General features: G+C 59.5%; 54 protein-coding genes and 8 pseudogenes (1 of these 62 running past the window's edge). 36 read left to right on the forward strand and 26 right to left on the reverse strand.

Translation table 11 applies throughout. From position 1 onward, the window contains the following. The coding region (locus CKW40_RS34010; protein ID WP_244571394.1) for a TniB family NTP-binding protein at positions 1-359 on the forward strand (359 nt) is incomplete at its 5' end. Positions 360-493: 134 nt separating this feature from the next. Here CKW40_RS34010 and CKW40_RS34015 read toward each other — a convergent pair. After that, positions 494-841 (reverse strand): DUF309 domain-containing protein, encoded by a 348-nt coding sequence (locus CKW40_RS34015; protein ID WP_095204108.1) that lies wholly within the window; start codon positions 839-841, stop codon positions 494-496. 56 nt (positions 842-897) lie between these two features. Here CKW40_RS34015 and CKW40_RS34020 point away from each other — a divergent pair. Then, positions 898-1,604: pseudogene (locus CKW40_RS34020) on the forward strand (IS5 family transposase); the annotation flags it as partial. Positions 1,605-1,935: 331 nt separating this feature from the next. Beyond that, positions 1,936-2,572 (forward strand): annotated as a pseudogene (locus CKW40_RS46025) (hypothetical protein). A 551-nt stretch (positions 2,573-3,123) separates the two neighbouring features. On the opposite strand, the gene CKW40_RS44095 reads toward CKW40_RS46025, so the two are convergent. The 5 genes from CKW40_RS44095 to CKW40_RS44100 all read right to left on the reverse strand — a co-directional run bounded on the left by CKW40_RS44095 (position 3,124) and on the right by CKW40_RS44100 (position 4,625). Beyond that, the gene (locus CKW40_RS44095) at positions 3,124-3,291 is read right to left on the reverse strand and encodes a hypothetical protein (RefSeq protein WP_179298218.1); all 168 of its coding nucleotides are present in this window, start codon (positions 3,289-3,291) and stop codon (positions 3,124-3,126) included. Between the two features lie 72 nt (positions 3,292-3,363). Next, positions 3,364-3,630 carry an exopolysaccharide production repressor protein gene (locus CKW40_RS34030; protein ID WP_095204109.1) on the reverse strand — a complete coding sequence of 89 codons (267 nt, stop codon included), beginning with the start codon at positions 3,628-3,630 and terminating at the stop codon, positions 3,364-3,366. A gap of 200 nt (positions 3,631-3,830) precedes the next feature. Continuing rightward, positions 3,831-4,097 carry a hypothetical protein gene (locus CKW40_RS34035; protein WP_143748419.1) on the reverse strand — a complete coding sequence of 89 codons (267 nt, stop codon included), beginning with the start codon at positions 4,095-4,097 and terminating at the stop codon, positions 3,831-3,833. 79 nt (positions 4,098-4,176) lie between these two features. After that, complete coding sequence (locus CKW40_RS34040) at positions 4,177-4,398, reverse strand: DUF768 domain-containing protein (protein WP_095204111.1); 222 nt, start codon at positions 4,396-4,398, stop codon at positions 4,177-4,179. Positions 4,399-4,457: 59 nt separating this feature from the next. Next, positions 4,458-4,625 carry a hypothetical protein gene (locus CKW40_RS44100; RefSeq protein ID WP_179298219.1) on the reverse strand — a complete coding sequence of 56 codons (168 nt, stop codon included), beginning with the start codon at positions 4,623-4,625 and terminating at the stop codon, positions 4,458-4,460. 668 nt (positions 4,626-5,293) lie between these two features. Between CKW40_RS44100 and CKW40_RS34050 the strand changes: the two are divergent. After that, positions 5,294-5,614 (forward strand): annotated as a pseudogene (locus CKW40_RS34050) (transposase); the annotation flags it as partial. Between the two features lie 409 nt (positions 5,615-6,023). On the opposite strand, the gene CKW40_RS34055 reads toward CKW40_RS34050, so the two are convergent. The 5 genes from CKW40_RS34055 to CKW40_RS44105 form a co-directional block, all read right to left on the reverse strand. Further along, positions 6,024-6,419: a hypothetical protein gene (locus CKW40_RS34055; protein WP_095204113.1), complete on the reverse strand. Its 396-nt coding sequence runs from the start codon at positions 6,417-6,419 to the stop codon at positions 6,024-6,026. Positions 6,420-6,601: 182 nt separating this feature from the next. Beyond that, a complete protein-coding gene (locus CKW40_RS34060; RefSeq protein WP_095204114.1) occupies positions 6,602-6,862 on the reverse strand; it encodes a DUF4242 domain-containing protein in 261 nt (86 codons plus the stop codon). A 47-nt stretch (positions 6,863-6,909) separates the two neighbouring features. Further along, on the reverse strand, positions 6,910-10,458 hold the full coding sequence (locus tag CKW40_RS34065; RefSeq protein ID WP_095204115.1) for an adenylate/guanylate cyclase domain-containing protein: 3,549 nt from the start codon (positions 10,456-10,458) through the stop codon (positions 6,910-6,912). A gap of 484 nt (positions 10,459-10,942) precedes the next feature. After that, entirely contained in the window at positions 10,943-12,358 is a 1,416-nt protein-coding gene (locus tag CKW40_RS34070; protein ID WP_095204116.1) for an alpha/beta fold hydrolase, read from the reverse strand. Between the two features lie 572 nt (positions 12,359-12,930). Next, a complete protein-coding gene (locus CKW40_RS44105; protein ID WP_179298220.1) occupies positions 12,931-13,074 on the reverse strand; it encodes a hypothetical protein in 144 nt (47 codons plus the stop codon). Between the two features lie 591 nt (positions 13,075-13,665). On the opposite strand from CKW40_RS44105, the gene CKW40_RS46030 reads away from it, so the two are divergent. Further along, complete coding sequence (locus CKW40_RS46030) at positions 13,666-14,328, forward strand: exopolysaccharide production repressor protein (RefSeq protein ID WP_439331020.1); 663 nt, start codon at positions 13,666-13,668, stop codon at positions 14,326-14,328. A 239-nt stretch (positions 14,329-14,567) separates the two neighbouring features. On the opposite strand, the gene CKW40_RS34085 is transcribed toward CKW40_RS46030, so the two are convergent. Continuing rightward, positions 14,568-15,578 (reverse strand): sensor histidine kinase, encoded by a 1,011-nt coding sequence (locus tag CKW40_RS34085; protein WP_095204118.1) that lies wholly within the window; start codon positions 15,576-15,578, stop codon positions 14,568-14,570. A 530-nt stretch (positions 15,579-16,108) separates the two neighbouring features. After that, positions 16,109-16,591, reverse strand: coding sequence for a DUF982 domain-containing protein (locus CKW40_RS34090; protein WP_095204119.1), 483 nt, complete (start codon positions 16,589-16,591; stop codon positions 16,109-16,111). Between the two features lie 247 nt (positions 16,592-16,838). Between CKW40_RS34090 and CKW40_RS34095 the strand changes: the two genes are divergently transcribed. Continuing rightward, positions 16,839-17,198, forward strand: a complete 360-nt coding sequence (locus CKW40_RS34095) for a host attachment family protein (RefSeq protein ID WP_244571395.1) — start codon at positions 16,839-16,841, stop codon at positions 17,196-17,198. Between the two features lie 83 nt (positions 17,199-17,281). Next, complete coding sequence (locus CKW40_RS34100; protein ID WP_095204161.1) at positions 17,282-17,785, forward strand: hypothetical protein; 504 nt, start codon at positions 17,282-17,284, stop codon at positions 17,783-17,785. Between the two features lie 63 nt (positions 17,786-17,848). On the opposite strand, the gene CKW40_RS34105 is transcribed toward CKW40_RS34100, so the two are convergent. Further along, positions 17,849-18,151, reverse strand: a complete 303-nt coding sequence (locus CKW40_RS34105) for a hypothetical protein (protein WP_095204121.1) — start codon at positions 18,149-18,151, stop codon at positions 17,849-17,851. A 394-nt stretch (positions 18,152-18,545) separates the two neighbouring features. Here CKW40_RS34105 and CKW40_RS44110 point away from each other — a divergent pair, with 394 nt between their 5' ends. From CKW40_RS44110 to CKW40_RS34115, 3 genes are all read left to right on the forward strand, one after another. After that, complete coding sequence (locus tag CKW40_RS44110) at positions 18,546-18,719, forward strand: hypothetical protein (RefSeq protein ID WP_179298221.1); 174 nt, start codon at positions 18,546-18,548, stop codon at positions 18,717-18,719. Positions 18,720-18,848: 129 nt separating this feature from the next. Next, a complete protein-coding gene (locus CKW40_RS34110; protein WP_143748420.1) occupies positions 18,849-19,064 on the forward strand; it encodes a hypothetical protein in 216 nt (71 codons plus the stop codon). Between the two features lie 479 nt (positions 19,065-19,543). Further along, the gene (locus CKW40_RS34115; protein ID WP_095204122.1) at positions 19,544-19,777 is read left to right on the forward strand and encodes a hypothetical protein; all 234 of its coding nucleotides are present in this window, start codon (positions 19,544-19,546) and stop codon (positions 19,775-19,777) included. An 857-nt stretch (positions 19,778-20,634) separates the two neighbouring features. Here CKW40_RS34115 and CKW40_RS34120 read toward each other — a convergent pair. After that, positions 20,635-21,918: an NRAMP family divalent metal transporter gene (locus tag CKW40_RS34120; RefSeq protein WP_095204123.1), complete on the reverse strand. Its 1,284-nt coding sequence runs from the start codon at positions 21,916-21,918 to the stop codon at positions 20,635-20,637. 673 nt (positions 21,919-22,591) lie between these two features. Between CKW40_RS34120 and CKW40_RS34125 the strand changes: the two genes are divergently transcribed. From CKW40_RS34125 to CKW40_RS34145, 6 genes are all read left to right on the forward strand, one after another. Next, a complete protein-coding gene (locus tag CKW40_RS34125) occupies positions 22,592-23,029 on the forward strand; it encodes a curlin (RefSeq protein ID WP_095204124.1) in 438 nt (145 codons plus the stop codon). Positions 23,030-23,099: 70 nt separating this feature from the next. Continuing rightward, a complete protein-coding gene (csgH, locus tag CKW40_RS34130; protein ID WP_143748421.1) occupies positions 23,100-23,501 on the forward strand; it encodes a curli-like amyloid fiber formation chaperone CsgH in 402 nt (133 codons plus the stop codon). Between the two features lie 171 nt (positions 23,502-23,672). Next, positions 23,673-24,086, forward strand: a complete 414-nt coding sequence (locus CKW40_RS34135) for a curlin (protein WP_095204126.1) — start codon at positions 23,673-23,675, stop codon at positions 24,084-24,086. Between the two features lie 38 nt (positions 24,087-24,124). Further along, a complete protein-coding gene (locus tag CKW40_RS43270) occupies positions 24,125-24,400 on the forward strand; it encodes a hypothetical protein (protein ID WP_143748422.1) in 276 nt (91 codons plus the stop codon). A 95-nt stretch (positions 24,401-24,495) separates the two neighbouring features. Beyond that, positions 24,496-24,771 (forward strand): hypothetical protein, encoded by a 276-nt coding sequence (locus CKW40_RS34140; protein ID WP_095204127.1) that lies wholly within the window; start codon positions 24,496-24,498, stop codon positions 24,769-24,771. 359 nt (positions 24,772-25,130) lie between these two features. Further along, the gene (locus CKW40_RS34145; protein ID WP_095204128.1) at positions 25,131-27,632 is read left to right on the forward strand and encodes a caspase family protein; all 2,502 of its coding nucleotides are present in this window, start codon (positions 25,131-25,133) and stop codon (positions 27,630-27,632) included. 668 nt (positions 27,633-28,300) lie between these two features. Here the strand turns inward: CKW40_RS34145 and CKW40_RS34160 are convergent. Further along, positions 28,301-28,609 (reverse strand): hypothetical protein, encoded by a 309-nt coding sequence (locus CKW40_RS34160; RefSeq protein WP_095204130.1) that lies wholly within the window; start codon positions 28,607-28,609, stop codon positions 28,301-28,303. Between the two features lie 1,038 nt (positions 28,610-29,647). Between CKW40_RS34160 and CKW40_RS34175 the strand changes: the two genes are divergently transcribed. Together CKW40_RS34175 and CKW40_RS34180 are read left to right on the forward strand one after the other, a co-directional pair. After that, on the forward strand, positions 29,648-30,925 hold the full coding sequence (locus CKW40_RS34175) for a class I SAM-dependent methyltransferase (RefSeq protein WP_095204132.1): 1,278 nt from the start codon (positions 29,648-29,650) through the stop codon (positions 30,923-30,925). Between the two features lie 337 nt (positions 30,926-31,262). Continuing rightward, positions 31,263-33,089 carry an OmpA family protein gene (locus CKW40_RS34180; RefSeq protein ID WP_095204133.1) on the forward strand — a complete coding sequence of 609 codons (1,827 nt, stop codon included), beginning with the start codon at positions 31,263-31,265 and terminating at the stop codon, positions 33,087-33,089. 614 nt (positions 33,090-33,703) lie between these two features. On the opposite strand, the gene CKW40_RS34185 is transcribed toward CKW40_RS34180, so the two are convergent. Continuing rightward, entirely contained in the window at positions 33,704-34,030 is a 327-nt protein-coding gene (locus CKW40_RS34185; RefSeq protein WP_439331021.1) for a hypothetical protein, read from the reverse strand. Between the two features lie 586 nt (positions 34,031-34,616). Further along, positions 34,617-34,859: a hypothetical protein gene (locus CKW40_RS34190; protein ID WP_095204134.1), complete on the reverse strand. Its 243-nt coding sequence runs from the start codon at positions 34,857-34,859 to the stop codon at positions 34,617-34,619. Positions 34,860-34,953: 94 nt separating this feature from the next. Here CKW40_RS34190 and CKW40_RS34195 point away from each other — a divergent pair, with 94 nt between their 5' ends. Both CKW40_RS34195 and CKW40_RS43275 read left to right on the forward strand, forming a co-directional pair. Further along, on the forward strand, positions 34,954-35,430 hold the full coding sequence (locus CKW40_RS34195) for an Hsp20 family protein (protein WP_095204164.1): 477 nt from the start codon (positions 34,954-34,956) through the stop codon (positions 35,428-35,430). Positions 35,431-35,503: 73 nt separating this feature from the next. Beyond that, entirely contained in the window at positions 35,504-35,950 is a 447-nt protein-coding gene (locus CKW40_RS43275; protein WP_143748423.1) for a hypothetical protein, read from the forward strand. 545 nt (positions 35,951-36,495) lie between these two features. On the opposite strand, the gene CKW40_RS34205 is transcribed toward CKW40_RS43275, so the two are convergent. From CKW40_RS34205 to CKW40_RS34215, 3 genes and pseudogenes are all read right to left on the reverse strand, one after another. Next, on the reverse strand, positions 36,496-37,134 hold the full coding sequence (locus CKW40_RS34205; RefSeq protein ID WP_095204136.1) for an outer-membrane lipoprotein carrier protein LolA: 639 nt from the start codon (positions 37,132-37,134) through the stop codon (positions 36,496-36,498). 58 nt (positions 37,135-37,192) lie between these two features. Then, positions 37,193-37,456: a YMGG-like glycine zipper-containing protein gene (locus tag CKW40_RS34210; RefSeq protein WP_095204137.1), complete on the reverse strand. Its 264-nt coding sequence runs from the start codon at positions 37,454-37,456 to the stop codon at positions 37,193-37,195. Between the two features lie 181 nt (positions 37,457-37,637). Beyond that, positions 37,638-37,888, reverse strand: a pseudogene (locus CKW40_RS34215) (GlsB/YeaQ/YmgE family stress response membrane protein). Between the two features lie 317 nt (positions 37,889-38,205). On the opposite strand from CKW40_RS34215, the gene CKW40_RS34220 reads away from it, so the two are divergent. Further along, positions 38,206-39,072 (forward strand): PRC-barrel domain-containing protein, encoded by an 867-nt coding sequence (locus CKW40_RS34220; protein ID WP_095204138.1) that lies wholly within the window; start codon positions 38,206-38,208, stop codon positions 39,070-39,072. Between the two features lie 499 nt (positions 39,073-39,571). Here CKW40_RS34220 and CKW40_RS34225 read toward each other — a convergent pair whose 3' ends face one another. Further along, a complete protein-coding gene (locus CKW40_RS34225; protein WP_095204139.1) occupies positions 39,572-41,365 on the reverse strand; it encodes a PAS domain S-box protein in 1,794 nt (597 codons plus the stop codon). A 145-nt stretch (positions 41,366-41,510) separates the two neighbouring features. After that, a complete protein-coding gene (locus CKW40_RS34230) occupies positions 41,511-41,816 on the reverse strand; it encodes a Smr/MutS family protein (RefSeq protein ID WP_095204140.1) in 306 nt (101 codons plus the stop codon). A gap of 225 nt (positions 41,817-42,041) precedes the next feature. Here CKW40_RS34230 and CKW40_RS34235 point away from each other — a divergent pair, with 225 nt between their 5' ends. Then, positions 42,042-42,251: a hypothetical protein gene (locus tag CKW40_RS34235; protein ID WP_439331022.1), complete on the forward strand. Its 210-nt coding sequence runs from the start codon at positions 42,042-42,044 to the stop codon at positions 42,249-42,251. Positions 42,252-42,351: 100 nt separating this feature from the next. Here CKW40_RS34235 and CKW40_RS34240 read toward each other — a convergent pair whose 3' ends face one another. Continuing rightward, positions 42,352-42,657, reverse strand: coding sequence for a GlsB/YeaQ/YmgE family stress response membrane protein (locus CKW40_RS34240; RefSeq protein WP_095204165.1), 306 nt, complete (start codon positions 42,655-42,657; stop codon positions 42,352-42,354). Positions 42,658-43,076: 419 nt separating this feature from the next. Beyond that, positions 43,077-43,510 (reverse strand): annotated as a pseudogene (locus CKW40_RS34245) (CorA family divalent cation transporter); the annotation flags it as partial. 620 nt (positions 43,511-44,130) lie between these two features. On the opposite strand from CKW40_RS34245, the gene CKW40_RS34250 reads away from it, so the two are divergent. From CKW40_RS34250 to CKW40_RS34275, 6 genes and pseudogenes are all read left to right on the forward strand, one after another. Next, entirely contained in the window at positions 44,131-44,496 is a 366-nt protein-coding gene (locus CKW40_RS34250) for a hypothetical protein (RefSeq protein ID WP_095204141.1), read from the forward strand. Between the two features lie 426 nt (positions 44,497-44,922). After that, positions 44,923-45,012: pseudogene (locus CKW40_RS43280) on the forward strand (IS5/IS1182 family transposase); the annotation flags it as partial. A gap of 193 nt (positions 45,013-45,205) precedes the next feature. Then, positions 45,206-45,898 (forward strand): annotated as a pseudogene (locus CKW40_RS34260) (IS5 family transposase). A 231-nt stretch (positions 45,899-46,129) separates the two neighbouring features. Then, complete coding sequence (locus CKW40_RS34265) at positions 46,130-47,149, forward strand: sugar ABC transporter substrate-binding protein (RefSeq protein WP_095204143.1); 1,020 nt, start codon at positions 46,130-46,132, stop codon at positions 47,147-47,149. A 91-nt stretch (positions 47,150-47,240) separates the two neighbouring features. Further along, complete coding sequence (locus CKW40_RS34270) at positions 47,241-48,761, forward strand: sugar ABC transporter ATP-binding protein (RefSeq protein ID WP_244571396.1); 1,521 nt, start codon at positions 47,241-47,243, stop codon at positions 48,759-48,761. Between the two features lie 13 nt (positions 48,762-48,774). Beyond that, complete coding sequence (locus tag CKW40_RS34275; RefSeq protein WP_095204145.1) at positions 48,775-49,800, forward strand: ABC transporter permease; 1,026 nt, start codon at positions 48,775-48,777, stop codon at positions 49,798-49,800. Positions 49,801-50,527: 727 nt separating this feature from the next. On the opposite strand, the pseudogene CKW40_RS34280 reads toward CKW40_RS34275, so the two are convergent. After that, positions 50,528-50,665, reverse strand: a pseudogene (locus tag CKW40_RS34280) (IS256 family transposase); the annotation flags it as partial. On the opposite strand from CKW40_RS34280, the gene CKW40_RS44830 reads away from it, so the two are divergent. The 8 genes from CKW40_RS44830 to CKW40_RS34320 all read left to right on the forward strand — a co-directional run. Next, positions 50,660-51,286, forward strand: coding sequence for a COG1470 family protein (locus CKW40_RS44830; RefSeq protein ID WP_244571400.1), 627 nt, complete (start codon positions 50,660-50,662; stop codon positions 51,284-51,286). The pseudogene CKW40_RS34280 and the gene CKW40_RS44830 sit on opposite strands and share 6 nt — an antisense overlap. Further along, the gene (locus CKW40_RS34290) at positions 51,283-51,591 is read left to right on the forward strand and encodes a DUF982 domain-containing protein (RefSeq protein ID WP_095204146.1); all 309 of its coding nucleotides are present in this window, start codon (positions 51,283-51,285) and stop codon (positions 51,589-51,591) included. The genes CKW40_RS44830 and CKW40_RS34290 overlap by 4 nt, the downstream gene beginning before the upstream one ends. Positions 51,592-51,883: 292 nt before the next feature. Then, entirely contained in the window at positions 51,884-53,083 is a 1,200-nt protein-coding gene (locus CKW40_RS34295) for an ABC transporter substrate-binding protein (RefSeq protein ID WP_095204147.1), read from the forward strand. Between the two features lie 63 nt (positions 53,084-53,146). Further along, positions 53,147-54,013 carry a branched-chain amino acid ABC transporter permease gene (locus CKW40_RS34300; RefSeq protein WP_095204148.1) on the forward strand — a complete coding sequence of 289 codons (867 nt, stop codon included), beginning with the start codon at positions 53,147-53,149 and terminating at the stop codon, positions 54,011-54,013. Positions 54,014-54,023: 10 nt separating this feature from the next. After that, complete coding sequence (locus CKW40_RS34305; RefSeq protein WP_439331025.1) at positions 54,024-54,998, forward strand: branched-chain amino acid ABC transporter permease; 975 nt, start codon at positions 54,024-54,026, stop codon at positions 54,996-54,998. Between the two features lie 4 nt (positions 54,999-55,002). Continuing rightward, positions 55,003-55,782, forward strand: coding sequence for an ABC transporter ATP-binding protein (locus CKW40_RS34310; protein WP_095204150.1), 780 nt, complete (start codon positions 55,003-55,005; stop codon positions 55,780-55,782). A 2-nt stretch (positions 55,783-55,784) separates the two neighbouring features. Beyond that, the gene (locus CKW40_RS34315; RefSeq protein ID WP_095204151.1) at positions 55,785-56,507 is read left to right on the forward strand and encodes an ABC transporter ATP-binding protein; all 723 of its coding nucleotides are present in this window, start codon (positions 55,785-55,787) and stop codon (positions 56,505-56,507) included. Between the two features lie 12 nt (positions 56,508-56,519). Continuing rightward, positions 56,520-56,711 carry the beginning of an aspartate/glutamate racemase family protein gene (locus CKW40_RS34320; RefSeq protein WP_095204166.1) on the forward strand. 561 nt of this gene lie beyond the right edge of the window, so 192 of the gene's 753 nt are visible here — the first part of the coding sequence; its start codon is at positions 56,520-56,522; its stop codon lies off the right edge, out of view.

Raw genomic sequence — 56,711 nt, forward strand, 5'->3', positions numbered from 1 at the left:
TGTTGGTGGACGAATATCAGAACTTCACACCCACTGTTTTGCGGGAGCTGCGGCATCTTCAGGAGCGGTGCGGCTTCGCTTTACTGCTCGCCGGCAACACTCATCGGTTAGCGGGCACGAGGCGTGATACCCACGCTGTGGATCAGATCGAAAGCCGTATCGGCATGCGTTTCGAGACCGGGCAGCCGACGCGGGAGGACTGCGTAAGGATTGGCGCCGAACACAACGTTGAGGGAGCCGACGCCTACGAGGCAATCGCCACCTACGGGCAAAACACCTCCCTTCGCGCGCTTTGCCATCTCCTCAGAATTGCGCTGTCGATACCAGCGGCCTCGGCAGCATTCGTCTTCCCCGGATAGAGACTGCTTCGCGGCATGTCGTGCGGCGGCGATGTGCTCAGGCTTCTGCACGAGCGCCGAAACGCCGCCCCAGACGACCTCCGCGGCCCGGCTTAATTCCGGACAGCGACAGATAATTCCGGACGGCACACCGCTTACGAGCCGAGGACGAAATCAAACACTGGTTGAGGCCGACCAAGTGGCACGTCCCGCAACGCAGTGGGGACCCTTGTTGCTGCTTCGGCATAGTCGGCGAGAATTGCTGGCGGGAGGCCAAGCGCGTTTTCGACAATATGCTCCGATGGGCCGTTCAATCGACGAAACAGCATTGCGGCGCGCTGAGAGTGGCGCACCGCTGCAGCAGTTTTGCCCTCACGTATCTTCACGCCGGCTGCCGACAACAGGATCAATGCTTTAAAGAACACGCGAGAAGGGCCGCCTCGGTCCGCAACCTGCCAGAGACCTTCCCAAGCCTCATGTGCTTCCCAGTGGAATTGGTGCAGGGATCAAATTTCAACGTTTTGCCTCTATGCGGCTTTGATCGAAAATAGTTTGATTGATCCAGCATGCGCCTAAGCACAATGCCTCCCGTCGACACCCAACAAGATCAAATTCAAAGTGACGAACTGGCAGGAATACGAGGCGGGCCTTCGTCGCCGCGGCAGTATGACCCTTTGGATAACGCCTGAAGCGCTTAGCGGTTGGGCTGCACCACGGCGCAAAACAAGAGGCGGCCAACCGCGTTACTCTGATCTGGCGATCGAGACGACCTTGATGCTGGGTATGGTATTCGGACTGCGGCTGCGCCAAAGCGAAGGGCTTTTGAGCTCGGTGCCTGATCTGATGCGATTGGATCTGCCTGTGCCTGATCACACCACGCTGAGCCGTCGGGCAAGAACCTGGATGCCGTCTGTCGAACGACGTGCGGCGCCAGATGGACCCGTTCACGTTCTGGTAGATAGCACCGGGTTGAAGATCTATGGCGCGGGTCAATGGCTGGAGGAAAAGCATGGAGAAAAGTCCCGCCGTGGCTGGCGAAAACTGCATCTGGCGCTTGATGCCGACAGTGGCGAGATCATTGCACATAGTCTGACAGATCAGGAAACCGGCGACGCCTCACAGCTTGAGGCGTTGCTGGACCAGATCGACGACGAGATCAGCCAGTTCACAGCCGATGGAGCCTATGATGGCTACCCAACCTATGATGCTGTGCTGCGTCACAGCGCAGGCGCAAAGGTCGTCATTCCGCCGCGCTCGAACGCGGTTGCGCTGCCGGTGGTCCCCTGACGCGGACTTCCTTGCCGGTGACATCTCGCGCCGCCTGCCGGAAATTGTCTTCTCCGTCGAGGCATCGCTAGCCAGTTCTGAAGATGATGGCTAAGGCGAACCTACAACACGACATCCGATGTAGCTGCCAATAGGACGCTTTAATTCCATGATGCATAAATTTTTAATGTTGCGGAATAGCGACTGGCAACTACGTTGCCGAAGATCACGTAATATTAGAAAACCCTAAAGTCTCCTCGCGCGTACTGTATGTATGTACAACCGGTAGGCGCCAGTTGTTCTTATCCAGGCAACCCACAAGGAGAGTGTCATGGCTAGCATCTTCGAGAGAACCGCCAAAACATTGGCGAGTGGCGCGATTATCGCGGCCCTGTGCATGCCAGCAAACGCCGCCGGAATTGGCGTTGGTGCCGGCGCATCCGTAGGCGGCAGTGGTGGAGTTAACGCTGGGGCAGGTGCTTCTATAGGCGGCTCGGGTGGGATCAACGCGGGCCTTGGCGCATCGATCGGTGGGTCGAACGGCGTTAATGCTGGCGCAGGCGCATCGGTCGGCGGCTCCAATGGCGTCAATGCCGGTGCAGGCGCATCGATCGGCGGGACCAGTGGCATCGATGCGGGTGCCGGCGCGACCGTCGGCGGCTCCGGCGGCGTTACGGCAGGTCTGGGCGCGACAGTTGGCGCTACGAGTGGCATCGGCGTCGGCGCAGGTGTTGGGGTCGGCAACGGCATCGGAGCAGGCGTCGGCGTCCATCGACGGTGTTCCAGGGACTCCTGGCGCCCCGGGTACTCTCGGCACCCCTGGAGTTACTCGCGTCTCGAGTGCTGTCTCCCACATGTCGAGCGCGCAGTTGGCGCGGATGAAGAAGCGTTGTGCGGACGTGCTTGGCAACCAAGACACATATGATCGCGACCTGCGCCAACTTTGCCTGCTGATTGCGGGTCGCTAGCTCGAACGCGAGAAAGTGTCGATTTGGCCGCGAGGCTATAGTTGCGCTCTCCTGGCCTCCAGCCAGTCAGAAAGTCCGTCACCTCAATGTGGCGGACTTTTTGCCGTTGTCGCTTAGCATATTAGTTCCCTCGTCGCTTTGCTGATTGCGCGTGGAGGGACGCTGCCCGGCCTACGCGTTACAGACTGGGCGTAGCGGCCGTCGAGTTTCAAGCGCCGTGTTCAACGGCTCTCCTGAATCGACGGTTTCAATCTCGCCCTTCTTGGCAACAGCCATGCTAACCCTCCCAGAAATCCCTCAAGGTAGGGTGGCGTAGCTTTTCCTCGCCCTTGAGGAGAGAATGTAGCCCGCCGCCCCATTCACGGCAGCCGCGGGCGCCCCTAGGGATGAACGGGGCTTGCCGGGGTGTTGGTACGCCCCTGCCGGGTTAGCGCAATGCAATCGCGGTGCCAGTTAGTGTGACCATAATGAGGGACCCAGCATGGCCGCTGGCGCGCGTTCCCCCGTCGCCGCTCTCCTACACCGCCGAAGCCCCGGCCGCCTCCTCTTGCCTATACAGAGGGTTTTGCTTCCGGCGTGATCGTCTCGATACGGACCTTGTCACCGATCTCTCTAGCCCAGACTAGTGCCTTGCCTTTGTCCTTTGTCGTCAAGACAATGCGCCAATGCGGCGCCTCGTAGACGCTGACGATGTAGGTCGTGCCGGGCGGGTCGGTCATGTTCCCAAGCTGATTTCTGGAAAAGTTGTCCGAAATTATCTGCGGCTTCAGGCTAGTCGGGCCGCCGCGCTCCTAAAGCGACAGACCATCTTTATGCAACGGCGAAGTCGGCATGACCGGCTGCTGTTGGGTCGCATCCTTATCTGCTTCTGTCTCTTCAGAGATGCGGCGCTGATAAACTAGCCTAGCCACCAACGCAAAATATCCGATCTGCAACACAATCGCGGCAACGACGGTCCAGACAAAGGCCTTCCAGATCGATCCCGTGGCCATGTAGACCCAGGCCGCAACGATGCCCGACGTCGTAAACATTCCGACCAAGAATTGCGGAAAATACATCGTTCCCCGTACCCGCTGCCGAACTCACGCAGTCCATTCCCCAATGGCCTAAAGCGAAAATTCCATTATTTTAGCAACTACGCAAGTACCGAAAGATTGGCCCCCATGGTGTCAGACTAGCAATCAATCAGACTATATGCAGATCGGTACTAAGCTCGTGCGGCTCTAGGACGCTGCCCAGCGGGCGGCGTGACCGTCAATTAGGCGATGCGTCCGAGCAGCACAACGATTTGCCTAGCGACCGGGTCGGCGTCATTTTTGAACGCCTCAAGCATTAGCTTGGCCGGTATGGCCGGCGATTGATATTTGTCGTTCAGCAGTGCGGCGACGGCTTCCTCCACCGTGCTTGATCCGTCCAGTCCAAAGTGAGCAAGCCGTTCAGGGGCTGCGGCAAACCATTCTTGGAGTAGCGCCGAAAGGCTCGGCGCCTGAGCATCCACATCTGCAATTTTAATAGGCGTGGCCACGGTAATTTTCCTCCAAAAAGGCGTGTTTGCGTTCCCGCTAATGTCAGGGGCACTAAAAGCGAGCGCCGGCATCATGCAGTCAGTCCGCCAAGCCGGCGTCGTGATGAACGATTGCGTCAAGGATCACCTCGTAGACAATGCCGGTGTCTTGCTCGATCTCGGTGCTGCTGATGCCGATCGCCTTCGCGTCAGCGAACAGCTTTTGCGTCAGTTCGGCAACTGATATGACATCGGCGCCGGGCGTTTCGGGAACATTCGCCGAAATCCATTTGTACAAGAAATCTGTGCCGCGCTTGCTCATCCGAACCAACCGAACGAGTGCGCGCCATGCCTTGTCTGCAAGGACAATTCAGGGGTTGCCTAACGATCAAGGCCTAGCCGAGCCTTCTCGCTGAGGGCGAACGCGTTGGCTTCAGCTTCCGTCTTGAATGCCCGGACCTTTACAATCCCGTCTTCGATGACGCGCACGAACGGCTTGCCACCAAAGTCTTCGATCTCCACAGCCGTCTTCCACGATTGCTTGTTCATGCCTTTAGCCCCATCCCGCCGCCAATCTAACAATATAATGTCAGTAAGGCAGACCATCGCCACCGCTATCAGAATTGAGGCCGGCACCAGCAAACAGGGCGGCTTCTAAAACTCGTGTTTCTTTATCCTGAACATTAGGCACGCCTCATGCAAGCTTCGTCTAAGCTAACAAGTTGCAAGCTCCTCATTCGGTTGCGCCTGATGGCCCGCGCCCATTTGCGACGGACGCGGGCGGACCAAGGTCATGCCGAACGTTGGCCAGCAGCCGAACCGGCCGCCGCGATTCAATTAGCCAGCGCTAAAATGGTTCCGGAAAAAGGAACCCGCCGGCAATAGCCGTCCGCCTAACGGACGCGAAAACCCGCCGCCCCATTCACGGCGACGGCGGGTCGATCTAGCCTTGTGAGCTGGACCTGCGGCAAGCGAAATTGAGGGACTGCGCCTGCCGGTAAGCATCAACCTTTGTCGATCACGTACGTTCCGGAAAGACCTTACTAACGCAGCCCCTGCATGAGGGCGACTTCCGACTCCTAAGAGTGGCGAATCTCAATGAAGCAAGTTGAATGCCCGATAGGAGGTGACCCAAAATGGCACGAAAAGCGGGGGGAGAAACAGTCGTTCGGGGGTTTGTCACGGATTTGCTACTGTTACGGTCACGCCAGCCGGCTCGCCCTAGCCACATGACGCTCGCGACCGACGAGTTCATCCGCCGCTTCTTGCTCCACGTCCTGCCGCGCGGCTTCCATCGCATCCGACATTATGGCCTGCTCGCCGGCTCGGCCCGCAAGGCCAGCCTCGCACGCGCCCGCGAACTGCTGAACGTCGCTCCGCCGCCCGAAGACGACACTCCGGAAGAACCGGCTGACTTCCGGCCGCCATGCCCCTGCTTGGGCGGACGCATGATCGTCATCGAGACGATCGAACGGTGGAGGAGGCAGCCGCGCGGACCGCCGAACGCATCGGCACCGATCCGGGAGACCGCTCCATGACCCGGCATGGTCTGATCCAGCCTCCAGCCACAGGCGCTCAATCTGCGGCGAAGGACCCACGCGCGCCCATGGTGCTCAGCGAGGCCGGCAGGGCCACGTCCGCCTGCGCACAGAGGCTACAAGGCTGTGCGGAGGCTTCACTGAGCGGTCCATCCGTGTCCACCGCGTCGCCTAACGGGGGCGGTCACGCCATCGCCGACATCAGCCGCAAACTAAAATCCCCATAGCCATCAACTGTCGCCCGCGGGTTCCTGCATGAGAGGCTTTCGTACGCCTCACGGCACCCGAAACCCTTTAGCAATTTCAGCGATTCGAGCGAACGCCAATGTCAACCGGAAGTGGACGTTGTAAGGCTAGCGTTCTATGGTGAGACACTCGGGTTCTTCAAAGAGCTGTGGTCTTTCTGGAGCTAAGCCGTCGGCGATGCTTTTTTCCGTGCGGTCGCGGACTTCTTTGCGGCCGGCTTCTTTGCCGCGCGCTTTTTGGCAGCCGGTTTCAGTGTGGCAGGCTTGGCGACAGAACGGCTCAGATCGATCATCTGAACGTCGATGCGGCCATGCAAATCCTGCGGCATCTGCGCGATGATCACGGCGCGTAGCTCCTCAGGCGTTTTGTAATCGGTGTTTACACGGCCAGCGACTTTCTCTTGAGCACCAAACCACAGGACGAGGTAAATTCCTTGGCGCTCGGCGTCAGGATGGCTGGAGTATCGCGTGTCCAGTTGCTCTGCGGCTCCGGTGAACAGCTCGGGATGCCACTGCCCTTTAACTTCGATCGTGAGGAGCCGTCTTTCGCCGCCGATCACGTCTGAGGCGGTAATGTCACAACGGTTTTGGCCGACCGAGTCAGTTCTCAGTGAAAATCCACATCTAGGGCTTTCGGTCCAAGCAGCGCACGATATCCATGCTGGCGGCAGAGGCGGCACGGGCGGCATCCTTTTGCAGAAACCGATTTAGGTAACCAACGAATCGGGTAATGCCAGCTTAGCTAGGTGAACATGTTTGGCCCTATCTCCGAGCCGACTTCGATAATTACCCCAGCCGGAAGATTGTTCTTTCGTGCTGCAGCGCGAATGGATTCAGGATTAGGTGCCTCGTAAAGACAGTAGGTTTTTTTCTTGTCGGCGCTGAGAAACGAGAAAATCCACTGCACACCTTCCTGATCGTTAATCAAATTGACCCCTGCAACCCCATCCTTGGTGAGATTCAGCTGTTCGGCAAAATCTCTTTCAATGACGTAGCGTGGCATGAGCAAACTCCTTCTCAACCTTGTTAACGATAAGCCATCCGACCAGCCTAGTGCAGGGTTGGCTGCAACCTTGCCTTCAAGCGGACCATATTGAGTTCACTCGCCGTCGCCGAGGCTTGTTCCGACAATGACATTGCTCTTTCGGTCGCCGTCTTGCTACCGGTTTTCATCAGCAAGTCTGCATATTCGGCTTGCGCATGCGCGAGCCATGGCCTTGAGCCACTTGCTGCGTTCATCTCCAGGGCATGCTCAAAATGCTCAGCTGCCTTCCTGAAGTTCCCCAGCGTGGCTGACAACATGCCGAGATACCGAGACGCCGCGCCAAAACAGACAGTCGCAACACCTGCCGTGATCGTCATGTCCTTATATGCGAGCATTTGGTCGTAAAGCATCTGGGCGGCCTCGTTGTCGCCCAAACTCACGGCGACTTCCGCTATGAACGAAAGGGACGCGCTTCGCTTGGCGTCCAGCGGCAATGAAAAACCACTGCGCGCCAGTTCCCTCAACCTGCGCTGCGCTGCCTCCCGATAGCCCAAATCGGCCGCAACCAGCGCAAATCCTGGCAACCAGGTGCGTTCGTCCGGGTTCTCTTCTATGAGAAGCTTCATGACCGGGGCGACCTCCATGAGGCGGCCCTGTTCCCGACGGATGGCAAACATCTGCATGCCATAAACGCCTTCAACTTCCGCGCCATGGGTCTGTCTGCCCAAACCCAGCGCTTCTACGGCAAGTGCATCTGCAGCCGCAAATCGTCCATCGAGGATAGCCATCATGGCCCGTCCCTGCCGAGCCATCCAAAGGAAGTTGAGGCGTTGACGCAGCGTTCCGAGTTCCTCCAATCCCTCGACCGCTCGATCGGCCCGCCCTCGATTGCCAAGCTCCGTAGAGACGTAGACGTCGAGTATTAATGCTCGGCCCCGGACATCGTCGTCGTCGATATCGGCCGCAAGGCGCGCCATCTCATCCAATAGCGTGGTCCGATCGTTGGCCTCCGTCGTGGACTTGACCGTGGTCGGCGTCAGGAACGGGAGGACGGAGAGTTCAAAAAGAGACCTCTTGTCACCAAGCCGCCGCGCCAAATCGGCACCATGCTTCTGGCTTTTCGCGCTGTTTCTAGAGTCGCCGACATAGGAATATGCGCGTGCAAGGCGGCTAAGAAGCTGGCACCGTGAGCTCAGATCTTCGGCTTCAATCTTGCCCATTGCTTCCGTGAGAAGCGCAAGCGATTCCGCGAGGGGCTTCGCGGAAAGGAATTGGGCGACATCGAAACCGAGGACCGAACGGATGAATGCCTTCGTATCGCCGGCTTCGCGGGCCAATTTTGCCGCCAGCTTGTATTTAGCCACCGAGTCAGACAAACGGCCCGCTGCGCTCAGTGCCTCGCCGAGCTTCAGGGTCGCTTCGAGAACTTCCTTTTGTGTCCGTCCTTCCGGCAGGTGTTCTGCAATGGAGAGAGCGTTCTGAAAATGATCGACCGCCTCATAGTTGGCTGATCTTCCGAGCGCACGTTCGCCGGCCTTCATCCAATAGGGGAACGCAAGCTCGTCCTGCTGAGCCTTGACGTAGTGCTGAGCGATCAACTCGGGCTGAGTGACCACGAGATCGGGATATGCGTCGATCAGGACCTTGGCTATGGTTTCATGATAGTGCCGGCGTCGCCGGCCGAGCAGCGACTGGTAGGCGGTATCCTGGATTAGCGCATGGCGGAAGACAAGCGCGTCCCGCACCACGCCGCCAACGACGACGAGCTGGGTGGACATGAGCTGATGCAGGGCATCGTCGAGATCGCGCTGATCGAGACCTGTAACTTTGGAAAGAAGACCGCGATCAAACTCCCGCCCTATCGCAGATGCGATCTGCGCTACCTCCTTGGCTACTGCCGTCAAACGATCAAGCCGAGCCATGAGTGAGCCCTGCAGGCTATCCGGAATCTCGACGTTGAGTGACGCGGCCTTGCCGCTCTCAAGAATCGAGCGCGTCAGCTCTTCCACGAACAGCGGTACGCCATCTGTCCGGTCGGCGATCCTGTCGGCTAGCTGATCTGGAACATCCACGAGCATTGACTCGATCAGCTCGCGCATTTGCTGCTTCGTCAAACGCCCGATCGCCAGTGTCGTTACTTGCGCCAATCCGGATGCCCAAGTCGCGGTCCATTCCGGCCGGTGTGTCACGAGGACCAATATCGGCGCACCATGCAAGCGGCTCACTACCTCCTGGAGCACTTCACTGGTCGATGGATCGATCCAGTGCGCATCCTCCACCACAAACAGGACCGGCGCGATCTTCGCCGCCAAGAGCACCCGGTTCGCCAGCATGCGGACGATTAGCTCCTTGCGCTGCGCCGCTGAGACAGCGAGAGGCGGAAATTCGTCGCTGACGTCGAGCGAAAGAAGCTCTGCATAGATCGATCCGACCTCGGAGGGATTTTCCCCGTAGCGCCGAAGAATCGTGCGGAATTTCTCAGTACGCATGGGTTGATCGTCGGCTGGCGAAAAGCCTGCCAAGCGGCTTAGTCGTTGGATGATAGGATAGAACGCCGAAGTTAGGTGATAAGGTGAACATTGCAACCGGATCGGTTCATGCTGATCCTCATGGAGTCTGTCCTCGAGCGCGTCGACGAGGCGCGATTTTCCGATCCCGGCCTCTCCTGACACGAATACCGCTTGACCCTGACCGGCCTTTGTCAGTTCCCAGCGGTCAAGCAGCATGCCGATTTCGCTTATTCGGCCGACGAATTTCGACAGCGCGCTGCCGTGCGCGGCGAAGCGGCTTTCCACTTCACGTTCGCCGCACACTGCGAAGATCGGAATTGCCGACTTGAAACCTTTCAGTTCCTGCTCGCCAAGGCTTTCGATTTCGAAGGACTGGCCGGCAAGTCGACGCGTGCTGTCGGCTACGACAATCTGGCCGGGGGCGGCGACGCTTTGCAGGCGCGCGGCAAGATTAGGGGTATCACCGGCGATCGATCCGCGTTCGTTTGCGCTACTGCCAGCTATGTCACCCACCACGACATGTCCCGACGCGATTCCGATACGCGCTTTCAGTTGCCCCCCAGCTGGCGCTTGCAATGCATCTACCGCATCGAGCGCCTCAAGGCCCGCTCGAATGGAACGCTCGGCATGGTCCTCGTATGCCAGGGGCCAGCCGAAATATGCAAGCACCCCATCTCCGAGATATTTGGCGACGTAGCCGCCGAATCGCGTGACCGCGCCGGCGACGCTATCCTGATAGCGACGTGTCAGCTCGTGCATGTCCTCCGGGTCTATCTGTGCGGACATGGCGGTCGAACCGACTAGGTCACAGAAGAGCACACTAAGAAGCCTTCGGTCGGCGGTGGGTTCCTGCGCGAAATCGATGGCCTGTGGCTCCATATTCTCAGCGGCGGGCGACGCCCGCGAGGGTTGATTGACTCCAGGCTGCGTAAGTCCTTGGACCGAAGCCAAAATGATTTTGCGATGCCCGAGCGAGACACCCAGCTCCTGGAGGTCCGCTTCGGTGACATGCGGGAGCGCTCGAAGGTCGACGTCGTTTTGGACGAACGCCTCCAAGTATTTACTTAGGCCGAGCTGGCTCAGCCAGTTGTCAATCGTTTCCATCGACCGTTTGCCCGCGTCACTTCACTAGGCGAACCTCACTCTAGCACAATGTGGCAGATGGAAAGAGGGGATGGGTGTTATCATAACCGACGCATTTTCTAACCATTTCATGGTGTCGATGAATCGCACCCGCCGCCGTCGCTCACCTTCGCCCTTCGAGCAACTTGTTAGCGCCGCTCTCGCTTGCGGTGACGAAAAGCGGTTGGTCCGACGTTGTAGGCGAGCGAATCAGTGCATCGGCCGCGCGGCACGCGCCGGCAGGGCCAGATGCCCAATGTGCTCCTCCCGGATCGAGGTTCCGCTGAGGTGATCGTCGAGATGGCCGCCAGGGATGAGTCTCATCGGCGAACACGCCGTTACTCGGCTAACATTTCTGGCAGCGTTCGCTATCGCGGTTGGGCTGTTGGTCGACGTGTTCTGAACGCCCAGCTCAGTGCCAGTATTACCTTCCGCCAGCTTGCCGCCAGTGCCGTTCTTCGTCTAGCTATGATAGGAGGAAACGCCTCACTTCATCAAAAAACTGTAGGCAAGCCGCCTCATCCTTCAGAAACATGTGATTCTTGCCGTCGAACGCAACGAAGCGAGCACCGGGAATAGCAGCAGCCATTTGTCTGCCCGCCTCGACCGGGCAGACTCGATCATCGCGAACGTGCATGACAAGTGTCGGTACCTTCACCTTCGGAAGAAGTTCGCGAACATCGAGATCACCGACGACTTCAAAATACTGTGCTGCGCACTCAGGCGAGATCGTTCGTCTTTGCAGTTCGTTGAAGGCGTCGATCTGCTCCTTGGTGCCTTCAGGGAGAAACTGTGACGAAAACAATTGACGAAACGTCGGTTCGTCGGATCCCCATCCTAAACGCATCAAGGTCGTCATAGCATCGCGTTTCTGGCGCTCCTCGGGCGAACGCTTCCGTCCACCCAATGCAAAGCCGCCGTAGAGGATGAGATGCGACACCTTTTTGGGGTGGCGCACAGCGTAGGCTATCGAAACGGCACATCCCTGGGATGCGCCGAACAACGGGAAGCGCGTGAGACGTGCCGCATTAGCAACGGCTTCCAAATCGCTCACCCAGTTTTGAAGTGAAAGCTCGTCCACATTCCTATCCGACATTCCATTCCCTCGCGCGTCATAGCGGATAAGGGTGTGTTCGCTTGCAAGCCCCTCTAGTAAGTGATGCCAGACAGGACTCTCCCAATCATACTCCAAGTGGTTCAGCCAATTAGCGGCCTTCATGAGAGGTGGTCCGCTCCCAACCTTGGCCCACGCAAGCTGAACACCGTCCTTCGCGCGGCAATACGAAATCGACTGGGTTAGTTCGTGGGTTACTTGCCGTTCAAGATCAGCCGATCGCCTAGTTGCAATAGAATAGACGCCGCCGACGCGAAGCAAATAGACCCGGATGGGCTCGGCGATGTTCTTGAGCTGGGTGTTGCCGAGATCGCTGACTGTAAGGTCAAGCCTGGCCTTGACCTGACGATAGGCATCCTCGGACAGGCAAATGGTGCCCGGCGCCGCGACGCCTTCCAGACGCGATGCGATGTTGACGCCGTCACCCATCAAGTCGCCGTCGCTTTCTTCGACAACGTCGCCCAGATGGACGCCAATACGGAATTCGATGCGCCGGTCCTGCGGCACCCCGGCATTGCGCTCGACCATGGCGTTTTGCACCTCGATGGCGCAACGCACGGCGTCCACGACACTGCGGAACTCGACTAGTGCCCCGTCCCCAGTGCGCTTGATCACGCGACCGTTGTGAACAGCGATGGTCGGATCGATCAGGTCGCTGCGCAGCGCACGCAACCGCGCCAAAGTCCGGTCTTCGTCCTCGTTGGCGAGCCGGCTGTATCCGACAACGTCTGCAGCTAGGATTGCGACTAGTTTGCGATTTTCGCTCATCGCGCGACCTCCTTCACCGCTAGGATAGCAGGAAGGCAGAGCGCAGGATGGAACTTTCGCTTCCTGGCAGTCTATCTTGCGGTCGGGGTAGGGAGTTCGCTCTTCGGCTTGTTGATCATGCATTACCGTCCACGACTTCCGGGTGAGGCTTTGCCGCTGTCCTTGAGAGCCTTTGCCAGCTTGTTGAAAAGGTGCGGGTTACCTCGGTGGCTCGCGGCGTTGGCATTCACAGTCGAGAGACCGTGACCCTCGGTGCTGAGGTGGATATCGCCCTTCTCGCTACCGAACCAGATGCCAATCCTCGGATAAGCCGTCTTCTTTCGCTCCATCAAAAATGCCCCCTGGACCATCATTGCCGCGATTGTGTTGCGGGTCGGATACTTTGTCTTAGTGGCATGCTCAGGCGCATCGCCTAATTGACGGTCACGCCGCCCGCTGGGCAGCGCCTAGAGCCGCACGACCTTAGCCAGACCCAAGCGCAGAGGCGTACTTGCGTTGCCGCTAATATTGGAACACCATCATGCGGCTGGAAGTGAACTCTCCGGGCGGGGAGGCCTTGGTTGCCGTTTCAGTCACCCTTTGATGCGCCCGAGCAGCGCAACGATTTGCCTAGCGACCGGGTCGGTGTCATTTTTGAACGCTTCAAGCATTAGCTTGGCCGGTATGACCGGCGATTGATATTTGTCGTTCAGCAGTGCGGGGACGGCTTCCTCCACAGTGCTTGATCCGTCAGTCCAAAGTGAGCAAGCCGTTTAGGGGCTGCGGCAAACCATTCTTGGAGTAGCGCCGAAAGGCTCGGCGTATCCGCTGGCCTTCCGCGTGGGAAAGGGCGAACGATTCCAGATCGAATGTCAGGTTTTTTTGTCATCATCGACCACGCGGACGTGCCATTCGCCGCAGGCCTCGACCACCTCAATGCAAGGGTGGACCTTGCCGTCCGTCTCGGTATCCATCGGCCGTACCCCGTAGCAAACGGTAGTAACCAGACGATTTTTATAGATCCGTCGAGATCGGTGCCGGCCTACCAGGACTGCATTCGACATGGGGGGCGGCTTCCGGGCCGGATGGCACCAAAAGTGAGCCCGCCACCAAGCGATGGCGTGGCCATCCTGAAGAGGCGGCCCGGCTGTGGTGTGTGCATCGCCAGCAACCGGGCCATGCCTTGGTGGCGCAATTCAGTCATTGTTGCGGGTGGCTCCCCATGGGACCAATCTTTCGGTACTTGCGTAGTTGCTAAAATAATGGAATTTTCGCTTTAGGCCATTGGGGAATGGACTGCGTGAGTTCGGCAGCGGGTACGGGGAACGATGTATTTTCCGCAATTCTTGGTCGGAATGTTTACGACGTCGGGCATCGTTGCGGTCTGGGTCTACATGGCCACGGGATCGATCTGGAAGGCCTTTGTCTGGACCATCATCGCCGCGATTGTGTTGCAGGTCGGATATTTTGCGTTGGTGGCTAGGCTAGTTTATCAGCACCGCATCTCTGAAGAGACAGAAGCAAATCAGGATGCGACCCAACAGCAGCCGGTCTGGCCTGCTGCCGGTTTCGTGGACCAGCGCGCGCAGGTGTGCGAGAATTGGCTTGGCGAACTCTGCAGTCTGGTCGGCATAAGTATCGACTTTGTGATTGGAGTTTGGCGCGGACATCGGATCGGTTCCCTGCAATTGTACCTATGCCGCCCCGGACGCATTCATCCACATCGCCTCCCAGACCCCGGCGGCCTATGCCGAGGTCATCACCGCAACCGGCTCCGACGCTGTGCTGATGGAAGGCTCCGCGTCTTCGCCGGTTGCTCAACCCGCGCCAAGAGGCGTAACAGAAACGGCCAAGGCTCTAATCGCCGCCGGATGAATGTTCAGTGGCAGGTCAGCGCACCTCCAGTGGAATTGCGGGCGCTCGTGAAGGGGATGGGGATATCCGCATCGCATTCGGACAAGCTTGAGGAGTGCTCGCGCGCTCTGGACTAAATGCCCTGCGGTCGCCTCAGCAAGAGCTGCGCAACGGTCGGGCTTGCCGGCCTGCTGGGGAAGGGCGCTGCTCTCCCTCCTTGGACGACATCTTCAACGAGCCGGTCAAGATGTCCGGCGGCGCCGGCCGCGGTTCGCTGCGCAAGGTTGTCGGCCGCCGCTTCCCTCCGCCTCTATGGCTTGGGCAGGTCGTTTCTCGATCACCAGCTTAGTTTAGGCCTCTGAAGGCCAGCGCGGGGTTATTGTGCGAGCCGTTCCGGCTGGACTTTAAGCGTGACTACCAAGCCCTGCTTTGACCAGTCATACGCGATCGAGCCACGCAGATGCCCGGTTACGCTGCGCTCGACCAATCTGCTTCCGTAGCCGGGCAGGCCCGCAGGTGTCTCAACGAGGGGGCCACCACTTTCTGTCCAGATGATGATGACGGCGTCATCGTGCGCCGAGCACGAAACATCCAGCGTCCCTTCCTCAGCCGACAAGGCACCGTATTTGAGCGAATTGGTTGCAAGTTCATGGATGATAAGCGCGAGGATAGTTGCCGAGGACTCACCGACGCTCATCCTTGGTACCGACACCCTGATGCGCCCGCTGAACGCTCCCAGATCATCACAAGGCGCGAGCAGTACCGTAAGCAGGTCGCCCAGCAGGGCCGAGGCGGCCTCCGTCTGCCCGGGCACCGGCCGCACCAGATCATGGGCTCGCCCCAAGGCAGTCAGCCGCTGGGTTAGCTCGCGCGCCATGTCATTCGTCGTGGTCGTCGAACGCGAGGTGATTGCGGTAAGGCCGGAGGCTATGGTGAGCAGGTTCTTGACGCGATGGCTCATTTCGCCAGCCAGAAGCTCACGGCTTTCTTCCGCCTGTTTGCGGCCGGTCACATCAATGAAGATGCCGAACATCAGCCGCTGGACGATCCCTTCGTCGTCGCCTTGACCACGCGCGGAAATCCATTTGAGCTCGTCGCCGATCATCACCCGGAAGTCGATCTCATAGGGGCCGACAATCGCTCGCGTGGCGTTGAAGGCCGCCCGCACTCGGTCGCGGTCCGCAGGATGGATGTGCGCGGACAGGTCTTCGAACTTGACGTCTGTGGTGCGCGGGATTCCCCACAGGTCATAGGCTCGGTCATCCATGGCCAACGCGTCGCTGTCCACGTTCCACGACCACAGGGCGACCCCTGCGGCTTCGATGGCTCGGACCAGGTTCTTGGGTTCCCAAAGGAGGGGCTTTAGATTTTCCGCGGTTGTCGTCATGGAAACTCGCAAGGATGTCGAAAACGGAACGGTTGTGACGTCATAAACAAGCGGCTGGCGGTTCTATTAGCCCAATCCATCCGGCATATGAGAAAAAACCGCAGAGCATGCCGCGAGTTTTATCGCCCTGACCATACTTTGAGGCACGGCTGTTTCGCCTCAGTTTCAAATCAACCAATCCTAGCGCAGGAGTGGCTATGTGGACCCTGGGCAAGCCTCCTTGGCGAAAGCCTGCGCGCCTTCTACAAAGGGCGATGAAAAATTCACAACCTGTATATGTAGTCTACAATCCGCCAATGGACGGCATCCCATACCTGGCGGTCGTTCTGGCACCTGACGGAACTGCGATCGCAACGCGTTTCGACACGGCCGAAGAGGCCTCTGCATTCAACAATCAAACCGCTATGAGGCTGCACGGCGACGGCATCAGGCAATGAACGCCAACCTACCGAGATTGTGGGCCTAGCCGGAGTCCTCACCGTCAGCCTTTGCGGCGTACTCCTTCCGGAACATTGCCAGATTCCGGCGTCTCAGCGCTGCGCCTTCAATATTCTGGCCTCTCGCAGCAAGGATCCACGATCAGTACCGACCATATCGATCAGCTCGCGCGCCTGGGCTTCCGTAATCCCGGTTTCGCGCGCGAGGAAACGGATGAGAAAGTCTTCTTGCTCCTCCCTGTGCCCACGATCCCGTCGTTTCTCGTCGGCGATGTATGACGATTTTGGCTGTTCTATCGAACGCGGCGATGGAGCGTCCTGGTTGTCATGCGCGCCTTGCACGGTCAGCGCTGCCTCCTCCGCAGCCGCCAAAAACGCCTGCCGGGCATTTTCCACCTCCTCCTCTGAAGCCAGTGAGCCCGTGCAAGCCCGCAGCGCGTCCCGGTATCTTGAGCCATGCTCTTCAGGCCACTTCTCCATCAGCAAGATCGCAGCCTCGGATGCACTAGACAACGTGCGAAGTTCTCCATTTGGCAACTCAACCGTCACTGGAACCCTGAAAAAAGCATCGTGCATCGCGTCATCCCTGTCCCATCATCTCTGAGCGAACGGGAGCGACGACATTCGTTCCAGCGCGATAACCCGTGCTATCTGGGGGGTGCGGCCGTTCGGCGCGGCCCCAGGCGGCCGGGCGTCGACGAAAGGCTCAGATCCAAGCATCCATTGGCGGCTAGGTTCGTTAAGACTGACGTCAGCGGGCCCCCAAACCGATTAGCCAAGGGCTGGCGCAATCTCGGATATTCCTAAAGGCGCGACCGTTGCTGTGGCCGATGGCAAGAGGCTCAACCTGTTCCGCAATTCAGGAGACGAATCCAATCCAAAACTGACGGCCTCGGTCGTGGAAGACGTGGCAAACGAGAACAAGGGATCCGGTGCGCGTCATCAGAGCAGCTCCGCCCAGATCGAGGAGGACAGTTTCGCCGCCGGAACCGCCGATCTGCTCAACCGACAGGTCCTCGGCGGGCAAATCGCCAACCTGATCATCATCGCCGCTCCGCGCACGCTTGGCGAACTGCGCAAGCACTATCATCAGAAATTATCGGACGTTCTGATTGGCGAAATCGCCAAGGATCTCACCGGCCATTCGGCCCAGGAGATCGAGAAGGCAGTTGTCAGCGCCTAGGCGCATCATCGACAGGAACTCAAATCTGCATCGCGCTGCGCTATGATCGTCTTCGCGCCTGCGCCGAATTGAAGGACTTTATCATGACAAAATCCATTGGATGGCTGGCCGCAGCAGTGCTTTGCATTGGAGCGCCCGCTCAGGCCGCTGACGGCGCCTTTCTGGAATCGTTTGCCGGCAACTGGGTTGGCAAGGGTACGGTCAAAGTCGACGCCGATTCCCAACCCATAAAAATCAACTGCAAATTTGCATCTGATGCGACGGAAAGCTCTTTGGCGCTTAACGGCAAGTGTACAGGTTACGTGGTCTTCTCGCGGGCGATCGGCGCCGACGTGAAGACGAACGGCAAAACCTATACGGGCATATACACCGGATCGAGCACCGGCCCGGCCGGCCTCAGTGGCAGTCGCTCAGGCAACGCACTGGTCCTCGGCATCCATTGGGCAAAAGAAGTCAATGGCGACCGTGCCGCCCAGCTAAGGCTCGAAAAAGTTGGCGACAATGGGATGCGATTGACGACGATCGATAAAGACCCGGCAACCGGCAAAACCATTGTGATCAGTCGGATTGATCTCAGCCGCTCCTAGCGTGTTTGGTTGGCCAAGATCCGGCGCCTCGCTAGTGGGAAGACGGGGCTGCCGCGCCGACTATTACGTGAGCTCGTAGTAAAAATCGCAAATCAAATCCGCGACTTTGACCGCTTCAAAGTCAGTCATGTGCGCCGCTGTCTCAACAGCCACGGCCTCCATATCGTCCTGATCGATTGCCAGAAGATCCAGTATCTTTGCAAACTTGAACTTGAGCTCCCGGTCCCCAGCGAATTCATCGATAGTGACGTGCAAAATGTTCACATTTGCGTCGATCAATCGCGTTTGTATGGCGTCGGCAGAGGCTGCCAGCGTGCGAATTGCCGCGAAAAAGTGCTCTCGCGCATTGGCGTATTTATCGTCCATTTTGATACCTTCAAAGTTGAAAAGCTGCGCCCTGGACGTGATGCGCGAACCGGACTTACGCGTTTGGCATAGGTGGAGTCAACAATGGCGGCCTTCCCGTTGGTCAGTTTGAAATTCAGGGCTTTGCGAATTAATAGCCGCGCTTCCCGCATGAACGACGATCAATTGGCGCTGCCCAAACAGCTGACAAGCTCGCGAGCTTCCGCTTCAGTGATCCCTGCTTCTTTGACAAGACCGTGAACTACCGGGCCGTCCCTCGCTCTTTGCGAATCGGGTTCGTCAGCCATCGGGTGGCCCTACCACAAGGGGTCGGTTCATATGTCTTTGTTAATAGACGCGTCTGGCCGATTTTGTCTACTGAACCGTCGCCTGCTTTCGAACGGCATAGGGGCGATTGAAAGAGTCGATCGCTTTCGCCCTGGCGGAAAAGGGAGTTGGCCATGCCATTGACGGGAATAGCGGCCGTGACGATGCCGCTTGGCTGATCATGTCAGCATTTACGAACGGCGCGAATAGTCTGGACGAACTGTGGGCGGCGCTTGAGACAGAAGAGCGTCGCCAAGCTTAGGCGTTTTACGCCTCTTATGCGCCGCGCACTTTCGACTGTTCCGGGGCATGGGCCAGTACTCCTCAAACGGCTGGACGGTGTGCGAGCCTGCGGATAAAATGCTGTTGACCGACAGGATATACAGCACCGATGGACAGCAAGCGGCTCGACCACAAACTGGACTGCAAAGCGTGCGGGACGATCCTGATGGACATCCCGAACAACGCAGAGGAGCACACGGCCATTCATTGCAGCCAGTGTGGCGCGTACCTCGGGGAATGGGGAGAACTGCAGGATGATTTTCACAAGCAGGCCCGAGACGCGCAGGCCTTCGACCTGAACCACGGTAATATCCTGAAGAAGTAGTCCAACAGGCGTAACGGATCGCTTCTGGTCGAATTTGCCGCGGCGAGCGCGCCGTTCTGCCTCGCTGCGCAAATGCTTCAAGCGATCATGGTCTCGGTTTTGTCCAGAGAGCAATTGACGGCAGCCTTATAGCATTGATCAAATCACAGCCGACACAGCGTGCCTTTCTTGGCCATTAGGTAGGAGTTTCGGTGTCGCGCTCGCAAGGGCTATGGCTTGTGGCGATCAACCCGTTAGGAACCGGCGTGGCGTGGCGGCAGCATCGAAGCCAATGGACGACAACGCCGATGACACGACGAAAGCGATGGTAAGTGCGCTTTGCTCGTGAGAAGCCGCCGCTATCCAAAAGAAAACGGCATCCGAACATTCAGCCGGGCTACTGCTCGCCCCCGGGGCGAGCCCGACACCAGTTGGCATCGCCTGGAACATAACCCGCATCGACTCGTTCCGTGAGAAACGCACGGCTACCCAGGGGATAAGTGGCGTCGAATCCAGTCGATCAAATCTTCGTCGTCACGTCCTTTGATCTGGACGAGAGCGGAGTTCTGGTCCCCTCCTATAAGCCCGCACAGCCTGAAAGCGAAAAGGACGCGATCGCTTTGGCATCCGCACTTGCTGGCAAGCACGCCGGTTTGATTGCGTGGAGCAAACCTGCCGGAGGAACCACGAAGAAGGTGCTGTTTCAAAGAGGCGACGTCGGTGAATTGGAATGACGACGCATCAACGCCCCTGCCAGCCATGAAGAGTCTGCCAGCCCCTTGCAACTTCAGCCGCTAGAAACGCGTGAACGCCTTCATGGACGTAGAAAACTCGGCGACCCGCGGCACTACGACTTCACGCAGTTGAAATGAATGCCTATCAACCATTCACTGGACTAAACACAGCTTACCAGCCGCTCTGCGGTGCGATGTCCATCTGTTAGATGCCTGGCAGTGGGCGTCGAGCCAATCCCCGTGAGCTTGGCAGCATGCTGGAAACGCTTGCTCGGTGCCATGAAATGGCGCCTCCGATCAACCCAGCGCGTTCAAGGCGCTCTTTCAAGATGAACCTTACGACCGGCAGAGCGTTCTATGAGTTCTAAGGAGAGATCGCGATGGGCTGGGTTTTTGGGGTAGCGTTTGCGCTGGTTTTGTTGTTCGCCGTTCTGTTGGCCGTTACAGCACATCGGGATCTTCAGAGTTCTCCCATTTTTCATCGCCTGCGGCGTCGGCGAACCGACGCCGGACATGCCGAATAGTTGTGCGGGGCGACCTTCTCTCTCCCCGATTGCCGCCGGCGTCAGAGGAGGGCCGCCCGTTCGCAAGCGATCCCATCCGCCCCGCTCGAGGCGCAGCCCATCTCCGCTCGCCGGCATTGGCCCGCCTCTCTGCCGCGCGCTCATGCGCCCCTGGAAGGCATGCCGGCCTTCGGCATGTAACGGGAAAGGAATAGACCATGACGACCAATGAAACGAGTGCGATTACCGCACCTCGCTAGCGGGGCGGCATAGAGGTGTTCATTCCGCTGAACAAAGTTGAAGAAACGGCCCCCGCAACGCGCGCAAGCCCCCGCACAGCGAGGCGGGCCCATATTACCACGTCGCAAAGAGGCCAACCGCAGCCACGGCCATGACCGCGGTGGCAAGCCAACCGACAAGTTTTAGCCCTGTCGGCAGTTGAAACTCTCCCATGGCCGCGCGCTTGCCCGACAGATGCATCATCATACCCATGACTGGCACAGCTACGACGCCATTGATAACCGCGCTCCAAAACAGAGCCTTTATCGGATCGATCGGGGTGAAATTGAGGGCGACGCCAACCAGCGTCGCCACAGCAATCGTGCTGTAAAACGCTTTGGCCCGATGCGGCTTTTTGGCTAATCCCACGTTCCAGCCGAGTGTCTCTCCCAACGCATAGGCGGACGATCCGGCGAGTACGGGCAAGGCCAGCAAGCCCGTGCCAATAATTCCAAGCGCAAAGACGAAGAACGCAAACTGACCGGCGATCGGACGAAGCGCCTCGACCGCCTGCGACGAGGTCTGAATGTCGGTCACACCGTTGGCATTGAGCGTGGCCGCCGTTGTCACGATAATAAAGAGGGCAACGGCGTTGGAAATGGCCATGCCAAAATAGGTATCGATGCGGATACGTGTCAGTTCTTCTGGGGCCTGTTCGGGAGCGACTTTGAGCGGCGAGGCCTCATCGCGCTCCTTAACCTCCTCCACCTCCTGTCCAGCTTGCCAGAAAAAGAGATAAGGGCTGATCGTCGTTCCAAGGATGGCGACGACGGAAGTAATATATTGGTTATCGAAGCTGATATGAGGAACAATCAGGTTGTAGCCGACCGTCGCCCAAGGCACGTTCGCCACGAAGGCCACGGCAACATAGGCCAGAAGTGACAGCGTCAGCCACTTCAGTGCAGACACATAGCGGGAGTAACGGGAAAAGATTTCAAGCAGGACGGTCACGATGCCAAACGCGGCAACGTAGAGCAGCTGCGGCCCGCCAATAATTAGTTTTAGCGCAGCTCCCATTGCTCCCAGGTCGGCGCCGATGTTGATGATATTGGCGACCATGAGCAACGAAACGATGGAAATTCCAACGCTGGCCGGATAGTGCTTTCGCAGATTGCCCGCGATACCTCGACCGGTGACACGGCCGATCCTGGCGCTGATCTCCTGGATGGCGCACATCAGAGGCCAGCTGAACAACATGACCCAGCCCATGCCATAGCCGAACTGGGCACCGACCTGGGAATAGGTCGCGATGCCGCTTGGATCGTCGTCAGAGGCTCCCGTAATCAGCCCGGGTCCAAGGATGCCAAGCAGTCGCGGCTTGGATGGCCCGACAACCGGGTTTGCTGCATTTGCGTCCACGATTAAACCCCGCCGAATGTAAAAATCCGTCAGCCAACGTGCGGGATCGCTAAAGGTCCCGATCTAAGATTGGCCGCAGAAATTTTTACGGAAAACGAGAGCAGATCCTGCACAGAGGAGCCCCACCGACCAGGAAGACGATGTTCTGAGGCGGCGACACCAGCATTCCGCTGGCCTCAAGAAAAGTTGATCCCATTCGCGCTCATGAAAACCAGCCAAACGTAAGGCTGACCATCAACACCGCGACCAGGATTGAAACCGGCACAGCGACGAACAGCCCTGCCTCTAAAAATCGTGTTTCTTTGTCGCTGAACATTAGGCGCGCCTTATGCATGCTCGTTGAACGCCAGGAAGCTGCGAACCCCTGGTTCGGTTCCGGCCGCCCACCTTACAAATTAGTATGAATGGGTCGGCCGCTCCCCTTGAACAGATGATGGAAGGGCATGGCTGCCAGGTTTTGACAACTAGTCGAGTGAAGCCTAATTCACCACCGGCCCCACTCCGGTGGATGTTTCGGCACGAACGGCGGAAATCCTCTCTAAAGTCTCAATAGCGCGATCCATTAGTCCTTCCTGAACTCCATCTGAACACCGTCTTCAGCATCGGTTCGAACGGCATCTCCTAAAAAGAAGCCGTTCAACGTGCGGTCCCGGCCGCCAAAGGAGACGCTCTCATGATCCGCAATTCTTTCATCGCAACCGCGCTCGCCGCTCTTGTCGGCATTACCGCCGCCGCCCCGGCCATGGCCAACGACGTGAGCATCGAGCAATATGGCTGGTCGAACTCCGCCGGCGGTGCCCAGAACGGCTTCAAGAACCGTATCCGGGTCTACCAGGACGGCCGCTTCAACACGGTGATCGGCCAGCAGCGCGGCCGCCACAACCTTTCGGCCATCGGCCAGGAAGGGGTCGGCAACTACGGCGCCACCTATCAGACCGGCAACCGCAACGTAGCCGGCGTCGCCCAGTTCGGCTCCAACCACACCACCATCCTGACCCAGGACGGTAACGGCAACATCGCCGCCGGCGTGCAGGTTGGCCACGGCTGCGATGCCAATGTCAGCCAGGGCGGCAGCGGCAACGTCGCCGCCTTCGTCCAGGCCTGCCCATAAACACGGCAACGTCCGGGTGGCCGCGGAAAGATTCCGCGGCCACGGCTACCGAACGCCAAGGAGACGAATCATGCCCCGCATCGTCAAGTATTCCCGCCGCGTCATGGCGGCACTCGCTATGGTTCTGATCCCGGCCGGCGCGCTGGCGACCATGGCCACCGCCGACCAGCCCATAGAACCGGTCCGCTGCGAGATCCGCACCACGCCGGAAAGCAGCATGGTCACGTTGGAGGCGCTCGCCCATGCACATCGAAACGTGAGCGGCACCTATTCCTTCCATGTCGAGGGTGCCGGCCGGTCCGGCGGCACCAATATCGTGCAGGGCGGCGCCTTCAGCGCCGCGCCCGGTAAGCCAGCCACGCTCGGCGCAGTCACGCTCGACGCGAACGGCGCCGTCTACGACGCCAAGTTGGAGGTCACGGTCGATGGCAAGAGCGTAGGCTGCGCCAAGCGGGTCGGCGGCGCGACCTGATCGCATCGCTAGATTTATAAAAAGGGCGTCGGCATTCGGCGCCCTTTCTAGGTGCGAAAGGCGAGGAGAAAAAATGACTGAACGACAGCTGAACGAAGGATTCCGGCAGGGTTCAGCCACGAGATGAGAAGGTTGGCCATAGGCTGAGGCAGCCGGAAAATGGAGACTAAGATGACCCGCAATATGTTCAAAACCCTTACCGCCGCTCTCGTTGCCGGCAGCATCGGCCAGGCGGCGCTGTCTGCACCGGCTTACGCGGGCGGCTCGGTTTCGGTGACATTTGCTCCTGACAACGCCCGCGACGCTGGCGCGCTGGCGACCGGCCTGCGCGTCTACTCACTGTATCGCGGTCTGCATGGCGCAAGCATCCGTCAGTCGGGACACGGCAACGCCGCCGGCATCGGCCAGAACGGCCGCGGCAATCTGGGCATCATCCAGCAGGTGGGCAACGGCCATTCCGCCACCCTACGGCAAAATGGCAATGACAACGCTTACGGCATTTTCCAATTCGGCAGAAACACCGACGCCAATGTCGTTCAGAACGGCAATGATGAGGGCGGCGCCGCCTTCAGCTACGGCTGGTAGTGGCCGACGACTGATCGCGAATCGGACCCGCATAATCGTTGCTCGTCGTCAGCGGCTCGCTTGCCTGGGCCGCCCGCAAGAGCGCCTCCTCGCTATCCAACATGGAGCATGAAGGTGCGCCTGAAAAGGCGCTCGGAAATTACACGAACGGGGGTGATAGCTTTGAGACGAGATTTTCGTGCTCTTCATACGCCTTCCAGCAGGAGCGATTGGCGCTCGAATATGCCGAGCATGCCTGCAAAATTTTGCCGGGAAAGTGCCTTTTGCAGCTATGCCATTTCAAGGATGTATCGATTTGTGAAGCGGCATCCTAACATTCGCCATTTTTTAGATGCCGCTTATATTGCGTTAAAAGCCGCACCTGATCGCAAACGACGCTCGGGGCAAAAGAGTAGGGAAGGATAATTTCATGAGCTTCAAAACTGTCTGTTTCGGTGCACTTGCGTTCACCATTGTCGGCGGCGCTGCGCTTGCCGGCGCACTCGACGAACCCAAGATGATGGCGCCGTTCTTCACCGACGCCAGCATGAAGACGATGAAGCCGGACGCCGATATGAAAAAGGCCTGGGCCGGCATGGCCAAGGCTGATCAGGACAAGATGATGAAGGAATGCAACGACGCGGCGATGAGCAAGCCTCACGCCCAGTTCTGCGAGAAATTGAAGGCACTCGGCGGTTCCAAATAAGTCACGGCTTTCGCAACTGGAATGGTGGCGGGCTATGTCCCGCCATCATCATGTCAGGCTGATTTCTTCTGACGTCCGCTCGACACCGATTCATAGATCTGCGGCTTGACCGATGCGCATCCACCCGCTGCCCGCTGACTGGAATGCCGAGTTCCATCTTCTGTCATCTTCGCCGTGTCCGAAACGCCGATCGCACGTCCACATGCCAGGCTCCCCTGCGGATCGCATCGCGTCTGGGTTACCCAATACCGCTTTTTTGGACGAAATTGTGCCGCAAAGCCGCGCGAGATTCTGCTTCGAACTGTCCGCGGGAGTTTTCCTCTGTGCGGCGTTGTAGTTTGTAAGGATGGCAGATTGTAATGCGGATACTCCAAAAGTTCCTCGGCTTCCTTGCCGCGCTAACTGTTTTTGCAGTCTGTTTCGCGACGGGAGTGCTCGCGCAAAGTGAAAAGCGCCTGGCCTTTGTGATCGGCAATGCCGCCTATCAATCCGGCGCCCTCGCAACGCCAGCCAACGATGCCGGCCTGATCGCACAGACATTGCAGGCGGCCGGGTTCGATGTTGTTGGCGCGCGCGATGTCGACCAGGAATCGCTGCGCGGCTCATTCCGTGATTTCCTCGGCAAAGTGTCGGCCGCCGGTCCTGATGCTGTGGTCTTCGTCTACCTTGCTGGCCAAGGCGTGCAGTTCGAGGGCGAGAACTATTTCGTGCCGGTCGACGCTCAAATCTCGAATGCAGCCGACGTGCCGATTGCGGCGGTGCGGGTTTCCGATCTCACCAAGCCACTGGCGGCCCTGCCGACGAAGGTCAACATTATCGTGCTTGATGTGGCGCGGCCGAATTCCTTCGCGCAGTCGAACCAGCCGCTCGCCGGCGGCCTCGCGCTGGTCGATCCCGATCCGAACATGCTCATCGCCTTCAATGCCGCTCCTGGCACGGTCGCGCCCGAGGGCAAGGGCCCATACGGCGCCTATGCCCAGGCGCTGGCCGAGATGATGCGTGAAGGTGGCTTGTCGTTGGGCGACGTGTTCGACCGCACTCGGCTGCGCGTCAACGAAGTCACGCAGGGCGGGGAACTGCCCTGGAGCGCTTCGAAAATCACGGCGCCCTTTGTCTTCTTCGACCGTGCTCCGGATGCTCCCGCGCCTCAGGTTTCGGCTGCGGAGAGCCGCACGATGCGGACCAAGGCGATCCGCGACTTCGACGCGCATGACGCCTATGTCGCGGCCCTCGACCGCGATACGATGCCCGGCTACGAGGATTTCGTCGGCGCCTACCCACACGATCCAATGGCCAAGCGCGTGCGTGCCATCATCGCTGCGCGGCGCGAAGCGATCACTTGGCGCGAAACCTGGCTCCAGGACACGCCCGAAGCCTACTGGTCCTACCTCGATCGCTATCCGCACGGGCCACACGCCTGGGATGCCCGCCGCCGGCTGGAGCATTTCGATGCCGCCTTGGAGCCGCCGGAGGATTTTACCGTCTATGACTATGACGTGCCGCCGCCGCCGGAGGAAGAGATCATCTATGTCGACCGGCCGGTGCTCTATTTCGACGACCCCGAGTTCGATTTCGAGCCGCCGCCACCGGTCGCGGTGATCTTCCTGCCGCCGGTGCCGCCGGATTTCATCGTGTTGGCGCCGCCGCAGCCGGCAGTCGATATATTCGTTCTGCCGGTGCCGGTCTTCGTGCCGGTGCCGGTGTGGGTTAACCCGCCGCACAACGTCGTGCCGCCTCGGGACAACATCGTCTTCAACAACATCCACAACACCACTATCATCAACAACACAACAATCAACAACGAGACCAACAATCAGGGCGGGCAGAGCAATGGCAACGCGTCGGGCGGTCTCACCACCGGCCAGAAGCTCGGCGCCGCCGCGGGCCTGGGCGCGGCCGCGCTCGCGGCCAAGGTCGCGCTGCCGCCGCTGCTGCAGAAAAGGTCCGCGCTGGTCAAGCAGAATCCGAGCGGCCTGCCGGCGAAGCTCGGGCAGGGTGCGGCGCAAGGTCGGCAACCAGGCGGCACCACGCCGATGTCGAAGACGCTACCTGGCGGCAAGCTTTCGACCGATCACGCCTTGCCCGGCGGCAACGGCAAGACGCTGCCGCTCGTCAACGGCAAGCCGGTGCTCAACAGCCAGGCCTTGCCCAACGGCAACTTCAGGAAGCTGCGCAAGCAAGGCATTGTAGGCGGGAACCCGCAGACGACAGGGAATGCAGGCGCCGCCGTGACGGAGGGGCAGGGCGCTGGCCAGCAGAACGGAGCAGGCAATGGGCCGGGCAAGAATGGCAAGTTCCGCAAGCTGCCGACCGTCGACGGTGCACCAGCCGGGCAAGATTTGAGCGCTCGGCAGAAGTTCAGGAAGAACACTCCCAACGCGTTGTCCGACCAGAACACTGGCAAGCCGAAGAAGCTGACGCGCAGGGATCTGTCCGCCGCCCAGGCCGTTGTCGGACCGAGCGATCAAGCCCCGGGCAACGGGAACAAGAAGTTTCGAAAGCTGCAGAACAGCGGTGGAGGTTCCGCTGGCCCGGCAACCAACGCCCAGCGGAAATTCAAGGTCAACAAGCCGAACGAGAATCCGCAACGCCAGCTCACGCTGCACGAAAAGCCGAACGTGCAGGTGTTCTCCAAGCCGCAGAAGCCGACGTTTCATGCGCAGCCGAAGCAGGAATTCCACGCCCAGCCGAAGCCCCAGGTACAAGAGCGACGTCCGCCGCCGCAGCCCAAGCCGGAGTTCCGTGCCCAGCCGAAGCCCCAGATCCAAGAACAGCGCCTGCCGCAGCAGCCCAAGCCGCAGCAGCCGCCAGGTAAGAAGCCGTCCTGCGGGCATCCAGGCGAGCCGGCCTGCGGCAAGTAGGAGCGCAGAAGGCAATCAGGGCGACACAGCCGCGCGAGGTGGCGGGGAGGCTCGAAATGGGGTGGGAACGAACGGTGTCATCGACGGGATGGACGGTGGGCCACTCGGTGTTCAGTCCCGGCATTTGCTGGATCGGATTTAGGATGAAGTGCTCGGGCTCTTTTGCCCAGGTTTTGCAGATGTGTTCGTAGGGTGTGGGGCCTCTGAGGGTCTTCAGCACCCGGATGTTTGCTTGCAGCCTTGGCAACCAAAATCCAAGTCGCGCATTTTAGTGAATGCTGTTAGGCCAAATCTCGATGTGCTGTTCTCGCTGCGGTGCGCATGACCATGGTTATGAGCACTGCACGCATCTGAACCATGGTAGCCTATCCGAGGCATCCGCGCCTTCGAACAAGCCCAATGAACGTCCGAAGGAGCAGGTTCCGGTTCGCAATCCAACCGAATCGTTGAATCAGATCGATTATTTGAAACTGACCGAAAATCGTCTGCCTGTAGTTCGGATTGGAGCGCTGAAAGTCATCCCTTTTGCCCGCCGGTCCCCTCCAGGCGGTCAATAGGGCCGCAAGGTCCGTCGCCCGCTGGCTCCCGGCCAGCGGGCGCCTTTGCACAACAGACGCCCATTTGACCCGCCGAAACATCCGCAGGACGCGACGCGCTTGACAGGACCTCTAACGCTTTGCCACCGTTTCACGCAGCGGCTCGTTGCGGGTCGGCCGCCGATATCTTCTCACCAACTTGACCGTGCTAGTGTCGACCGTGAGGCGCCCCAGCACCTGCACTGTGACCCTGTTTAGATCCTCGTCGACGTGCACAACTTCCCCTTCGAACCTTATCCTGTCGCCAGGCTTCGCTCCGGGATCGATGGTCGAATAGGCGTGCAGAGCCGTCGGAATATGCAGCGACACGCGATCCTCGATGCGCTCGCCAACCGTGGCGATAATCGCCACCTTGTCACCGATATTGATTTCCCGTGCCATGCATAGAATTCTGGAGCAGCGCATCTGTTCGTCAATGGGTTGCTAATATATTGGCGGCGATCTGACTAACGCCCGGCCTCGCTGGCTGCCGCCCTGCCGTCTTCAGCTTCTGGATCGTCGCGACAATCGCCGTCGAGCCAGACTGTGCCCTAGCGTCTCATGCAATACGACCTGGCGACGGTCGCGCATGTCTACCGGCTTGCCACAGGTTCGGCAGTAGTAGAAATGCCTCCTCTCGTCGGCAAGGTCGCCGTGGTGCTTCCCTTCAATTGGAGACCCGATATTTGGAACGTCATTCATCGGCTGCGGGCCTTGCCTCGCGCTCCACAGGCTCACGCTCATTGGCGTGCTTTTCTTGGCGATCCCCGAACCTCGGGAATCGTGAGGCCAAATTTGCTGGCGAGGGAGCCTACCCCGTATTCCTCATCTCCCGGCACGCGGTCGCGGTCATGAATATCTCGTTTGGTCTTGTCGTCGCCCAGCTCGCTCCCTTCTTGCATCCGATGATGCCCAACGCGCATCCGACGCGTTTGTTGCACGCACTCTAACGGTGCGTATTGGCGCAGATAACGACCCTCGGTATCTGCATAACGATTGGGTCCGCCAACTCGGTCGGAGCCCGCGCTCTCCGTTCTTCTCGCAGGCCGCATCTCAAAGCATAGCTGCGGACTGTGTCGCTGGGTTAAGCAACTAGCCCTGCTCGGCGAGGTGTACGCTCCCCACAGCAAATAGCCCGCCTCGGAGGTGGCCGAGACGGGCTGCTCGTCGTTTCCAGTACTGTTGAAATGACACGCGGCGGAGGACTATCTTTGAATGACCGAGAAGGTTCCTTTTCTGGTCGATTTGGAAAAATGCCGTAGCCAAGCGGATCAGGATGGGCGCGCCTTAAGTGCGGCTTAGCCGTAGCCATGGCACACGCGCGCTCCGTCGGGGCTTGCTGAGTCTGCCTGAGACTCTAGATTGCGGGCTGCCTGTTGATGGACGTCACACTTTCGGAGGCATCGTGTAAGCATCGTAGCATTGCGACAGGACGAGGAAATGCCACAGGACGCCGCCGACAGAGCCGCACGCATCGTCCGGACGGTGATTGAGACTCTGAAGCCGGGTTTCGCGGTCAGGCTATGGACCGGTGAGCGGATCGGTCCCGCCACCGGCCCCGTGCTCACCATCAACGATCAGGACATCGTCTGGCAGGTGATCCGCCGGCCCGCCTTCTCGACGCTGATCGAGATGTGGATCTCCAAGACGATCGACATCGAAGACGGATCGCTGTTCGATTTCTATGCCTTGCCGTCGCAAGGCAAGCTGCGGACGAAGCTCAAGTCATTGCCGAAACTGGCGATCCTGCGCGACCTGCCGGCCGTGCTGTTTTCGAGAAAACAGATGACGGCGCGGACCGATCTTTCCGGGCGCAATCCCTTCGTCAGCGGTTCGAGCCAGGAGGCGATCCAGCACCACTACGACATTTCGAATGCCTTCTACCGGCTCTTCCTCGACGAGCGCATGGTCTACAGCTGCGGCTACTTCAAGGATTTCGCCAACAGCATCGACCAGGCGCAAGTCGACAAGCTTGATCACATCTGCCGCAAGCTCAGGCTGAAGCCCGGCGAAAGATTGCTCGACATAGGTTGCGGCTGGGGTGCGATGCTCATCCATGCCGCGAAAAACTACGGCGTCATCGGCCATGGCGTCTCGTTGTCGGAGGCGCAGACCAAACTCGCCCGCGAGCGCATTCGAGCCGAAGGACTGGAGGATCGCATCACCATCGAGATAAAATCCTACGCCGAACTCTCCGGCTCGTTCGACAAGATATCGTCGATCGGCATGTTCGAGCATCTCGGGCTTGCCAATCACGCCACCTATTTCTCGATCATCCATCGTCTGCTCAAGCCGGGAGGCATCTATCTGCATCACGCCATCACCCGTCGCAGCAAGGGAGACATGAAAAAGACCCTGCGCAAGGGTCCGGAATTCAAAGCGCTGATCAAGTACATCTTCCCCGGCGGCGAACTCGACACGATCGGGATGACGCTCGGCAATCTCGAGGCGCATGGCTTCCTCGTCTACGATGTCGAGAATTTGCGCGAGCATTATGCGCGCACCTGCCGGCTGTGGGCCGAGCGGCTGCAGGCACGCTTCGACGAGGCGGTCGCCGAGGTGGGTGAGGCCAAGGCGCGCCTCTGGCTGCTCTATCTTACCGGCTGCTCGATCACCTTCGAGCGCGCCTCGGCACAGATTTTCCAGACTGTCGTCACCAAGCGCGCGCGGGGTCCAAGTGGCCTGCCGCCGACGCGGGCCGACATTTATGGACGGTGAGCCGCGCGGTCTCAGCGATCTTGATCACGACCAGGTAGCGACCAGCCTCAGAGCCGGTGGAGGCGCATTTGCGCACCACTTGTTTGCAGCCGCGCATGCCTTCGGATTCGAGATTGCTCGTTATTATGCCAAAGCGGGATTGCGCTAGAAGGGTTCAGGTGGGCTTACGCGGATGGCGGCCCGGCCCGTATCGCCAATCATCAGATAGAAATAGCACACCATGAGAGGGAGTAGCGATTGATCCGCCTCTGCTGACAGCGCGCCATTCGATCTTGACGGGGAACCAATGTGGCAGTGCCCAGTTTGGATAGCGTGGGGACACGACACGGAGAATCAAATGACACGCCGACCAAAGATTTTGGCCAGCACCGCACTCGGGTTGCTCATCGCCTCAGCGCCGTTGGGGGCCCCGCTCAGCAGCGCAGCATTCGGCGCGGCACGGTTCGTCGCATCCGCACCGCCGATTTTTATCAAGTTGAATTGTAAGGAGGGCGAGTCCGCCGAAGCCTGCGCGCTAAGGCAACAGGCTCCGTCCGAAAACGCTGCTCCACTTCCAGCGACCGAACCACAGCCTACGCCAAAACCGCAGGAGCAGCCAAAAGAGGCAGCTCCGGCGTCTGAGGCAGCTCCCGTTCCAGAATCCACGCCACCGGCTGAACCGTCCACGAAGAAACAGCCCGCTCCAACGGCCGAGCCTGCGCCGGCGCCGCCAGCCGAGCCTGCGCCCAACAAGGCTCCCGACAAATCGGCTCCAGGCAAGCAAGTCCAGCCGCCCGCAGACAAGGCGCCTTTGCCCACCCCGGCTCCGCAGGCGCCTGCTGCGACCGATCAGCCTGCGCCTGCCCAGGGCAAACAGCCGGCGGAACCTACGAGCAAACCAGAAAAGAAACCGGCCGCCGAGCAGCCTGCCGCGGCGCCTGCATCAAAGCAGCCCGTGACAGAGGCCCAACCTTCAACCGAGCAGCCCCCGGCCATCGGAAAACCGGCCGTTGGTGAGCCGGCGGCGCCCGCCCAAGGCGAAAAGCCGGTCCAGGGCGAGGCGCCTACTGATCCGAACGCCGCACCGATCCTTGACAGCCAGAAGGATGCGAAACGCCCGGGCAAGGACGGCAAACCGCCTGCTCAACAGAGCGGCAGTGACCAGGGTGCCGCTCCTGCGCCCACAGCCGTTGCCAAAGGGCCACCACCTGCCGACGACAAGGCAGCGCAGGAGGCGATCAAGCCGGAAAAGCTCGTTCCGGTTACCGACGAAAAAGGCAAACGCCTTGACAAGGCGCCTGACGTCCAGGCCAAGGAACGCCCGCAAGGCGCCGACGTGAAGACGGAAGGCGATCGCCTGATCATCCAGTTCAACAACCAGACTATCGTTGAAAGCAACGAAACTCCACGTTTGGACCGGGGCGCCAAGGATGTCTACTATGAGGAGTTGCCGCGCGGCCGTACGCGCGAAACCATCGTGCGCGACAACGGCAACCAGATCGTCACCATCCGCAACAGTAATGGCGACGTCATCCAACGTTCGCGCATCACGCCCGATGGTCGCGAATACGTTTTGAGCTATGTTGACGAGCGGTATTATCAGGACGTGCACGACTGGCGCGACCCTGGAGATGACTTGCCGCCGATACAGCTGACCATCCCCCGCGACCAATACATACTGGACTCAGAGTCGGTCCAGGATCAGGGGGACTATTATACCTTCCTCGAACAGCCGCCGGTGGAAAAGGTCCAGCGCCTCTACTCGGTCGTCGAGGTCAAGCGTTCGGCCCGTGTGCGCGACATCGCACGTCGTGTCGATCTTGATACGCTGAATTTCGAATCCGGTTCGGCTTCGATCTCCGACAGCGAAGTCAAGAAGCTGCAAGGGGTGGCGGATGCAATGAACAGGTTGCTGAAGAAGAACCCCGCAGAAACGTTCCTTGTCGAAGGCCACACCGATGCCGTCGGTAGCGAGAACGCTAACCTGGCCTTGTCCGACAGGCGAGCCGAGGCAGTCGCCGAGGCCTTGACCAGCGCCTTCGGCATCCCGCCGGAAAACCTGACGACCCAAGGCTACGGCGAGCGCTATCTCAAGGTGAACACGACGGGACCGGAACGGCAGAACCGCCGCGTCGCTATTCGCCGCATCACGCCGCTTGTGGCGCCCGTCGCCAGCGCCAACTGACGAAGACATCTCGCGATTCGGTAAAGCTCGCCGAATCGCGAGTCGCTTGCCCGCCAAGGGACCAATGGCCGGTCTGCTCCGATGACGGAAGATGCTTGTCTTTCAAACCCCGACGGGGCTTTTTAAAACTTCATTTACCGTGAAGCCGTTAGTATCTCGTTTGCGGCTAAAGTAGCAGTTCCGCATTTTCAGGCAACACGGGCCGTCGCTCTTAGTCCACCTAAGAGCGACGGGTACCTGCCTCAGGCACAAGCAGGCCAAGCCGCCGGCTCTTATCAAAATGCCGGGCCTGGGTGGCCGCCCGCGCGCTGGTGGTTGAGGCGGGATTTGATCTTCCCCCAGAATGTGCCCGCCTGGCTGCGTGGTGCGCGGAGCTTGGTCGTCCGGAGTTCATTAAAGCATGGACATCGCCCGCGAGGCTGGCAAAGGGCAGACTTGTTGACGAGAAAAGCAGCGTCATGTCCGTCTGAAAAACGGCAGGCCGCCCGAGCCGAAACGACGCCGCGATCGAGCGGACCACCTGCGTTAAGTACCCTATCGACTGCGAGAACTGGAGAACTGAGCGCTGATTGAAATGGGCGCAGGTCCGGCCAAATTGGCCAGACCTTATGCCATTATCTCCTGCAGATGCGAACTCGCTCGATGACGCGGTGGTGATGACGCCAATGTTTGATCAGCACCACGCGGCAATGGGGTCGATGATGCCGATGGTAGTAACGGGGCCTATAGCCGTTGTCATACATGTCGTCGTATTGGGAATAGCCTTGACCGTAATAGTCGGGGTACCGATCACTGTCACCATAGTAGTCGTAATTGTCTCCATAATCGTCGCCATAACCACTACCAAAGCCGATAATGACACCGCCGGCGTTTGCCGGATAGACGGCGGCGGCAGCACAAGTGACTGCGATCACCGATGAGAGAACTAGTTTCCTTATCATCACAACTCTCCTTGAGCTGAGAGTGTCCCGTCGGGACAAAAACGCTCTCAAGCAGCGGTTGTTCCCTGGGAAATCACAGATCAACCATTATATCTCAGCAATGTGACATCCAAGGAATAACGGGCGCCGCCCTTGCCGCGGTTCGGTCAGGAACTGTCTTCTAGGCGACGCCCTGACTAACAGATCCGCTGGTCTGGCGCGGAACGATTTCGGTTCTTCATTCGCCACCCGAGGCCTGCCCTGGTTGCAAACAAACGGCGGAAGTTTGAGCGACAAAGTCCCAGGATCGAGGTTTCCGGAGAGACGCCAAGTAGATGGGCCCGATACCGGAAGAACGGTACGGCTGAAAGCCTGGAAAGAGATGGACCCCTTTCGTCGGCCAGCCGCTTTTTCTGAGCATGTCCAAGCCGTCGAAGGGCCAATCTTCGGATAACAGCCCCGGCAGGGAGGTCCGCTGCGAGGTTGCTTTGGAAGCAGCTTTGCGGCTGGGTAGCTGCCGCAAAGGCGCAAGGTGGGACGTCCGCGACCCAAACTCGGGCCTGGCCGGCAGGGGACGCCCGGCCCCAAGCGATCGTTGTCACCAGGATTACCAGCCTATGTAGCGACAATCCGCGCTCACGCGGCGATTAGCTGGCAGCGTCGATAGCGCCGGTAGAACCGCCTCCTCCAAGAACTGGAAAATAGCTTCCCGGTTGCGCATACCGCCTTGCAGACTGGTTGCTCCGGGAATGCCAAGCCGAGGTTTGATCGAGCTTTTGTTCGAAGTTAAGGTTTCGATTAAAGGCGAGTAAAAAAATCCGTTCCGGCTCTTGAACGATTTCTGGGTCATTCCCAAATCGTTGGCCGTCGAGGCTTAGGCTCGACGAAACAGGCGTCGCAGTGACGCTGCTTGTAACCCATGTTGCTTTACGGAGGATATGGCTATGAGAAGCTTTGATTACGCCCCACTCTATCGCACTACGGTCGGCTTCGACCGTCTCTTCGACACGCTCGACAACAGCGTGCGCTCGGACTGGCCGCCTTACAACATCGAGAAGACCGGAGACCACGATTACCGGATAACAATGGCCATCGCCGGGTTCAGCCCCGACGAAGTTGAGTTGACCCAGCACGGGCCGGAACTGGTCGTGATTGGCCAGAAACAGCCGGACGAAAGCGATCGCCAGATCCTGCACCGGGGCATGGCGACCCGCAACTTCAGACAAGTCTTCAAATTGGCGGACTACGTGAAAGTTGCGAAGGCCATGCTGGACAACGGTCTGCTTTCAGTGGACCTCGTTCGCGAGATCCCCGAGGAATTGAAGCCGCGTCGCATCGGTCTCGTTTCGTCGAGCCCCGCAGCCCCCACTCAGCAACAGCAGATCAGCCAGGATACCGAGCGGCAGCGCCACGTCGCCTAATTCCGCGAATTGACGCAAGACTGCGGTCCCGCCTCCCGGCCCAGCCGGGAGGCACAGATTGCGGAGATTGGAGATGACAACCGGATACGAATTTTTGCCAAACCGGAAATGCAGGACGGCTCATCATGGGATCACACATCCTGACGACGTTGTCGGCCTTCCAGACCTGAGTGCTGCCGAGAAGCGGGCGATTTTGGCTTCCTGGGCGTCCGACGCCTGTTCGGTTCCCGAAATACCTCTGCTGCGCCAGCTGGAGGATGGAACGATAGCCATGATCGACGACATCCTGCGCGCTTTGAAGACCCTGGACGGCGTGTCGGATGACAACCGTCAAAATCGGAATCGCGCGCTTTGGGGAGCGCCGCATGCTCGACGACGTCAGAATAAGGGGGTGCCTTGGCCGCATCGTCGCCGGCGCGATGACGACGATGATCCTCCGCCCTGTCCGGCCTACGGTGCAATCGTCCCAAGAAGAGGCGGTGGCGGGGCGATGGCGTCCCCAGAGCCGGTACTTGCTTGAGGGTATCGGGCCAATCTACGCGCCGCCCTATCCGATCGCGAGAGCTTTTGGAACATTAACTGCCGCTAATGGTTCGTACTGGGCAGCAGATAACGACCCCTCGGTATCTGCTGAAGATCGGGTCCGCACTCGATCGGAGCCCGCGCTCTCCGCCAGAGGCGCGGGCTTTTCCAGATTTGCAGTTTGGCTCAACGGCGTTTGAAGATGTTATACTATTTCCCCATACAGGTCCGGCTTCAATGTAAATAGTTGACCTCGGAAGGCGCCGAGACGGGCTGTTTGTCGTTTCCAGTCTGGGTGAACGAACACTCGACGGACGACTACCTTTGAATGATCGAGAAGGTTCCGTTCTTGATGATTTGCGAAGGAAGGGCGTGGTCATACCATTTGGCGTTTGCTTAGCCCCTTGCTAAAGTTGCAGCCCGCAGGCGGCCTTTCTCCCGACTAACTGGCGCTACGGTTCTGGGACGGAAAAGCAATGCGATTCGTGATTCGTCCGCTGTCTCTCCGGGGCGGCATTGCCCCAGTGAATTCGATCACCGACTTCACCGCGACTTGGAGGTGTTGTACTCGCGGTTTGCCGCGTAATCGATGGTGAACGTTCCTTCGGCAAGTGGAACACCCAGTTTTACATTGAAGATAGTCACCGTTGTGGTGAGTCCCTTCTCGTCGGTAAGACTCCATTTTCGTAAATCGAGTGATTTCTTGTCAAACATCATCGAAATGTTCGAATGACCATAGGCTGACTTGTCACCCAGCTTAATAGTTATCAGATCGCCTTCTTCTTTGATGCTTTTGAGGTGGCTGCCCGAAAAGTCGACCTTGTTGTCGAGTAGCAGCTTGAGCGGCGTCTTCGAGAGCGAATAGATCCGCGATGTCTTAAGTTTTTTATTATAAACGACCACCGATTTTCCGTCGGCTATTACGCTGACCCCTGATTGGCCGGCAAAATTGAATCGGATCTTGCCTGGGCGCTTGAGAAAAAACCTGCCACCGGTCTTTTCTCCCTTTGGGCCCGACTGAACAAAGTCGCCGGACATGGATTTTACCGATGAGAAGTGATCGGCGATCGTCTGCGCTGCGATTGGTGCGGCCGAAAGCGCTGGCATAAGTTCGACGTTGATCGTGGCAGCGCTGAGAAGGACGAACCAGAGACCGAGCAGTGTTTTGACTTTAGAGGCCATCCAATTGTCCTACCTTGGTGAAGGCGCGTGATCGCAACAGATCACGCGCCTTAGGGTATCAGTAACCGTCCGGGCACCGGGCAATGTAAATCCGGCCATGACGATCGCGATATCGGCATTGGCCGGCCTCACTGGCGTGCCCGATCACCGCACCGGCGATCGCGCCGACTGCACCACCAACGACAGCACCTTGTACCGGATCGCCGGCCACCGCGGCACCGATTGCGGCACCTCCCAAGCCGCCGACGGCAGCGCCTTGTTCGGTACGGGAACACGCTACGAGCGGGATTAGCAGGCTCAAAATGAGCAGCGTCTTTTTCATGGGTCCTCTCCTGAAGCCTTAATTGGCCGGAGAATAAATGCGCCAAGGGGTTTTTCATCCATGGCCCTGTCGCCTTCATGGAACAGCTCGTCTCCGCAAGGCGAGACTGCATAGGCTGAGGGACGCTGAGCCATCCGTCGGGCGAAGGGCTCAGGTTGAGCGTGACCGCAATAGGCGCGGATTAGCGTTTTATCGCTCGCGCCGCCGCGATCAAGATACACGCGCCGATGAGTCCGGGGACCATATAGCCGAGCCAGCCGGCCAACGATATGCCAATCACGCTCAGGATGAGGTTGGCGACAATGGCACCCGCGATCCCCAAATGATGTTCATGAGCACGCCCATGTTGCTCTTCATGAACATCTCGGCGAGCCATCCCGCGATACCGCCGATGATGATCGCTGCCAGCCAGCCGACGCCAGGATTCTGCATAATTTTCCCCTTTCCTCGAACCGCCAAGTGGTTCGGCAGGGGAACGTTCAGGGCCAACAAGTTTCCCGCGATACAGGTGCCGTATACCCTCAGAAAAAGGCGAGTCGCAGCAGGGAATCTTATGTGGCGTTTCGGATGCCGACAACTCCGCTGCGGTTAACGCGAGCCACCCCAGTCATCTCAGGCCCCCGAATTCCAAAGGGAACTTCGCATCGTGCGGCCCGTTGTCACGTCGCAAACTGTGCCGCGTTCAGCCTCCCTGCAATGGTTCGGCCGAACGCGGCGTGCATCAACACTAACGCACAAGGAAACGTACCATGATTGGCAAACTTTTGGCTACCACCGCAATAGCAACCCTGCTGTCGTCTGGCCTGTGGGTATCAGGGGCCGCCGCTGAAGATGCCACCAAACCTGCCACCGCTACGACCACGGCGGCGACGGCGACGGCGGCTGTTGCAGACGGCAGCCTCGTCACCAAGATCATAGGCACCGACGTCTATGATAGCGCTGCGGACAATGCCCAGAAGATCGGCGATGTCAAAGACATCGTCCTCTCCAAGGACGGCAAAGCCAAGTACATTATCATCGGCGTAGGCGGATTCTTAGGCTTGGGGGAAAAGAACGTCGCCTACGATTTCAGCAAGGCCGAGTGGGTCGAGAAGAAGGGTGATCGGTGGCTGGTCGCGAAGACCACCAAGGAAGACCTTCAGGCGGAGCCTGACTTCGATCTGAAGGCCTACGACACGGCATCGGCGTCCAACAGCAACAATGTTGCCGCTACCGCGAAAAACCAGCCGGCCGCGGCGACGACAGACAAGACGACCACCGCGGCAATCGACAAGTCTTCGTTGACCGAGATGCCAATGGATAAAATCAGCACCAAGGACTTCATCGGCACCAACGTCTATGGCGCCGACGATGCAAAAGTCGGTGAGATCGGCGACGTGGTTATGACCGGCGACAAGAAGGTCGATGCCGTCATCGTCAACATGGGCGGTTTCCTTGGCATGGGCGAAAAACAGGTGGCCATGGGCCTGGAGAAACTGAAGTTCATGTCGGACAAGGACGGCAACCGGTATCTCTACACCAACTTCACCAAGGCTCAGCTCGAGGCGCAGACCGCCTATGACAAGGGCACCTACGCGCAGAATCGCGACAAACAGCGGATCATTGTTGGCCAGTAGACCCCAACGTGGCCCGCGCTGGCGCGGGCCACGTTTTTTTCGATTGTGTATGAGCGATCCACCCTTCCGGGCTGGTGAGCACAAGACGAGATCATCTCGATCTTTCGATGGCCTGAAAAATGTAGCACGTTCAGGGTGCTTATCGGCGGCACGCAGCCACGCTCTCAAGAGGTCGCAACGGTCCTCAGAGCGATGTGTAGGCCTGCAGGCGCTTGTGGGGCCTTGGGTGGCTCGCTGGGCTGCGCGGACGGCCGCTACGGACAGTCTCAAGGATTTCGGCGGTAGTTATCCTTAGGCGGTAAACTCGGGTTCAGCGTGAAATGGTAGCCGCAATCGAGATGCCGTAGCGGCGTTTCAAGCTTTGCTCGCATAGCAGTTCGGCCAATTCAATGCCGAGGGAGCCGAAGGCGCGTTCCTTCTGCCATCCACGACGGTGACACCGGCGCCGTGGTCACCCGTTCGCCGAACTCGGCGTATTGTAGAACGCGGCCTGCGGTCTCTAAGCTCCATTGGCAACAGAGGCTTCCACGGCAGCCAGCGGCGCTTCCAGGCTCCAGGTGATGCCATGCGGGCCGCACTCGAGATTGCCCTGCCCGCTAACCGCTGCGGGCGCAACCCGCTTCAGCACCACGGTTCCGAAACCACCATGTCCAATGGTCTGAACCATCGGCCCGTCGGTTTCGGCCCACGTCAGGTGAAAGGTCCTCGAAGCACGGGAGCCGGAGACGGACCATGTGACCGCAATCTGGCCTTTATCCCCTGAGAGCACTCCGTACTTGGCGGAGTTGGTGGCGAGTTCGTGGAAGGCGATTCCGAGATACTGCACCGCATTGGGACTGAGGACCAACGATGGTCCCGACATGTCGATGACGTCACCCCGTGGGAAAGGCCTGGCCTGGGCCGCCAAGAGTTCATTGATGGTGGCTCCCTTCCAGTCGGCGGATACCAACAGGTCGTGGGATCGCGACAGCGCCATGATGCGCTCACGCACCTGGGATTCAAACTGGCTTGGTGTCTCCGATCGTTTGTTGGTCTCCCGGATCATCGACAGGATGACAGAGTATTGGTTTTTAACCCGGTGGTTGACCTCGCGCATCAGCATGCGGATACGGTGCTCGTTTTCCCTTGCCGACGTAATGTCCCGGGCAATCTTCGACGCGCCAATGATCCGCCCGGTGGCGTTACGCATAGGCGATACGGTAAGCGAGACCGGAACCAGGCTGCCATCCTTGCGCTGACGTATTGTTTCGTACGTTTCGACCCGCTCACCACGGCGAATGCGTCCGAGGATGCGAGGCTCCTCGTCCTGGAGATTATCCGGAATCAACATGGTCACCGGCCTGCCTATCGCTTCGTCGGCGGTGTAGCCGAACAGCCGTTCGGCCCCGCGATTCCAGCTCTTGATGATGGCGTTCAGATCTTTGCTGACAATTGCGTCGAACGAGGATTCCACAATCTCTGACAGATGCTGCCTGACCTCTTCGGCACGTTGGCGGTCGGTCAGGTCCAGCAGCATGTTCACGGCACCAATCAGATTGCCATGCTCATCCCGCAACGGTGTGGGGTAGGGCAGGAACGGAAAAAAGGATCCGTCCGGACGGCGCGCTATGGCTTCCTGGTTGCGGACCGGCCGGTTTTCCTTGAGCGCGATGGCCATCGGGCACTCGTCATGCGGCAATTCCTTGCCGTCGGGAGTGAACAGCTTGAACGTGACGCACCATTTGTCCTTGCCGACTTTTGGCTCCGTGCCCGCAAGATCGGCGGCGGCGCGGTTGTAGTAGGTGATCGTCCCGTGCTGGTCGGTCGTATAGATGGCAACCGGAAGGGCGTCGAGAATTTGGTGATAGGTGCTGCCCTGCTGCCTCAACTCCGTGCGAGTCCGCTCCAGGGCGGTAACATCGACCGTAAAGCACCTTGTATTGATCAGCTTGCCGTCGCGAAAATGGCCGCTCGACGTGATTTCGACATGCTTGATCGAACCGTTGCAGGCTCTCAATCGCGCCGGATAACGCGTGATCTTCTCACCACGGGTCAGCCGTGCCAGAATGTCATCGATCACGTCCCGGTCGGGATAGAATTCGGCAATGTGGCGGCCGACATATTTTTCTGCACTAAACCCGAGAAGGTCAAGCTCAGCCTGATTTGCGTGAAGGATGACACCATCCGCGCTTACCAGATGGAGCGCGACGGCCCCGTTCTCGAAGAAATCCTGGTAGTCGAAGGCCCGACTATCCTCACCGGACAGTTCCGGACTCTTGAAGGCGACGACGTCCGCCTGCGTTACTTCCTTCATCCGAGTCCCCGATCGGTCCTTAACCGACCTAAATGTGGTTCGTGGCAATTCGTTCCACAACAGTTGTTCCGTCGATGGTTCGCAGCACTCCAGTGGCCTCGTTCGTGGGGGTGCGGAGGACTTTCCGTCATCCCGGCAAGAGCGATTAGTCGGGCCAGTCTCTCGACGGTGGGGATTTTGACTTTCGCCTCTTTCCGTGCGCGATTATCGAGGCGATGTCGACCGTGACCAGACCGCCAACCTTCACGGTCACCTTGCCATCTTGGTCATCGACGCGGATGACATGCCCGACGAGACTAACCCTGTCGCCGGGCCTTTTCGTCTTGGGAGCATCGATCGCGAAGGGGAAGTTATAGGTCGGAATACTGACGCTGGCGCGGCCGCTTGGCAGCACCTTTATGATGGTGGCTGTCAACGTGATCTCATCACCGATCTCTATGTCCCACGTCATGAATATGACTCTGGAACGGTCGGGGCGGTCGTCAAGCGAAATTTTGATTTAAGACAACGTCACGCGTCTACGGTGATGGCGCACTGTCTGCATCGGCCGTATAGCGTCGCAGCGGGCCCACCGGCTGCCTTGATTGTGCAGGTGCGGCTGGTCGGGAAGTTCCCGCGTTCGGGCAGCTTTGCCGGCGTCGGCAACCCGGGCGAAGGCTAGGCGGTCGACTATCAGGTGATCGTCGAGATCCGTTCATTCCAAACACTCGTCGACGGCGGCGACCATGCGGAGGTCGAGTTGTTCGTACGCATCCTGAACGACCGCAATGGCGAGGTGCTTGCCTCGACCTGCTTCACCGCTTCCCCGCCCGCTCGGGCGGCGGCAATCACGCCAATGTCAGCGCGCTTGTTCCGGCCGCCCATCGTTGGATCTGTGGAACGTTGACCGCGTCGTATTGACCCGCCGGCTAAATGCAGACTTCGACTGAGGCCCTGCAAAATCCGACTGCGGCCGTCCCTTGGGACGATGGCTTCGAACCCCCGGGCTACCGCCACCGACCAGATCGACCTCTCCATCCGCCCCCGAAACGACCGCCACCAGCAACCAACCGGATGATTAGGAGAAGTACAATCGCGCCGACGGTGGCATTGACGATCAAGCTTATCGTTCCGCTCCCGAGATGGACGCCTAATCGGGGCAGCAGCCAGTCCCCGATGAACGCGCCAATGATTCCGATTGCGATGTCCCCGATTAGACCAAAGCCAGAGCCTCGCACGATCTTTCCGGCCAACCATCCGGCAATAAGGCCGACTACCAATATGACTATGATGCTCTCGTTCGTCAGATGCATGGTGATCCTCCAGGCCCTGGTTTTCGCAGCGCGATTCGTGTCTACAACCAGCGAATAGTTCCATAGCCGATCCTCTATCCCCACGAAAGCCATCCCCACGAAAGCCAAAGCGCGTCGGTGGGTCGACGCAAACCTGCGGCCCCGACCCAACCAATAGGACGGTCGATAACATGGTCACCGATTGCGACCGCTACCCACTCCCGTTGCGGTCGTTCACTTTCGAAGCACGGCGAGACGCGCCACCAAGTGGCTCGCCGGATGTGCAGATCGCGCAGGCCTTTTGGTTCCAGCTTACGACGATTGATGACCGGAAACTTGCCGCTGAACCGTGTCATGTGGGCCGCAGGCAAGATCCTCAACGAGAATCCATGTCGCCCTGCGGACCGAGCCTTGGGCTCCCCCTCCGCACCAAAGGGGCCCTAGAACCAACCCCGCCATTTGAACCACGCCAGCGGAATAACTGCGCTGAGAGCGATCATCCCCAAACCATAGGATAGCCGAAAGCCCAGTCGTATTCGGGCATGCTCTTGAAATTCATTCCGTAGATGCTCGCCATCAAGGTTGGAGGAATGCCGACGATCGAGACGATGGTGAGGATTTTGAAGATGTCGTTTTGTGCAATGCCGATTAATCCAACCATAGCGTCGAGCAGGAACTGCACTTTGTCGGAGAGATGCACCTCGTAATTGTCGAGGGACGCTACGTCGAGCTTAAGGCCGTCCATACGGGACGCGAGTTCTCCATCGCCCCAGCCTGCGGTCATCCCGCACGCAAAATCGATGGCGCGTCCAAGGGCAAGTAACGCATCACGCTTTTCCGAGAGAGCGTCACCCAGCCTGCCAACATGGCGGAGCTAAGACCGCCGCGATATGGACTGCGGTAGCAGTTGCAATGGGCGGCCTTTCGGCGACGATATCGGCATGGATTTCAAATTGGAAGCATACGACGCGACCCGCCTGCGCCCCGACGCCTTAGACGCCGTTGCTGACCACAGATGTACTGGGCAGCGGTGGGCTCGACCGAAACATAGGCGGCATAATGGCCAGAACAATCTCCCCGTCGCGACTATCGTAACGATCCGAATTCGACCGCCAAATTTGAACGCCGCAACAGCACGGCCAGCCTCATGGTAAGCAGTTGCGATCCTTGTTTTTGACCGGGCCGGCAAGCACCATCCTTCACGAAAAAGGCCCGCTCCAGCATAACAGAGCAGGCGGTTCTAAAACGCGCGCCAAGCTATGGCCCTGTCTTTCAGCAGCTTCATCGCCTTTTCGGCATTGGCCTGAGACGTGTGGGCCTTTGTGCCGGCGTCGGTCATTTTCTTGCCGTCCGCTTTCGTGAAACCCCCGAGTACTTCTTCGTCGTGGCGTCCTTCGCGACCCAATCCAATGTTACGCTGGTGGCGAACTGTTTCGCTGATTAGGAACTTACGCAGCGGCTAACCGTTAAGCACCGAATTAAGGAGGTTGCGCCATGGCCGACGAACAGAAAGAAGCCGCAGCACCGAAACCGACGCAGCGCGAAACTCAGGAAGCCTTAGAGAAGCAGGTTGCACAGCTGAAGCGCGAGATCAACAAGATCAATCGAACGCTGGCCGAGCGCGCAGAAGAGGTCGTCGAGGAAGCCGCTGGCTGGTATGACAGCGCAGCCGATCGCGCAGGCCGAACTGCCCAGGCGCTCCGGACCGGGGCCCAGTCGGTTTCCGGGGCGGTCCAAGAAAATCCCGGTACGGTCTCAACAGCCTTCATTCTCGGGGCTGCGATAGGATTACTGGTTGGGCTCTCCCTCAGTGACGCACATTTGCGAAGTCGGGATCGCTGGTTTACTAGCGGCCGATAGAACTGGCAGTTCGGAGCCAACTTTCTCTTGTTGAGCGCGACGGTGCAGTGGGTCCTTGGGAAATCAACCGAGACGATCCCCTCGTCGGCGTAGAAGGTCAACTTGTCGACGGCGACCTGTCTTCCATACCAGATGACTGTATAGGCCCCGGTCGCGCTCCATGCTTGGAACGAAGAATAGAAGCGTTCAGGCCGCGCGACACTTCTCGTTTTCGTTTCCTTATCAGACAAATTTCATGAAACGGGTGGCGTTTCGGGCACCTTTGCGGTCTGAGCGCATGCTTGAAGAGATCTCACCGTCATGGTTTTCTGCATAAGTAAGGTCTAATACGAACCGATCCCGCGGTGGGAGGGCGGCTACGGAGACGACCGCAAGCGGCGTCATGAACTGCCACTTCAATCGCTCGAGAAATATACCGCCGAAAACGCCCTGCAAAAGGTCGGCAAGTTCACGATGGAGATCGTCAAGCGGTCGGACAGCGCTAAAGGCTTCGAAGTCCTGCCGCGCCGATGGGTCGCGTAGCGCGGGCAGCGCCGTTCATAGTGAGGGCGAGTGGTTTCGGTCCAGGGCATCATGATCTCCGTCGAATCTCAGCAATCCGACAGAATCACAACCCGCTGAAATCACTCACTTCTTTTTGGAGCGGACACTTAAAGGACAAGGCGATTGCCATCGAGAACGACATCCGCGGGCTGTTGCGGCAAGCGACCTGACGGACGCGGAGTGGGCGCTGATCGAGCCGCTGATGCCGGCGCCGAACCGGATCGGCCGGCCCCGCAAGACGGACCTGCGCGAGGTCGTGAACGCGCTCCTTTACATGGCGTCGTCGGGTGGAGCATGGCGGCTTCTGCCGAAGGACTTCCCACCGTTCTTGACGGTGCAGAAATACTTCTGGCGCTGGCGGGACGAAGGATTGCTGCGCGCCATCAACAATGAACTCGTCATGGCGGCGCGCGAACGGGAAGGCCGGGAGGCAAGCCCGTCGGCCGGCGTCATCGACAGCCAGTCGGTCAAGACCACCGAAAGCGGCGGAGTTCGTGGCTTCGACGCCGGCAAGAAGGTCAAGGCCCGCAAGCGGCACATCGTCGTCGACACGCTGGGCCTGCTGGTCGGCGTCGTCGTTCACGCCGCCGACATCCAGGACCGCGACGGCGCGCCGGCCGTCCTGAAATCCATACTCGAGCGCTGGCCCTGGCTGCGCCATGGTCTTTGCCGATGGTGGCTATGCAGGCCGAAACTGCGGGGCGTCGGCTGGATGACAAGATGGCGCCGCCTCGTTCGCGACTACGAGCAGCGCATCGACGTCTCGCAAGCCATGATCCTTGTCGCAATTGGCGGAAATCTCATCCGCCGAAACGCTCTGTCTCATCGCGAATCGTCTTGGCGCGCATTAACCTCATGATCATTTCCATCCGCTCCGCTCGACTGCGCAACCCGGATCCGCCGGCGCCGGCATTGGCCTCATCACTTGATGCTGAGCTCCACCGGGCGAATGGGTGGGATGAGGAATCCCGTCCGCGCCGTATCCTGACATATTGGAGCACATCGCCGACTGCGAACCTTGACCGCAGGGGCGGTGCAGCCATAATGCCGCCGTGGCTCGTTTCCCGACGAGCTGAAATGGGAGGAAGTTATGACTGAGACAGTAAATAACGACCGGCGCAATTTCCTGACCGCGGCTTCGCTTGGAGGGGCGGCCACACTTCTGGGCGGCTTCGGCATTAGCCAGGCCAGCGCCGCCCCCATGGCCAGCGGACGTTCGGAAAAGCCGCTCAAGGCGGCCTTCTCCAATGCCGGACTTCAGGCGACTTGGTGCGCCCAAGGCAAGGAGGCGGCCGAATTCTGGGGTAAGCTGTTCAACGTCGAGGTGACCTGGTTCGACGGTGAGCTCGACGCGGTCAAGCAGCGTGCCGCGATCGACAACATGGCTTCGCAAAAATGGGATTTCGTTGCCATCCAGGCGTTCGGCATCGGTACCCTTGTGCAGCCGGTGCAGAAGATGATCGACGCGGGCATCCCGGTGATCGACATGGACACGCTGATCGCGCCGCTCGACAAGATCAATGTGCACAGCTTCCTCGCGCCGGACAACGAGTTCATGGGCTCGTCTGTGACCCAGGCGCTGGTCACCGCCATCGGCGGCAAGGGCAAGGTCATCACAACGCAGGGCGCGCTCGGCCATACCGGCGCGCAGGGGCGCAACCGGGGCTTCGAGTCCGTGATCAAGCAGCATCCCGACATCGAGGTCTTGGAAAACCAGCCGGCCGATTGGGACGTCACCAAGGTGGCGCGCCTGTGGGAGACCTATCTGACGAAATATCCGCAGATCGACGCGGCCTATTTCCACAATGACGACATGGCGCTCGCCGCATACAACGTGATGAAGGCGCATAATCGCACCGACATTAAGCTCGGCGGCTGTGACGCAATGCCCCCGGCGATCGCCGCCGTGACCGAGGGCCGCATGCATGCGACCGTCCGCAATCCCTCCTGCCGCATTCACGGCGGGGCGATCGTGGCGGGCGTCGCCGCGGTGACGAGTGGCGAGAAGTCGGGCCAGGGCATTCCGAAGAGCGTCGTCACCGACGGTCCGGTCGTCACCAAGGCCAATGCCGCCGGGATGCAGTGGATGGAAGATCATTTCCTGATCTGATCTCCTTGCACCGGCTGGCCGGCTGACGATCCGCCGACCAGCCGGAACCCATCCTCAAGCAGCCCCCGAAGGGCAAGCGCCACGGGCCGTCATGGACGCTGAAGCCGAAGCAGCCTTGCGAGAGGGCGCGCCGCGCCTTCACATGGTAGGGATATCCAAATCGTTCGGCGGCGTCGCGGCGCTGCGCGACGTAGATTTTTTGCTGCGCGCCGGTGAGATCCACGGCCTCGTCGGCGAAAACGGCGCCGGCAAATCGACGCTGATGAAGATCATCGCCGGCGTTCACGCCGGATATCGCGGCCGCATGCTGATCGACGGGCGAGAGGCCCAGTTCCGATCCGCCCGCGACGCGCTGGCAGCGGGCATCGGCATGGTTCACCAAGAGCTCAGCGTCGTTCCCGATCTTACCGTTGCCGAAAACGTTTTTCTGGGAAAGCAGCCGACCAAGCGCGGGATGATCGATTGGCCCGGCATGGTTGCGGGCGCCCGGCAGCAATTGGCGAGCCTTGGCATCGACGTCGACCCGCGCGCGCCCATGGGATCGCTGTCGATCGGCCTGCAGCAACTGATCGAACTCGCCCGCGTGCTTTTTTCGGGGGCTCGCATCATCATCCTGGACGAACCAACCTCGGCGCTGTCGCCGCCCGAGGTGCAGCGCCTGTTCGAGGTGCTGCGCGGCGTTCGCGCCAGCGGCCGCAGCATCGTCTTCATTTCGCATTTCCTCGACGACATCCTTTCGGTTTCGGACACGGTGACCATCTTCCGCAACGGGCGCCGTGTCGTCACGGAGGCCGTCGGCAAGATCGACAAGGGGTGGGTCATCAAACGCATGATCGGCAGCGGTCACGAGGGGCTCGAGGAAAGTTACACCGGAGCGATAACTCTGGGCAGCAGGCCCAGTGCTCCCGTAATGCTGTCAGCGCGCGAGCTTTCCGCCAGCCGCGCTTTCGCCGACGTTTCGCTCGATGCGCGGTCGGGCGAAATCCTCGGCGTGTACGGGTTCATGGGCTGCGGCCAGATAGAGCTGGCGCGGACCTTGTTCGGAAAGCTGAAGCCGACGACGGGCTCGCTTTCGATCGACGGCCAAGTGAGGCGCTTCCACAACACCAACCAGGCGCGGCGCGCCGGCATCGCCTTCGTCCCCGAAAGCCGCCGCTCCATGCTTTTCTACCAGGAGCCGGTCTACAAGAACGTCTCGATCAGCGTGCTTGGCCGCATCTCCCGCCTATGGCTGAGGCCGGCGGCCGAGCGAGACATCGCCCGCCGCCATGTCGCGGCGCTGAACATCCGCCCGCCGGATGTGGCGGCGCTGCTCGCCGGCCTGTCGGGCGGCAACCAGCAGAAAGTAGCGCTGGCGAAATGGCTGACCTTCATGCCGAAGGTGCTGATCCTGAGCGAACCGACCCGCGGCATGGACGTCGGCGCCAAGGACGATGTCGTGAAGATCGTGCGGGGCCTGCGCGACCAGGGGCTCGCGGTCATCGTGGTCTCGGCGGAGCCGGAAACCGTGCTGTCGCTCGCCGACCGCATCGTCGTCATGAAGAAGGGGCGTATCGTGCGCGAGTTCGCCGGCGAAACGATCAGCAAGGACCGGCTGCTGGAAGCCGCGTGAGGGAGAGCGCCGAATGACCGTGCCGGCTCAGGAAAACGCCGAAGCGCAGCCGTCGCGGGTAGGCGCCTTCATCCGCAACCGGATACGCAACATCGCCCCGTTCGCGACGCTGATCATCCTTCTGGCCTTCTTCAGCATCGCCAGCCCGTCGTTCTTCACCGTCGACAACGGAGTCAACGTGCTGACGCAAGTCTCCGTCACCGGGGTCATGGCGGTGGGGCTCACCTTCGTGATCTTGTGCGCGGAGATCGATCTTTCGGTGGCGGCGATCGCCAATGCGACGGGCATCGCCGTCGCCTATTTCACGCTGCAGGAATCCTACGTCAACATTCCCAACATCCCGTTGCCGGGCTTCGCCGCGATCGGGCTGGCGCTGCTGGTGTGCGCCATTCTCGGTCTGGTCAACGCCTTCGGCACCACGATTATCAGCATTCCCTCCTTCATCATGACGCTCGCCATGATGCAGATCGGCGCCGGCATTTCCGCGCTGCTGGTGCGCGGCCAGATAGCCTATGCGGTTCCGGATCTGGTGACGACGCTGGGATCGGGCGCGGTCGGCGGCGTTCCATGGATCGTCATCGTGCTCGGCGTCTTCCTGGTTGTCGGCCATGTCGTGCTGACCTACACGCGGTTCGGCCGCTACGTCTACATGGTCGGCGGCAACCGCGAAGCGGCGGAATATTCCGGCGTCAACGTCAAGGTCGTGCTCGGCGCGGTCATGGTCATTTCTGCGGTCTGTTCGGGCGTGGCCGGAATGATCGGCGTCGCCCATTTCGGCAGCGCCCAGCAGAACGAGTTCGACGGCTATCTGCTTGATGCCATCGCTGCCGTGGTGGTCGGCGGCACCAGCCTGTTCGGCGGCCGCGGCGGCATCGGCAATACCATCATCGGTTTGTGCATCCTCGGCGTCCTGAACAACGGGCTCGACCACGTCCAGATCGACAGTTTCCTGAAGATTCTGATCCGCGGCATCATCTTGCTCGTCGCGCTGATCATAAACGTCTATGTGCAGAACCTGCGCGACCGGGAGCGCGGCTGAAGCTACGGTGCGGGTCTGCAGGGCTTGCGCCGATACACTTGGAAAAGAACCTTCTAGACCATCGACAACCCGTTCGGCGCGAGGTTTTCACCCATGTCTTAGGGTCGTTCTGTAAGCCAAGTTTCCGGTGTACAGGGTATGTTGTAGCGGGAGAGCGCTACCGCCCTTATACAAAATCATGGAGACCTGACGCATTGCGAGATAAGGCCTCTTCCGCGATCGACCGTCGCGGGCCAGAAGCTTGCCATGACCGGCAACACGTAGATCCTCAAGAACGATAAGCGCCTGCGAGCTGGAGGAGATTTATCGCCGCAGCCTCGGTCAGCACGGATTCCCTGCGCCATCCATAACGAAACTGGCCCAACCGCTGAGCGGCAGAGCAAAACACCGTTGTCTCAAGTTTTAGAGGCTGCGGCGCCACGCTTTCGGTCATCCCAATACCTTGAAAACCAGAGACGATGCTCCGTTGCCGCTTCGATTAACCATTCGTGGAACAGCCTGACCGAGGGCCCATCGCCCCGTGTTGATTCTGGAGCATCGCGCCGCGTCGTCAAGGGGATTCTAATGTATGTGCGGTCCCGAACTCCCCAACCGTCCAGACCGCCGCTGAACGGTCTTGTCCCAAGGAGTGGTGCAGCTGACGGCTTGGTCGCCGCACTCTCCGGCATGGGCCGGGATGATCAGCGTGCCACGGCTGGCAGGCTGATCAGGGGATCATCGCTCACCTGGCAGCGAGCTTGGGCACCTTCGGCCGGATCTGGTTGGCGACAGCACGCCATTGGGTGCCGGCGGCTTCTGGCGTCTCCTGGGCAAACGCGGTTGTGATGAACGCGGAGGCGACACGGCAGCTCTGGCCGGCATGGGCCGGGCCGCAAGAGCGGCTTCCGGTGAGGCTGTTGCCGGGAAGGAGTCGACTTTCCAGTTCACACTCACCAACACAGGGAGCGCGCCGGCAACCGACCTCGAACTGTCTGCCAGCCAGCCCACCGGCTGGAAGGTCGAGTTCGAGCCGAAGCGCATCGATACCCTCGCACCCAACGCAACAAGCCAGGTTGACGTGAAGATCACCCCGTCCGAGCGGGCGATCGTAGGCCACTACATGGTCCCGGTTCGTGCAAGCGGCGGCACCGTTTCTGAATCCGCGCCGTTCCGTGTCACGGTCAAAACCTCGGCCATGTGGGGCATTGCTGGGCTCGGTGTCATCGCGGGAGCCGTCGCTCGTCCTTGGCATGGCAGTGATGAGGTACGGACGGCGATGAGCACCACGGTCATAGAGGCAAAAGACCTCGCCAAGCGTTACGGCGCGGCAGTTGCCGTGTTTCGTCGCGGCAATGATCCTACTCTCAGTCGCTTATGTCGTCTTCCAGCGCCATCGTACCACCGCTTCGGGATAAAACGCCAATATGAGAAGGGCCGGCCAAAGGGAGTGGGTATCCATGAAATCATGATGTCATATCGACTAAGAAAGGAGGAAAACTATGTATGACCGTTTTGAAAACCCCTGTCACCGTTATCATTGGCATCGGGTTTCCGACTAAAATCGAAAGCGTGAGGGAGGCCTTGGCGCTGCTTGACGAATGGCCGCCATCGAAACGAAACGCCGCGCATACCATCGCGTGCAACGCATGCAGGGCTGCCATCCTCGGCGAGGTCGACGCCGAGACGGCGCGGAGCATGTTCGTCGCCTTCGCGCAAAGGAACGATCTACTTGCGCCCGAAATCGATGGCGTACTGGCAGTGCGCCAAGTTGGGATGCCCACCCACGGTGACCGCGCTCGTGGGACGACCTGAACGATTAAATGGAAGGAGGCAAGAGCTATGAACGATGCTCGATTTCCGCACCCGGTCAAGCTTAACCTGAAACCGATATTTCCGGCGCCTATGATGGCCGAGAGCCTCGCGGGTCCCGCCAGCCCAGCAGTTTGACGCCCGCGGTTTCGGAGTTCATCAGTTTTGTATACAAAAAATGACAATAGTGTTGACAATCATGTATTCTTGAGCTTCCCTAACGTAATCCGTGTCGCAAATCCGTGTCGCAAAAAAGGAAACATCGCGCCGACGGATGCAAAAAATGGGGAGTGAGATGATCAACAGACGCTCGACATTGAAATCGCTGGCGCTCGGCGCCGTTTCGGTCCTAGCAATCGCGGCCGGAGGCACTCTTTCCGCTCAGGCCGAGAACAAGGAACTCAAGATCGGCTTCGTCGGCGTGACCAGTGGTCCCGCCGCGGCCTGGGGCACGTCCAACGTGCGCTCGATGCAGACGCGTGCCGACTGGATCAACGAAACCGGCGGTGTAAAGATAGGCGGCGATACCTACAACATCACCATTGTCACCTTCGACGACCAGAAGGATCCCAAGCGCGCCATCGCAGGCATGGAAAAGATGGCCCAGGAAGGCATCCACTATGTCGTCGGGCCGAATGTCGACGACGGCGCGGCAGCCGTCCGCCCGGTGGCTGAATCCAAGGGAATCATCTATTTCCCCTACGCTTTCCCAAAGTCGCTCTATGTCGCCCCGGCTTCGAATGCCGTGCTCGGCATGGTCGCCAATTATCAGTCCGGGCCGGCGATTTACAAATATTTGATGAAAAACAAGGGCGTGAAGAAGGTCGCCTTCATCGCCGCCAATGAATCCGACCCGCTCAGCCAGCGCGACAGCGGCGTCGCCGCTGCCAAGGCACTCGGTCTCGAAGTGGTCGCCGAGACCGACACCTACCAGAACGACACCCGCGACTTCACGCCGGTGCTGACGCCGATCGTCCAGCTCAAGCCCGATCTGCTCGTCCTGTCCGGCGTCGCGCCTGCCAACGCCCCACTGCTGATCCGAGCAGCGCGCGAACTCGGCTATCAAGGTCTGATCTCGGCCGAGACAGCACAAGATGCAACTGTGCTGCAGGAAGGGGCCGGCGAACTCGCCAACGGCTTTATCTCGGTCGGCGGCGCCTCGACACCCGAAATCCGCACGCCGATGATGAAGGAATTCATCGATCGCTACACCAAGAAGTTCGGCGAATACAACGATGAGTCCAACACCAAGGTCTATGCGCTCGAGTACATCATCGAAACGCTGAAGGCGAACCCGAAGGCGATCGACAATGTCGACGAGTTCAAGAAGACAATGGATACTTTTTCGGCGCCCAATCCGTTTGCCAAGGGCAGCACGCTGAAATATGTCGGCATGACTTCCTTTGGCCAGAAGCGGCAGGTTTCGGTGCCGATGGTGGTGACCGAGTTCAAGGACGGGGCATTCCAAACCCTCTTCGTCGGCGAAGTGGACTAGCTCGCTTATACTTCAACAGAGGTTCGGAATATTCTGAACCTCTCGCTGATCGGGTTTGCCGTCATGGAACAGGTGATCGCCAACGGGCTCTATCTCGGAGCTCAGTACGCGTTGATTGCGCTCGGTCTGACGCTAATCTTCGCGCTGATGAACGTGCTCAACTTCGCGCACGGCCAGATGTATGTGCTCGGCGGTTTCGTCACATACTCGATCTATGGGCAGCTCAAGCTGCCCTTCGCGCTGGCGCTGGTCTGTTCGGGCGTCACGCTCGCCATCATTGGCGCTCTTATGGAGAAATTCCTCTTCCGGACGGTAATCCGGCGCAGCAAACGGGAGGAAAGCACGATGCTGCTCGCCGCCGCGACGGCGTTCTTCCTCGATGCCGTCATTCTTCTGTTGTTCGGCGAGAAACAGCGCGGCGTGCCGAAGATCGTCAGCGGCGTCTTCGTTTCCGACTGGGTGATCCTGCCTTATGACAGGATCGTTGTCGGCGTGATCGCCATCCTGATGATAGCCGCCTTCGTGCTCTACATGCAGTACAGCAAGCCTGGCCGCGCCATGCGGGCCCTGGCGCAGGACCGCATCGCCGCACAGCTGATGGGCGTTAAGGTTGATCGCTATTCGATGATCGGTTTCGCGCTCGGGGCAATGCTCGCCGGCGTCGTCGGCGGGCTGCTTGTCAGCATCACGGGTGTAAATTCCGGTATCGGCGGGCCGATCTCGATCAAGGCCTTCCTGATGGTAATGATCGGCGGCGCTGGCGTCGTTGGCGGCGCCATTGCCGGCGGCTTTATCCTCGGCATGATGGAGTCCGTCGGTCTGACCGTGTTGCGCGAATATGGCGACGTCACCTACCTCGTCATCTTCGCGCTGCTTATGGTCTTCCTCAGCATCCGCCCCAACGGGCTGATGGGCAAGCCGTGGGGCTGATGCCATGACAATGTCCCCGATCATCAGGATTGTCTTGGCCGCCCTGTTCCTCCTCGCCTTGCTCGTGGGGGTGCCGCTGCTGATCAACGCCACTGGTCGCACAGATCTCTACTACACACTGACCTCAGTGGCGCTGCTCAGCATCATCAGTGCTGGCGTGTGGATCACTTTCTATATCGGCCGCATCAACATCGGGCAGGGCGCCTATGCGCTGATCGGCGGCTACGTCTCGGCCATTCTGGTCACGACCTACGGCGTGTCGTTTTGGCTGACGCTGCCGCTGGCCGGCTTATTCTGCGCTTCGGTCAGCGTGCTGATCGGCCTGCCCATCCTGAGGCTGCGTGGTGTCTACTTCGCCATGGTCTCGCTGACGCTGACGGAAGTGGCGCGGCTGCTGGCGTTGGCACTGCCAATCACCAACGGCGCCAGGGGCATCGTTAGCATCCCTCTGCCTGGCAGTATCAGCCTTTTCGGCATAGCGCTCGTTCCCGATTTCGCCACACTGGCCAATCCACGGCTCGCCTTCTATATCGTCGCTATATTGCTGATGGCGCTTTGCTTCGTTGGCCTCCGCCGGCTCGCCCATTCGCGCATCGGCCAGCTGTGCCAGTCGCTGCAGCAGAACGAGGAACTCGCTTCGTCGATCGGCGTCAACATTACCTATCTCCGCGTCGTCGCATACGCCATCTCCTCCTTCCTCGGCGGTGTGGGCGGCGCCATGTTCGCCTCCATCTCACAGTCGATCTATCCTTCGAGTTTCACTGTCGCGGATTCCGTCAACTTCATGCTGAACTGCTTCCTCGGCGGGCTGGCCTATGTGCTGGGGCCGATGCTTGGAACCTTCGTCCTCTATTTCGGCTGGGACGTGTTATTCCAGACCGGCGAATTCCAGCTCTTGATCTTCTCGACCGTGCTGATCGTGCTGATCCTGGTCCTGCCCAACGGCCTGATGAGCCTGACTCTGCCTGGCAAGAGGAGCGCCTGACGCCATGGCCGACATCCTCGAAATCGTCGGGCTCACCAAGCGCTTCGGCGGCCTCGTCGCGGTCAGCAACGTTTCCTTCGTGGTGCGCGAGCGTGAGATCCTTTCGGTGATCGGCCCTAACGGCGCCGGCAAGTCGACGCTGTTCAAGCTGATCGCCTCCTTCCTTCGGCCGACCGAAGGCGAAGTGCGATTCAAGGGCGAACGGATCTCAGGGCTCGCGCCGCACATCACTGCGCGCAAAGGCGTGGTGCGAACTTTCCAGGAAACGACAATCTTCAAGAACATGACGGTGCGAGACAACGTCGTAACTGCCCACCATCTGCGGTCGCGCGCCAGTCTGGCCGGCTTCTATTTCGGCAGCGCCACGGCACGAAACGATCTGGAGGCGTTCGGCAATTCGGCGGACGAGATCCTTGCGTTCCTCGGCCTTGCGCCGATGCGCGACGAGATCGCCAGCACCTTGCCCCACGGCCATCTGCGTGCGCTCGGCATCGCCATCGGGCTCGCCACAGATCCATCGGTCATCCTGCTCGATGAGCCTTTCGCCGGCATGAATCACGATGAAACCAAGCGCGCCGTCGAGATCGTGCGGAAGTTGCGCGAACGGGGCGTCACGGTGCTCCTGGTTGAACACGATATGGCAGCGGTGATGAACATCTCCGACCGCATCGTCGTGCTCAACTTCGGCCAGAGGATTGCCGAGGGCACACCAGCCGATATCCAACGGAATCCCAAGGTTATCGAGGCCTATCTCGGTGCCGAAGACGAATCGATTGGATTGTAGCCATGGATCCGCTGCTCAGATTCGACGACGTCGAACTCTATTACGACCATGTTTACGCCCTGAAGGGCGTATCGCTCGAGGTGCGGGAAGGCGAGACCGTCGCGCTTATCGGCGCCAACGGGGCAGGCAAGACGTCGATCCTGCGCGCCATCACCGGCCTGCGGAAGATTCGCAAGGGCGAGATCAGCTACCGCGGCAAACGCATCGACGGCACAGCGCCTGACGAGATCGTGCGCATGGGCATCTCCATGGTCCCGGAGGGGCGTCGAGTCTTCCCCTTCATGACCGTGCGCGACAATCTCCTGATGGGCGCCTTCACTCGAAACGACAAGGGCGAGATCCAGCAGAGCATCGACATGGTGCTTACGCGCTTTCCGCGTCTCAAGGAGCGCTATTCGCAGCAGGCCGGAACGATGAGTGGCGGAGAGCAGCAGATGCTCGTCATCGGCCGGGCGCTGATGGCGCGGCCGCGACTGTTGTTGCTCGATGAGCCTTCGCTCGGCATTGCCCCAAAGTTGGTGCAGGACATCGCGCGCTCGATCGTAGCGATCAATCGTGACGAAAAGGTCAGCGTGCTGCTTGTCGAGCAGAACTCTCGCATGGCGCTGCGCATTTCTCAGCGCGCCTATGCGCTGAGCACCGGCAAGGTGGTGCTCAGCGGAAATTCGGCCGAGATGCTGACCGACGAGCGGGTCACGCATCTCTATCTCGGCGGCAAAGTCTAGGTGGGCCCGGGCATGCGCATCCTCGTCATAAATCCCAACACCACGGCCTCGATGACCGACAAGATCGGCAAGGCGGCCGAAGCCGCGGCATCGGCCGGAACGGAGATCGTCGCGGTGAACCCGAAAGACGGTCCGCCGAGCATCGAGGGCTATTTCGACGAGGTCTTCGTGGTCCCGGGCATCATCGCTGAGATGGCCAGGGCA

This window comes from Mesorhizobium carmichaelinearum (genome assembly GCF_900199455.1).
Classification (GTDB): Bacteria; Pseudomonadota; Alphaproteobacteria; order Rhizobiales; family Rhizobiaceae; genus Mesorhizobium; species Mesorhizobium carmichaelinearum.

Bases quoted from the DNA above. Each gene is read 5' to 3' on its own strand.
- CKW40_RS34190 (WP_095204134.1), bottom strand. From the start codon at position 34,859: ATGACCCAGAAATCGTTCAAGAGCCGGAACGGATTTTTTTACTCGCCT.
- CKW40_RS34140 (WP_095204127.1), top strand. From the start codon at position 24,496: ATGAGCTTCAAAACTGTCTGTTTCGGTGCACTTGCGTTCACCATTGTC.
- CKW40_RS34310 (WP_095204150.1), top strand. From the start codon at position 55,003: ATGGCCGACATCCTCGAAATCGTCGGGCTCACCAAGCGCTTCGGCGGC.
- CKW40_RS34220 (WP_095204138.1), top strand. From the start codon at position 38,206: ATGATTGGCAAACTTTTGGCTACCACCGCAATAGCAACCCTGCTGTCG.
- CKW40_RS34265 (WP_095204143.1), top strand. From the start codon at position 46,130: ATGACTGAGACAGTAAATAACGACCGGCGCAATTTCCTGACCGCGGCT.
- CKW40_RS34135 (WP_095204126.1), top strand. From the start codon at position 23,673: ATGACCCGCAATATGTTCAAAACCCTTACCGCCGCTCTCGTTGCCGGC.
- CKW40_RS44100 (WP_179298219.1), bottom strand. From the start codon at position 4,625: ATGAACAAGCAATCGTGGAAGACGGCTGTGGAGATCGAAGACTTTGGT.
- CKW40_RS34110 (WP_143748420.1), top strand. From the start codon at position 18,849: ATGGACAGCAAGCGGCTCGACCACAAACTGGACTGCAAAGCGTGCGGG.
- csgH (WP_143748421.1), top strand. From the start codon at position 23,100: ATGCCCCGCATCGTCAAGTATTCCCGCCGCGTCATGGCGGCACTCGCT.
- CKW40_RS34210 (WP_095204137.1), bottom strand. From the start codon at position 37,456: ATGAAAAAGACGCTGCTCATTTTGAGCCTGCTAATCCCGCTCGTAGCG.
- CKW40_RS34125 (WP_095204124.1), top strand. From the start codon at position 22,592: ATGATCCGCAATTCTTTCATCGCAACCGCGCTCGCCGCTCTTGTCGGC.
- CKW40_RS34275 (WP_095204145.1), top strand. From the start codon at position 48,775: ATGACCGTGCCGGCTCAGGAAAACGCCGAAGCGCAGCCGTCGCGGGTA.
- CKW40_RS34250 (WP_095204141.1), top strand. From the start codon at position 44,131: ATGGCCGACGAACAGAAAGAAGCCGCAGCACCGAAACCGACGCAGCGC.
- CKW40_RS34070 (WP_095204116.1), bottom strand. From the start codon at position 12,358: ATGAGCGAAAATCGCAAACTAGTCGCAATCCTAGCTGCAGACGTTGTC.
- CKW40_RS34195 (WP_095204164.1), top strand. From the start codon at position 34,954: ATGAGAAGCTTTGATTACGCCCCACTCTATCGCACTACGGTCGGCTTC.
- CKW40_RS34175 (WP_095204132.1), top strand. From the start codon at position 29,648: ATGCCACAGGACGCCGCCGACAGAGCCGCACGCATCGTCCGGACGGTG.
- CKW40_RS43275 (WP_143748423.1), top strand. From the start codon at position 35,504: ATGACAACCGGATACGAATTTTTGCCAAACCGGAAATGCAGGACGGCT.
- CKW40_RS34205 (WP_095204136.1), bottom strand. From the start codon at position 37,134: ATGGCCTCTAAAGTCAAAACACTGCTCGGTCTCTGGTTCGTCCTTCTC.
- CKW40_RS34040 (WP_095204111.1), bottom strand. From the start codon at position 4,398: ATGAGCAAGCGCGGCACAGATTTCTTGTACAAATGGATTTCGGCGAAT.
- CKW40_RS34315 (WP_095204151.1), top strand. From the start codon at position 55,785: ATGGATCCGCTGCTCAGATTCGACGACGTCGAACTCTATTACGACCAT.
- CKW40_RS46030 (WP_439331020.1), top strand. From the start codon at position 13,666: ATGTATTTTCCGCAATTCTTGGTCGGAATGTTTACGACGTCGGGCATC.
- CKW40_RS34300 (WP_095204148.1), top strand. From the start codon at position 53,147: ATGGAACAGGTGATCGCCAACGGGCTCTATCTCGGAGCTCAGTACGCG.
- CKW40_RS34105 (WP_095204121.1), bottom strand. From the start codon at position 18,151: ATGGACGATAAATACGCCAATGCGCGAGAGCACTTTTTCGCGGCAATT.
- CKW40_RS44095 (WP_179298218.1), bottom strand. From the start codon at position 3,291: ATGACCGACCCGCCCGGCACGACCTACATCGTCAGCGTCTACGAGGCG.
- CKW40_RS34085 (WP_095204118.1), bottom strand. From the start codon at position 15,578: ATGACGACAACCGCGGAAAATCTAAAGCCCCTCCTTTGGGAACCCAAG.
- CKW40_RS34290 (WP_095204146.1), top strand. From the start codon at position 51,283: ATGACCGTTTTGAAAACCCCTGTCACCGTTATCATTGGCATCGGGTTT.
- CKW40_RS34100 (WP_095204161.1), top strand. From the start codon at position 17,282: ATGACAAAATCCATTGGATGGCTGGCCGCAGCAGTGCTTTGCATTGGA.
- CKW40_RS34180 (WP_095204133.1), top strand. From the start codon at position 31,263: ATGACACGCCGACCAAAGATTTTGGCCAGCACCGCACTCGGGTTGCTC.
- CKW40_RS34090 (WP_095204119.1), bottom strand. From the start codon at position 16,591: ATGCACGATGCTTTTTTCAGGGTTCCAGTGACGGTTGAGTTGCCAAAT.
- CKW40_RS34060 (WP_095204114.1), bottom strand. From the start codon at position 6,862: ATGCCACGCTACGTCATTGAAAGAGATTTTGCCGAACAGCTGAATCTC.
- CKW40_RS34295 (WP_095204147.1), top strand. From the start codon at position 51,884: ATGATCAACAGACGCTCGACATTGAAATCGCTGGCGCTCGGCGCCGTT.
- CKW40_RS34160 (WP_095204130.1), bottom strand. From the start codon at position 28,609: ATGGCACGGGAAATCAATATCGGTGACAAGGTGGCGATTATCGCCACG.
- CKW40_RS34145 (WP_095204128.1), top strand. From the start codon at position 25,131: ATGCGGATACTCCAAAAGTTCCTCGGCTTCCTTGCCGCGCTAACTGTT.
- CKW40_RS34030 (WP_095204109.1), bottom strand. From the start codon at position 3,630: ATGTATTTTCCGCAATTCTTGGTCGGAATGTTTACGACGTCGGGCATC.
- CKW40_RS34270 (WP_244571396.1), top strand. From the start codon at position 47,241: ATGGACGCTGAAGCCGAAGCAGCCTTGCGAGAGGGCGCGCCGCGCCTT.
- CKW40_RS44830 (WP_244571400.1), top strand. From the start codon at position 50,660: ATGGGCCGGGCCGCAAGAGCGGCTTCCGGTGAGGCTGTTGCCGGGAAG.
- CKW40_RS34305 (WP_439331025.1), top strand. From the start codon at position 54,024: ATGTCCCCGATCATCAGGATTGTCTTGGCCGCCCTGTTCCTCCTCGCC.
- CKW40_RS34230 (WP_095204140.1), bottom strand. From the start codon at position 41,816: ATGACGTGGGACATAGAGATCGGTGATGAGATCACGTTGACAGCCACC.
- CKW40_RS34185 (WP_439331021.1), bottom strand. From the start codon at position 34,030: ATGATAAGGAAACTAGTTCTCTCATCGGTGATCGCAGTCACTTGTGCT.
- CKW40_RS34065 (WP_095204115.1), bottom strand. From the start codon at position 10,458: ATGGAAACGATTGACAACTGGCTGAGCCAGCTCGGCCTAAGTAAATAC.
- CKW40_RS34225 (WP_095204139.1), bottom strand. From the start codon at position 41,365: ATGAAGGAAGTAACGCAGGCGGACGTCGTCGCCTTCAAGAGTCCGGAA.
- CKW40_RS34240 (WP_095204165.1), bottom strand. From the start codon at position 42,657: ATGCATCTGACGAACGAGAGCATCATAGTCATATTGGTAGTCGGCCTT.